Origin of the sequence: Neobacillus cucumis, from assembly GCF_016908975.1 — a bacterium.
Lineage (GTDB): Bacteria > Bacillota > Bacilli > Bacillales > Cytobacillaceae > Neobacillus > Neobacillus cucumis.
This window is the reverse complement of sequence record NZ_JAFBEX010000025.1, coordinates 1-57,671: the sequence shown is the minus strand read 5'-3', so window position 1 is coordinate 57,671 and position 57,671 is coordinate 1. Positions and strand designations below refer to the sequence as shown.

Here is a 57,671-nt window from a genome sequence, read left to right as displayed (position 1 = left end):
GAGAGTTTGTCGTTGGTGACGATCCACGGAAAATTAACTGGCGTCAGACAGCTAAGCTGCAGGAAGTAATGACGAACGAATATGAACCAGAGCATGGTAAATACATTACGATTTTAATTGATTGCGGAAGAATGATGGGAGCGGAATTAAAGAAGGGAAACCGGTTAGAAAAGTCGTTAGAAGCTGCCTTGACGGTTACCGCTGCAGCTTTAAAGAACGGAGATTATGTTTCGGTCCTTGCTTTCTCAAAAGAAATTCATGTCTTTGTTCCGCCTGCTAAAGGAATGACCCATCTACAGACGATTTTACAAGCCATCTATAATTTAAAGGTAGATGCTTCAGAATCCAATTACGGTGCTGTCTTACGCTATTTAGAAACGGTGCAAAAGAAACGAAGTCTATTGTTACTATTTAGTGATATCTCTACTTTTTTACATGAGGAAAGTGCTTTAGTCTATTTACAGCGGCTGCGAAAACGTCACTTGTTTTTGATGATTGGTGTGGAGGACCAAACACTGTTAAAAAGAGTTCAAGGAGCGCCTGACACTATGCAGCATGCGATGGTGAAAAGCATTGCCCAGCAGCAAATCCTATTTAAAAAAAGAGAAAAAAATAGATGGGAAAAACAAGGCCTCCAGATGATTGAGGCCCGCGAGGAAAAATTGGCAGTGACAGCCGTTTCCCATTATATTGAGATTATGAATCAAAGTCTTTTATAAGCATGGATTTGGCCCATTTCAACTTACCGATGATTACATATAGAATGAGCCCGGCAACGGTTAAGAGTGCGACGAAATATTTTGCTTCTAACGAAATTTTTGCAGGGGTGATAAAGCCTTCTATCATCCCTGCTATGACAAACAATGGAATCGTTCCAAGGAGTAGTTGAACGGATCGCTTGGCATGTAGCTTTAATTGATAGCCTCTCGTGTATTGCCCTGGAACAAAGAGCTTATAGCCCATTAATAGACCTGCTCCACCGGCAATAAATATGGCTGTCAGCTCAATCATTCCATGCGGTACAATATAAGCCCAAAAATCATACGATTTGCCGTGATGCCAAAAAAGGGCAGCAAGCGCGCCAATAATGATACCATTGTAGACCATTAAATAGACTGTCACCAGTCCAAAGGTAATTCCCCCGGCGAAGGCAAAGATTGCTACTTTAATATTGTTGGTCATAATTTCTGCTGACATGAGAGAAGAATCAAGGGCGTTTGTTCCTTTTCCTAATTTGTCAGGGTCAACCCCTTGGGAAATTTCAGCAGGGAGGATGGAATAAATATGGAGAGGGTCATTCATTACCGAAAGAAAGCTGCCAACCGCGCCAATTAAAAATAAGATAAAGGCTGCTGTGACAAATTTCCATTGCTCTAGCAATAGGCCAATAAACTTTGTGCTGAAGAAGTACTGAATCTGTTTAAAACTCGACACCTGATTTTTATACAAAAGATTATGGGCTTTTGATACAAGACCGTTTAAGTAAATCGTTATTTCCTCATTAGGAAAATAAGTTTGGCTATAGGAAAGATTTTGGGCAGTTTTTTGATATAATCGATGAAACTGTGTGATGGTATCACCGGTATAATGCCTTTTTTGCTTACTTAATAGGGTTACAAATTGTTCTAGTTGTTTCCACTCTTCACGGTGCATTTTTACAAATTGCTTAATATTCATTTTGACACCTTCTTTCACCGGAGCTTTGTAAATTATTATACGTTTCTCCTTATTATAGAAAAATAGTAGGAAAATAGAAAGATTCAACAAGATTTAAGGGGGAAATTTAATGACGCAAGATCAGATAGATATCAAAACACCTGAATATGTAGCCATCCAGTTTCGAATGGCCGGATTAGGAAGCAGAGCGGCTGCGTATATGATTGATCGTGTCCTGCTATTACTCGTCAATATTATCATCATAGTAGTTCTTTTTTTCGTATATGATGGGATGGATTCGCTGCCGTTTTTTCTAAGGGATAGTTCCGTTCCAATCGCAATTGCTGTCATTGGCTTGTTTATCATCAATTGGGGCTATTTCTTCTTCTTTGAGTTTTTCTCAGGCGGTAAAACCCTTGGGAAAAGAATGGTAGGCATTCGAGTAATTCAAGACAACGGGCATAGCATTACATTGCTTTCAAGTTTTATCCGAAATCTCGTTCGTATGATTGATTCACTGCCAACTGCCTATTTTCTCGGTATTATTTTGATCTTTTTCCATCCTAAACATAAACGGCTCGGTGATCTAGTGGCCGGGACCATTGTGGTTCATGAGCGAAAGGCGAAAAAGAAAAATAAACCTTCACACATTGAAAAAGAAATCAATTTGCGGGGGCTAAACAAAAATGATCTTCATTTGGATGAATGGACAGTAGGTTCGTTTAAGGAAAAGGATTGGAAGCTTGTCAGTACATATGCGAACCGTTTTTTACAAATTCCACAAGAGGATAGAAATGAATTGACCAAACAAATTGCAGACCTCCTTCTGCCAAAGTTAGGATTTGAAGTGATTGGAAAAAGTGAAATAGAATTAGAAAATATCCTTCTTGGTCTTTATTTCATCCTTAAGGATGAATGGGAATTTGAACTTTAACATAAATCCTCAGCACATTTGTAAATGGTCGAATGTGGAATGACCTTTGGAACCGCCTAAATACAGAAAAGGCCTTGATTCACTTGAGTCCAGGCCTTTTCTTCTTACTTCATAAACATCTAAATTTTTTCCAACCCATTCTTTACATTTGGATAGCGGAACGGTATATCAAACTTGGTCGTTTGTTTAAGGACGCTTTTTTGATGGGAGAACGTATCAAAATTACCCTTCCCATGATAGGCTCCAATCCCGCTGGTACCGACCCCGCCAAACGGGAGGTATGGAGAAACAAAGTGATAAACAGTATCGTTCACACAGCCGCCCCCGAAGGAGACTTTAGTTAAAACATCTTCTTGAATGTGATTGTTTTCTGTGAAAATATAAAGAGCAAGCGGTTTCGGGTGACGATGGATTCCCTCGATTACTTCTGTTAAGTTGTCATATTCGAGCACTGGCAGGATTGGTCCAAAGATTTCATCCTGCATTATGGAATCCTCCCAGGTAATATCGGTTAATACGGTTGGCTCAATCGTTAAGCGTTCCTTATCCGTTTTCCCTCCCATCAAAACTTTCCCATCATCTAAAAAAGAAGATAAGCGATTAAAATGCCTTTCGCTTACAATCCGAGTAAAGTCAGGATTCTTTAAAGGCTCCTGCCCGTATAGTTCAGAAGTTGTTTCCTTGAATTGCTGAAGGAACTCCTGCTTAATTCTTTTATGAACATACAAATAATCCGGGGCAATACAGGTTTGTCCAGCATTGGTAAACTTTCCCCAGGCGGTTCGCTTAGCAGCCAGCTTTAGATTAGCATCCTCGTGAACAATACAAGGACTTTTTCCACCAAGCTCTAAGGTCACCGGTGTTAAATGTTTCGCCGCAGCTTCCATAATGATTTTTCCAACAGGGACACTTCCGGTAAAAAAGATATAATCAAGCGGTTCATTCAGTAAGGCCTGACTCGTTTCAACGCCTCCTTGCACAACCGCAATATACTCTCCAGGAAAAATTTCTCGGATAAGTGTCTGTAATATTGCAGATGTTTTTGGGGTTAATTCAGACGGTTTAATAATGGCGGTATTTCCGGCGGCAATCGCACCGATTAACGGAGCAACCGCTAATTGAAATGGATAGTTCCAAGGTGCAATGATTAACGTGACCCCATATGGTTCAGGATAAATATAACTATTCGAACCAATATGGGTAACCGGTGTTTTAACCTTTTTGGGCGCAGCCTATGAACGTAAATGTTTAATTGTAAACCGAAGTTCTTCCAATATAAACCCAATTTCTGAGGTGTAGGCATCAAATTCAGATTTATTTAGGTCGGTTCTCAAGGCTTCCATTAGTGTTTTTTCATTATTTTTAATCGCATTTCGTAATTTCTGGAGTGCTTCGAGACGGAATGCAATATTTTTTGTTTTTTCTGTTTTGAAAAAGGATTTTTGCTTGGTAATAAGAGAACTGTATGTCTCCATTTTGTAGCCACCTTATAAATTTTTATTCTTTAATTAGCTGGTATAGTTGGTATAAATCATCTTTAAAGAAAATTCGTGGTACAGGATCGAGAGGATTCGCTTCTTCATGTGCCCGCTCAACCATAAGTAGTATATCACTCTCAATTATTGCGTTCACTTTTTGGGATGCTCATACTTTCATTCAAAGGCTTGATTGCCTAACGAATGTGTTTGCCTTTTGTTCTTTTGCTCCTGCAGGATTGCGATTCCGACTATTTCTATAATTTAAATTCCGAAAATATGACAGCGTTTAGGAAAAAAAGAATCGTGAAGATTATTCTGCTATTTTATTTTGAATGATTATAAAGGGGAGGATTAAAAAAAGCCTAGAATCCTAGGCTTAAATTAGTATGGGAACTGTGAGGAATAGTTATTAAATTGCTGATAGGCCTGATCAATTTTCTGTTGTTCCTCAGCTTCAAGCTTGTACCAGCCATGCTGGAACATTAAATTATAAAGCTCCCGAGCGGTTTGGTGTGTTTCATTTAAGATTTGCAGCATTTCTTGATGCAACTGTTCATGGCTGGCTTCGCGAACCGCAATGTTTAAGCTGTCAGTTAAGTATTTACAGGTACTAAGTGCATCGTTGATATAATCACGATCATTCATTTCCGGACTTTTTACTTTTGGCAATTCACCTGTTTGGGGATTGGCAATTTGCATTTTGTTTTGGTTTTGTTGTGATTGTTGTTGGTTTTGCATCTTATAACCTCCAATTTTTCTATATTGTTTACTGTAGTTGTGTGTTAGGTAAGCTTGCTAAAGCTGCATCATTGTCAACTTGAAGATGTGTAAGGATTCTTTGGAAATGATTTTGGTGCATTTGCCCGGCTCTTTCGAGTGCATCCTTAAATTGTGGGTTTTGCACTTGCTGTGCCATCGAATGGAATTTTTTAAAGGTCAGCAGCTCCCATGACATGGCATCTTTTAAATACATTACATCCTTTGTAGTAATCGCACGAGGTGGATTAGGAATAGGTGGTTGATTCATCATTTGCATAGTAAAACTCCTTTTCAGTTTGTTATTTACAAATTTAGAATTTACAATAGGCAGGCATTTTATGAAAAATACGGATATCAAATTAGTAAGAGCATATGATTCCTTTCAAGGCATAAACATAATGGGAGTAGGAACATACTTTCCTTTTTAGTACATTATTTCTTTGTGTATTCTTTATTCGAGTTAATATTTGTTCCTCCTGTCATTTTATTGGAAAGGCTCATCTGTTTCTTAAGGTGCATACCATATCGGCAGGTGGTGAGGATATGTATAATGAAACTGAAAATCTGTTAAATGAAAACCAATATGAAATACCTGATTTTTATGACTTAAGGCAAAACCTAGGTCCATTGAGTAGCGCAGAAACGAGTCAAACAGCTATGCATCTGGCAGGATTTCAAGCTGGGTTCCAGGCGGGATTCCAATCAGGGTTTCAAGCAGGATTTCAAGCAGGAACTCCACATTTGGAACAAACACCGGAAGCACAAACCGTTACACAAATTGGAACGCAAGCTGAAGCACAGACAGGGACACAAGCAGGTCAACAAACAGAACGAATGTTCTTTGGTCCTCACGCTGGTCATCAATTTGGTCCAAGGGACTTAGAATAATAAGGATATTGAGTAGCCTCTAGTTTATTATTTAGATTTAATAACATGAAAATATTGACTTGAAGAAATATTTTGAATAAACTATTGATAAATTAAAAGCAATGAAGAGAAAAAGTAAAATGTTACTGTTTTTCACCAGAGAGCTTCGGTAGCTGAAAAGAAGCAAAAACATGCATTTGAACAATGGTCTCTGAGCTGCGTACTGAACGTACTTTGGTATTAGTAGGATACGACGAGATTTGGCACTCGTTATCAATGTCACAGTATAAGAGTAGCAACTGTTTACTCCGTACTTGCTGAGGCAAATGGTGTGAGCCATTTGTGAAATAAGGTGGTATCACGTGGTCATTCAAACCTCGTCCTTAACTATTGCAGTTAAGGCGAGGTTTTTTTGTTTTTTAATAAATGATAATTGGAGGTTTTATCTATGAGTATTTTTATTGGAGGAGCTTGGGCCTATGCAAACGGCTCATTACATTTAGGTCATATTTCTAGTTTATTACCTGGGGATATTCTTGCGAGATATTACCGTTTAAAAGGAGAAAAAGTTTTGTATCTATCGGGAAGTGATTGTAATGGTACGCCGATTACCGTTAGAGCAAAACAAGAAGGAGTTTCTCCAAGTGTGATTGCTGATCGTTACCACCAAGAATTCGAAGATTGTTTTTCAAGATTAGGATTCTCATACGATACCTATACTAGAACGGATACAGAACATCATCATAAAATCGTCCAAGAGATCTTTTTAGAGTTACTTGAAAAAGGACTTATATACAAAAAAGAAATCGAACAGACTTATTGTGAACATTGTCAGCAGTTTTTGCCGGACCGTTATGTTGAAGGTATTTGTCCGGTTTGTAAGGAACCTTCTCGTGGAGACCAATGTGATCATTGTTCTACTCTACTAGAACCGCTTGAATTACTTGAAAGAAAATGTAAAATTTGCGGAAATGAACCAACTACTCGATTCACAGAGCATTTTTACCTTTCTTTAAGCTCCTTCCAGACTGTTTTGGAAAACTATACTCAGGAAGCAGAAGACAAGCACCTTTGGAGGGAAAATGCGATCTCTCTTACGAAACGATATTTAAAGGAAGGATTGCAAGATAGAGCTGTTTCAAGAGATTTGCCAATTGGGGTAAGTGTTCCAGTTGCTGGATATGAAGATAAGAAAATCTATGTGTGGATAGAGGCGGTCTCAGGATACTACACAGCAAGTAAATTGTGGGCAAAAGAAACAAACCATGATGATTCAGCTTTTTGGAATGCTTCTGCTCAATCTTATTATGTTCATGGAAAAGATAATATCCCATTCCATTCGATTATTTGGGCTGGAATTCTGGCTGGACTTGGTAAAGAACCATTACCAACGCATATCGTTTCAAACGAGTATTTAACCTTGGAAAAGAAAAAACTATCAACTAGCAAAAATTGGGCTGTTTGGGTTCCAGCTATTTTAGAAAAGTACGAACCAGACTCGATCAGATATTTCTTAACCATCAATGCACCAGAAAACCGTGATGCTGATTTTTCTTGGAAAGAATTCATTTACAGCCATAATAGTGAATTATTAGGGGCCTATGGAAACTTCGTCAATCGGACATTAAAATTTATTGAAAAGTCATTTGAAGGTCTTATCCCTGATAAGGACATAAATTCAAATATCAAGGATAAAGTGAACCTCTTATACATTGAAGTAGGTCATTGCATTGAAACAGCTTCCTTTAAACAAGGACTGGAAAAAGTATTTGAGCTTGTTAGATTCTCGAATAAGTATTTTGATGAACAACAACCTTGGAAACAAATAAAGGATGATACGGAGTCTTGCAAACAAACTCTGGCAGATTGCGTGTATCTTGTTGCAAACTTAGCTCATATCCTAACTCCGTTCCTTCCTTTTTCAAGCGAAAAAGTTAAGAGTTTGATAAGCACAACAGAAACCGAATGGAGAGCATTCTTAGTTGAACCTCAAAGATTGTCTCATGTAGAACCGTTGTTTAAACGAATTGATCCGGTAAGGATTGAAGAGGAACTCGAAGGGCTAAATAATCAATTGGTGAAATAGGAGTTATTGAATTTCATATTAATAAGCAAACTACCAAAAAAGAGCTGGATATTCTAGCTCTTTTAAATTTGATGTTAACGTTAATAAATATTTAGAGTATAGAGGGAATTTTATGTGTAATGTAGAAGTCATACCTTACAATTTTCATTTTAAATAAATGATTGAGGATGAGCGATTTGAACAAAGTGTACAATGAAGAATTTGAATTAGAAACAAACCTGTCCAGAGCGATTAAAGAAAACGAATTTAAGCTGCATTATCAACCAAAGTTGGATTTACATACGGGTAAACTTTCAGGGGTAGAGGCGTTAATCCGTTGGCAACACCCCGAGAAAGGGATGATCTTTCCATTGGAATTCATTCCGACAGCTGAAAAAACAGGCAGGATCATCGAAATAGGAGACTGGGTTTTACATACCGCTTGCTTACAAAATAAAAAGTGGCAAGATGAGGGGCTCCCTTCTTGGATTATGGCCGTTAATCTATCCGCACAACAATTATACCAACCCAATATAGTTGAAAAGATCCAAAATGTTTTGGATGCCACTGGACTTCCTCCCGAATATCTCGAACTTGAGATTACAGAAAGTATGATGGTAGATGTTCAAAAAGTTCTTCCTATCATAAAGGATTTGAAGCGAATTGGTGTCAGAATCAGCTTGGACGATTTTGGAACAGGGTATAGCTCTCTCTATTATTTGAAAGAATTTCCGATTGATGTTGTAAAGATTGATAAAAGTTTTGTTCGTAATTGTACCTTGTATACGAAAGATTCCACGATCATCAAAGCCATTATTGCTATGGCTCACGAGTTGGGTATGGGTGTCATTGCAGAAGGGGTCGAAACAAAGGAACAATTAATCTTTCTACAACAGCAGCATTGTGATAGGGGTCAAGGTTATTTGTTTAGCGAACCACTATCTGCAAAGAAATTGGTCAAGGTATATAGGTCTGTTGAACAAAAAATCCATAGAGATGGAAAACCAGAAAAAATGGCCACGATGCAACTTGCCATTAACAAGGATGGAGGAACTTTACTCGTAAAAGCCTATATGAATTTAGATAAGGTGCAAAATATCGTGAAGAATCTTTTGGATAAAGACACTCTATCGATTTACGGAAATCGAATCTATGGTCTTAGAGGAACAGCTTTTATCGAAATACATAAAAGAGGCCGTTGTCTGATGGTTCATTCTTCAGAAAAGGGGATTGTTTCCTATTTGCACAAAAAATTAACCGATTCTTTTGAAAATGTAGAGCAAAGCTCCATAGAAGATATTATTAAAATTGAATAAAAGGAAAATGATTTAATCAGTGGTTTATTAAGAATTTTATCATAAAAGAAGCAGGACTTTTTTAGTAATGGGTTCCCTTCAGGGGGAGTTATACCCAAATAAAAAAAGAATCGTAGTCCATTTTGCTTAATCGGAATGGACTATAATCATTGATTTAAAGCCGTTTTAAGGTTTTTTAGTGAAAGATCGCGTTAGTTTCAGTCTTAGAAAGATTAGGTACAATGATTTATTCTCTTGCTGATTGAGGTGCGATTTTATTGTCTAAACCTACTGTTAAAAATTGTGCTATTTTTCAGTTTAAGTTTCTGTTATTATTCATAGTTGATGATCCTGTAGGTATGAGAATTCATAGGCGGAGAATTTCCGGCTAATGTATAAAGACGAAGGTTAAGAAGCAGGTATAAGCGGAGAATTTCCGTTTAACTGCTCTAAATAAGAGCAAATCCTAAGATTTGGATAATATAAACGGAAAAACTTCCTTTATTTTTAAGAAAATAGGAGTATTTCGCAATTTAAGCGGAATTTTTCCGTTTATTTTTCATACAGTGCAATCTACATTCAGTTATAATATCCTTGTAAAGATTGTATGGAAAGAGCATTCAAATGAATTTTATAGTGGATTTAGTAACCTAAATAGATGCGAAATACTGTGTTTTTTTCACAAAACTCCCCATCAAGAGAACCCGTTACTTTTTTAGTTTAGGGCTCTGTAATTTATAAATGTTATATTAGGACTTTAAATCAATCGCCAAACAAACAAATAATAAAGACCAAATACAAGAAAAATAAGTATTAAAGAAACGGATAGGAAAACAACCATTAATTTTGAAAATCTAAATGTCTGATGATTAATTTCGTTACCTTTTTTAAAATACGAAATAGTTGTAATGATTAACGCAATAATTCCAACGACAATAGAAGCTAAACCAATCACTTTGGCTAAGATATCTGCCATATTTATTTTGATTTTAGTAGTTGAAAAATGCAGATTAGTGATTAAGAAACCTACTCCCATTATGGTAATACTTGTTCTAATCCATGCAAGATAGGTTCTTTCATTTGCCAAATGCTGCTGAATATATTTTGAATCAATAGTTTGCTGCTGTATATTTTCTGAATTGATAGATTTTTTGCTAGCTTCATTCATATACCTTATACCTCAGTATTTATATATCGTTCTTTTGAAAATCCTTTCATTCTGCGAACGGTAATTAACAATACACTGGTTAGAATAATTGCAATGGAAATCACCTGTGCCATTCTTAAATGGCTTGTTAACATTAAACTGTCAGTTCTCATTCCCTCAATAAAGAACCTGCCAATTGAATACCAGATAAGATAAGTTAAAAACATCTCGCCACGGCGAAGATTAACTTTTCTTAATGAAATTAGTAGAAAAACTCCAACAAAACTCCATATTGATTCATATAAAAATGTCGGATGATAATATACCCCATTTATATACATTTGGTTAATAATAAATGGTGGGAGATGCAGTTGTTCGAGAAAAGCTCTTGAGACAGGACCTCCATGAGCTTCCTGATTCATGAAATTCCCCCATCTACCTATTGCCTGACCAAGTAATATGCTTGGAGCTGTTATATCAGCAAGCTTCCAAAAGGATATTTTTCTTTTATAAGTAAAAATTATAGCCGTTACAATAGCCCCAATTAAGCCACCATGAATAGCTATACCCCCATGCCAAATTGCGGGGATTTCAGAGATATGATTTTTATAATACCCCCATTCAAATAATACATAATATATTCTCGCAGAAATAATGGCAATTGGTAATGCAAACATGACTAAATCCACGAGGTGGTCTGGCGATAAACCTCTTTTTTTACATTCTATTGTAGCTATAAACAATCCTAATAATGCACCGAAACCAATGATTATTCCGTACCAATGTACGTCTATCGGTCCTAAGTGAAAAGCAATGGGATTTAAAGGTCTAATATTAGTTTGCACAATAAAAAAATCCTCCTTAAATTTTTTAAAACTTCAGGTCAATCTTTATTATAACATCCTTAAACATCTATAAAAGAATTTAAAGAAAAGTTAATATTTCTATACAAAAATGTGATAGAAGTTTTTAGAATGGATTATCGAGGTAGAAATGATACTAAATTTATGAAAAATCTATGAGCAAAAATTAGTCTTTTGAATGGTGAAAAGATGGAGTTTTTTTCAAGGCATACTTTTGAAATCTTGACCATTGACATTATACCTAATGGGGTATATTATGGAACTTGTCAATGACAGTGTTTCCCTGAATAAGGATTATTTTTGCAATTTATTTATCATTAAAAGAAAATTTATCGAAATAGAACTAATTTTTTAAAGGAGGTAAAACATGGATTATAATGATCAAATGAAAAACAGAGTAAAACGCATTGAAGGACAGTTACGAGGAATTTTAAAAATGATGGAAGAAGATAAGGACTGCAAAGAAGTTATCACCCAGTTATCTGCAACTAGGAGTGCAATTGATCGCACTATAGGGGTGATTGTTAGTTCGAATTTAGTGGAGTGTGTTCAGAAAGCGAGTGAGCCTGGGGAAAAGAGCATGGAAGAATTAGTACAAGAAGCTGTTAATTTGCTCGTAAAAAGTCGATAAAAAAGGGTTGACACCCTCTTTTATTTTTACTAACATTAATACCCGTAGGGGTAATGGTATTATAAAATAGGAGGAATGAAACAATGAATATTACAAAAGTAGTTGATGCTAAAGGTTTAGCTTGCCCAATGCCAATTGTTAAAACAAAGAGGGCGATGAATGAACTTGAATCTGGTCAAGTTTTAGAAATCCATACAACGGATAAAGGTGCTAAAAACGACCTTACTGCTTGGGCAAAATCAGGGGGGCATGAACTTTTGAAACATGAAGAAGAAAATAATGTTTTAAAGTTTTGGATTAAAAAAGGATAATTTTTTTTATCAAATAAATACCCATACGGGTATATGTTTATAATAATACTTCTAGGAGGTCACAACATGACAGAAAAGAAAAAGACTACAATTGTTCTCTTTAGTGGAGATTATGATAAAGCAATGGCAGCCTATATCATTGCAAATGGTGCAGCTGCTTATGATCATGAAGTAACGATTTTTCATACGTTTTGGGGATTGAATGCCTTACGTAAAGATGAAAACATTCCGGTGAAAAAAGGATTCATGGAAAAAATGTTTGGCAAGATGATGCCTAGAGGCGCGGATAAAATGGGACTTTCCAAAATGAACTTTGGCGGATTCGGTCCGAAAATGATTAAAGATATTATGAAAAAGCATAACGCGATGTCTTTACCACAATTGATCGAAATGGCTCAAGAGCAGGATGTAAAACTTGTAGCATGTACCATGACAATGGATTTGTTAGGTCTTAAAGAGAAAGAGCTATTAGAATCAATCGAATATGCTGGAGTTGCTGCATATTTAGCAGATGCAGAAGAAGGTAATGTGAATTTGTTTATATAATGGAGGTCTTTACAATGAAACAAATGACAGCAAAAGAGGTTGAAAAATTATTAAACGTAGGAAAGTTGGAAAGGTAAAGTTGAATAAATTTTTTTAACGGAGATAATACCCTTATAGGTATATTGACAGGAGGTCTACCATGAATAACTTAACAGCAAATATGAGTTTAGATGCAAAAGGATTAGCATGTCCGATGCCTATTGTAAAAACAAAAAAGGCAATGAATAACCTAAAGGCAGGTCAAGTATTAGAAATCGAAGCGACAGATAAAGGATCCAAAGCGGACATGAAAGCATGGGCTGAAAGTTCAGGACATCAATATTTGGGGACAATCGAAGAAGGCGAAGTGTTAAAGCATTATCTTCGCAAATCCTCTAATGATGAATCCAATGAAAAAAAGCACCCGAAAGTTATCAATAATGAAGAATTAGAGAATAAGCTTGAAGCAAATGATAATATCGTCGTGATTGATGTAAGAGAAGCGGCAGAATTTGCTTTTAATCATATTCCAAACGCGATTTCTATTCCATTAGGTGAATTGGAAGAGAGAATAAATGAATTAAACAAACAAGATGAAATTTATGTAGTTTGCCGCACAGGCAACCGAAGCGATCTTGCAGCACAAAAATTAACGGCAAAGGGATTTACGAATGTTATCAATGTTGTATCCGGTATGAGTCAATGGACTTGGAAAACATCAGGAATCAGTAAATAAAATCTAGATCACCTATTTTTAGATGAATATATTTTTTTAAATAAAATAATACCTTAGGGGGTAAATGAAAGATGACTGTAAATGTAATGACTTCAAATGAGGTTACGAAGAAGGTTTTTGATAAAGAAGAGTTATTTATTCTTGATGTACGTAATGAAACTGATTTTAAGGATTGGAAAATGGAAGGTGAAAACTTTGAGTATTTAAATATTCCTTATTTCGAATTGTTAGATGGTGTAGAAGAAATCATAAATAAAATTCCTACTAATAAAGACATAGTAGTGGTTTGTGCAAAAGAAGGCTCATCGGTAATGGTAGCAGAAATGCTTTCGGATGCAGGGTTAAACGTGTCATACCTTAAAGGAGGTATGAAAGCATGGAGTGAACATTTAGAACCGGTTAAAGTGGGTGACCTAAAGGATGGTGGCGAAATTTATCAGTTTGTTCGAATTGGTAAAGGCTGTTTATCCTACATGGTGGTGTCAAACGGTGAAGCAGCACTGATTGATGCAACACGTATGACGGATATCTATCTTGATTTTGCTGAAAGTATCGGTGTCAAAATTACTCATGTATTTGATACACACCTTCATGCTGATCATGTTTCTGGCGGGCGTACAATTGCTGAGAAAACTGGAGCAACCTACTGGCTTCCACCAAAGGATGCAACAGAAGTAACCTTTGTTTATCAACCATTAGACGACGGTAATGACGTAACCATCGGCAATACAATTATAAATATTCATGCTTTCTATTCTCCTGGTCACACGCTCGGATCCACATCGTTTGTAGTGGATGAAAAGTTCCTGCTTTCAGGTGATATCCTATTCATTGATTCAATCGGAAGACCGGACCTTGCAGGTATGGCGGAAGACTGGGTTGGAGATTTAAGAGAAACTCTTTATAAACGATACAAAGAATTGTCAGAAGAGCTTATGGTTCTTCCAGCACACTTTATGATTATTGATGAATTAAATGAAGATGGAAGTGTGGCAGAAAAATTAGGGACACTTTTTGCGAAAAATCATGGTCTAAATATTAAAGACGAAAATGAATTCAGAAAAATGCTAACGGAAAACTTGCCACCTCAGCCAAATGCTTATCAAGAGATTCGTCAAACCAATATGGGAAAAATTAACCCAGACATTGATCAACAACGAGAGATGGAGATTGGACCAAATCGTTGTGCGGTACGATAAAGGGATTGAAAATATCGGGAATCAATAAGGTTCCCTTTTTAAAAGGAGGATATCATGGATATCAGCTTAATGATTACGATCTTCCTAATGGGGTTTGTTGGCTCTTTTATTTCTGGAATGTTAGGGATAGGTGGAGCTATCATCAACTATCCGATGTTGTTGTATATTCCAGTCATGCTTAGTGTGGGTCATTTTACAGCACATGAAGTTACTGGTATTACAGCTATCCAAGTGTTTTTTGCAACAATTGGTGGTGTTTTGGCTTACCGGAAAGGTGGTTATTTAAATAAAACACTCATTGCATTCATGGGTATAAGTATTTTAATTGGAAGTTTTATTGGGGGGGTTGGATCCACTCACATGCCAGAAAGTGGAATTAACATTGTATATGGTATCTTAGCGTTGATAGCTGTTATCATGATGTTTGTACCTAAGAGAGGAATTGATCATATTCCGTTGGAACAAATCAAGTTTAATAAATGGCTTGCAGCACTACTATCTTTTATCGTGGGGATTGGGGCAGGTATTGTAGGGGCCGGAGGAGCATTTCTGTTAGTGCCGATTATGCTGGTTGTGTTAAAGATTCCTACTAGGATGACGATTGCCTCTTCTTTAGCCATTACCCTTATTTCATCGATTGGCGCTGTTTCCGGAAAAATAGCAACAGGACAAGTACCAATTTTACCTTCAATTATCATGGTTGTGGCTAGTTTAATGGCTTCACCCATAGGAGCAACAGCAGGGAAGAGGGTTAACACTAATGTGTTACAAGTCATTATGGGGATCTTAATTTTGGTTACTGCAGTGAAGACATGGATAGGAATATTATAAACTTAGGGCATTATTTATAGAGATTTTATAATTTAAAAAGCAATTTCTAAGAAGTACTTTGTTACTTAGAAATTGCTTTTTTCGTTTTTTAATCATTCCTTCCAAATAAGCGAATCTTTTTCAATGTTATCGAAAGAGTATTCAAAAACTTCCATAAAGTCATCACCATATATACTACGAACAATGGCTGACATTTCAATAAATTCAGGGAATTTTCCGTATAATTCGTGTAATGGTAATGCTCCTTTAAATACGGAATTTTGTAACGGCTCATAATTTTTGAAAATGGTTAAAAGCAATTCTTCCCCTTTTTTCGTTAATTGAATATATGTGTTTCTCATATCATTTTCTTTTTTAGAGAATTGCAAGTATCCTTGGTTTTCCAACTTTTTTGAGAAATTAAAAGCTGTTGATACGTGCATGACTCCAAGTTTGGCAATTTCTGAAATGGGAGCGTCTTTTAAATAATAGGTAATCCATAAAATATGGTGTTCATTAATGTTAAGGTCATATGGCTTTATCCATTGCTGCCAATCCTTTTCAATTACTTTCCAGAGCGCTTTACTTAATTGCATCATTCTTTGAGTAAAAAATAGTGATTCCATAATTGTATAATCATTAATCGACCTACTCATATTTCCACCTACTTTTCTGGAGTTATTTTAATTTATTATGGCAGTAAAATGAATATTAATAAAGTTGTAAATATTTCAAATTTTATTATTATTCTATTCATAAAAAGGGAGATCCTCCAAAAAAATAGCTTCCTCCTACTCTTTTTACTTAATTATGATCAATGTATTTGCAAGAAAGAGTGTTAAATCATGTATGAAAATGAGTAGTCCGTGGGAATATTTTCATATGTAACTAAAGAGGGGGAGTCTAGGATTTTAAACAATGAACAATTAAGAGAAAGGGCTTATGCATTTGCCTTAACTCAAGAATTAACTTCAACCAACAGGTTTCCTACAAGAAAATGGGCTGCTTTTCGATCGGATTTAGCAAGTCTCCATGAATTCGCTAAAGACTTAAGAAATACCAAAGTTGAATGTAAGCAACCAGCTGAAGATTGGCTTCTAGATCACATCAACTTTATTGAAATACAAGCACAAGTTGTTTTTAAGGAGCTGCCTCGTGCAACTCTTAAAATATTACCTAAATTGCAGTCCACTGGAATACCAAGAATTTATGCCCTATGCAATGATTATCTCGAACACGTGGATGGTCGTTACGATTTGCACTCATTCGAGAGTTACCTCATGTCTTTTCAGGAAGTTTCTGTTCTGAAGGATATAGAATGCTGGACATTGCCAAGTGCCATGCGTGTCATTATTATTAGACGGTTATCCGAGGTGATGCGGGAAGTACGAAAAAGACACGATGCATGTCACTCAATTCTGTCCTTAATAGAGCAAATAGGCTCCAGAAATATGTCAGATACGAAAATACGTTCTTTATTAGAGCAGGAAACACGCAATGAACCATTAAATCCAATCAAAATTGTCCATTTCGTCCAACATTTGAGTGAAAGAGAGCCAAATATACGGATCGTTCACGATTGGCTTTCAGCTCATGTAGAAAATAGTGAATTTAGCCTTGAGCAGATGGTTTCATATGAGCATCAGCTTCAGGCAGAGTTACAGGTGACTTGTGGGAATTTAGTGCAAAGTTTGCACATTTTGGAGCGCTTGCCATGGCGGTTGACATTTTCAAGAGTTTCTTATCTTGAACAAGCTCTTCTCTCTGATTCGAAAAATGACTATAAACGTCTCGATATAGAAAGCCGTGACTTACTTCGTGGACGTATAGTCAAAATTGCCAATCAACTGAACGTACCGGAAACCCTGGTTGCCGAGACTTCCGTACGACTGGCAGCGTCTTGTCATGAAAACCCGGAACAAACCATGAATAATCCTCGTGGTGCATGCCTTGCTTATTATCTATTTGATCCAAAAGGAATTACCTTCATGCGCAAAGAGCTCTGCAAAGTGGCTCGTCCAAGAGTTTTACCTCAACTTGCCATTCAGAGGCAGCCTTCCATTGCGTATTTTCTAAGCTCAATCTTATTGTTTGCAGGATTGATGCTGCTCACCGGAATATGTGTAGCAAATGGTATGGCAGTTCGGCCTTTATCCTGGTTGGCGATTATTATCGCCTTAATGCTGCCAGTCAGTGATTGGGTAATTGAGATTATCCATGCCGTTATTGGTAAATGCTGCCGACCTACTCCACTTCTGAGATATGACTTTTCGGAACACCTGCCCGATGATGCGGTCACAATGGTGGTTATGCCTGTTATCTGGTCAAGTCTGGAAGAAGTGGATGATGTGGTAAACCAACTATTGATTCATTACCTGGCAAATCGGCAACAGAACATACATTTTGCCATATTAGCCGACTTTTATGATGCAGCTACCGAAACGATGCCAGATGACGAGAAGATAATCGCTTATGCTGGGGAACGAATTAATGAGTTACGAAAAAAATACGGGTCTGAGAAATTTTTTCTATTCCACAGATCTCGTATTTATAATTCGGTTGATCAAAATTATATGGGCTGGGAGCGCAAGCGCGGGAAACTTGTTGAATTCGTTGAGCTTCTTGCAGGAAGTGACCAAACTAGCTACACCACTTGCCTGGGACAAACAGAAATATTGAAAAAAATCCGATATATTTTTACTACTGATTCTGATACACAACTCCCGATTGGTGTAGTGAGCCGCTTAGCGGGTTCCATTCATTTTCCCTTCAATCGGCCAAGGCTTAATGATGAGGGAACTCGTGTTATTGAAGGTTTTGGTTTGCTGCAGCCTCGTATAGGTGTAAGTTATGAATCAACCCAAAATTCAAGATTCGCCTCATTATGGGCTGGGGAACCAGGAATTGATCCATATGCTTTTGCTGTTTCAAATGTTTATCAAGATTTATTTGGTCACGCGATTTTTGTTGGTAAGGGCATTTTTGACGTTGAAGCATTTCGGAAAACATTGGTAAACCGAATTCCAGAAAATTCTGTGCTGAGTCACGATTTACTTGAAGGTGGATTTTTACGCACTGGTTTAACCTCTGACATAGAAGTGGTCGAGTCATATCCAGGCATTTATTACGCTTACGAGCGACGTGCTCATCGATGGATTCGCGGGGACTGGCAGCTAATTAAATGGTTGGGTCTCAGATGCAATGATCAACAAGGTGAAAGCAGAGTTGCTTTGTGCAGTCTAACCCGTTGGCAAATTGTTGATAATTTGCGCCGGAGTCTACGTGCACCTGTCTTCTTAATTATTGCAATACTTGGGTTATTCGCTTTGCCAGGCAGGAGCTGGATTTGGGAAACAATCATAGGGTTAACAGTTTTTCTTCCATTTCTTAGTTCTCTCATTTCAGCAATGTTAGGAAGAAGACTAAACCGAACTCTTTGCATTAGCTTTCTCCAGTGCACTATGCAGTTAATTACCCTGCCATTTACAACAGTACTTTCTTTTGATGCTATTTTACGTACACTTTACCGCATGTTCGTCAGTCGTCGCAATTTACTTGAGTGGATCCCTTCTTCGCAGACAGATCGTGAAGACACTAGGAGACGAGTTTTCCTGTTTGAGCCTGCAGGATACATGGTTATTTTCATATTTGCTTTAATTGCTTGGTTTTCTGGTGGCCTGTTTGAGCGGATATTTGGCACTGCTGCTCTTATTTTTTGGCTTCTAGCTCGCCCTGTCATTACGCAATTAAATCAACCGCCAAAAGCAGAAAGCCGAACATGGATAAATAATGCACATTCTGAACTAAATGAATTAGCTTTTCAAATCTGGTCATTTTATGAAAAATATGTCACGGAGGAAGAGTCTTGGCTGCCGCCTGATAACGTGCAGTACCATCCAAAAGAAATCATTGCCCATAGAACGTCACCTACCAATATTGGCTTATATTTAGCATGTGTGGTTGCTGCCCGTGATTTGGAATTCATCGATACGCCTACCATGTTAAACCGCATCGAATCTTCGCTGAAAACGATTATTCGGCTGGAAAAATGGAATGGGCATTTATTGAATTGGTATGATACCTGTTCAGCTTCGTCGCTGCTCCCTAAATACGTTTCAACAGTTGATTCTGGCAACTTTGTAGGGTATTTAATGGTCGTAGAACAAAGTTTACTTGAGTGGAGCCTACGGGAAATTGATTTTCAAACACGCATAAAGGACATCATCAGTGAAATAGACCAGCTTATTCAACAAACTAATTTCAAAGCACTCTTTAATTCAGATGAACGATTATTCTCTCTCGGATACCATATTGATACCAACCAAAAAGATACGATTCTTTATGATTTATTGGCATCTGAAGCGAGACAAGCAAGCTTTGTAGCCATAGCTTTGGGACAAATACCAGCTTCACATTGGTTTTCACTAGGACGGACGATGACTATTTCCGGGCAGCACAAAACATTGTTATCTTGGTCAGGAACCATGTTTGAGTATTTGATGCCAAGTCTGATTATGCGTTCATACCGCAATACTATATGGGATTCCACTTATCGAGGAGTTGTTCACGCACAGCAAACGTATGCTGATCAATATCAACTGCCCTTTGGAATTTCAGAGAGCGGCTATTATGCTTTCGACTATCAGCTGAATTATCAATACCGCGCTTTTGGTGTCCCTAGACTTGGACTTGATCGTGGTCTAGAACAAAATTTGGTCCTTGCACCATATGCTACGATTATGGCTCTTCCTTATGCGGGTGAAGCTGGTCTTGCAGCATTACGTAAATTTGAAGATTATCGTGCCAAAAGTGAGTTCGGGTATTATGAAGCAGTTGATTTTACTGCCCAAAGACTTTTAAATGGAGACCGATTTCAGGTCGTGCAAAGCTACATGGCTCACCATCAAGGTATGAGTATGCTAACTCTAACCAATTTATTATCGGATGATATTATGATAAGACGTTTCCATTCCGATGCCCGCGTACGCACCTGCAATCTGCTTTTACAGGAGCGCTTACCTGAAAAGGCTGCCCTTATTGAAGAGCCTTTAGGTCTAAATGCAAAGTTCACTTCTTTTGATGAACACTTTGATAATATGGAACGGTCGTTTACAAAACCAACTTTGGTTCCCGAAATAAACGTCTTATCAAACAGCCGAATGACAACTATAAACACAAACAATGGAACAGGGATGATTACATGGAATGGGCTTTCGATTTCAAGATGGCGTGAAGATCCCATTGCAGATACTTCTGGTATGATGATTTACGTTCACGAAATTCCTTCTGAAAAGACATGGAGTATAACTTGTTTCCCTTGTAATAAAATTCAGGATCCAAGTTCCGTATTTCGTCTTGACAAAACTACATATGAGGGTACCTATTGTGATATTTCATCAAAGCTTGAAATAACCATTCCTCCTGATATTGACGCCGAGGTACGACGTCTCCAACTTGTCAATAATAGTACCGAAGAAAAGATACTGGAAGTGACCACGTTTTTAGAATTAGCGCTGGCCAGTCCTCTTGCATTTAGTGCGCATCCGGCATTTAACAAGTTATTTATCGATACAAGCCACGATGCACAAGCACAATGTCTATTGGCAAAGAGACGTACCCGAGAAGATGAAGAGCAAGAGACATGGGCTGTTCATACAGTCTATACTGATGACCCTAATGCTCATGATTACGAATTCGAGACGGATCGTGCTAAGTTTATTGGACGTGGATATTCACTCAAGGAACCATATGCAATATCCTCACGACTTCGTGAACTTGTCGGCTCTGTTGTGGATCCAGCGTTTATCATGAGACGACGCATTCATTTGGCACCACGGCAATCAGCTTCTATCTACATTGTGACAGGTGTGGCCAATAGCCGCGAGAAGGCATTGGATATTGTTCAACAGTTGCGTGAGCCGAATCAGGTAGATCGTACCTTCCATTTAGCTTTAGTACGTTCGCAAATTGATCTTCGGCACCTGCACCTAACACCGAAGCAAGCTTCGGCTGCTCATCGGTTGGCGGGTCGTCTTCTATATACACCGTCCCTCACTCCGATGCGAAGTGAAGCGATTAAACAGAATAGTTTAGGTCAGTCTGCCTTATGGTCGCATGGGATAAGCGGCGACGTGCCCATTGCTATGGTTTCTATCAAGCATTCAGCCGATTTGCCTTTCGTTAGTTTGTTAGCACAACAACACCAGTACTTGTGTCAGCTAGGATTAGAAATTGACTTGGTGGTGCTTGATGAAACCGTTGGTGGCTATCAGGATCAACTCATGAATCGTTTAAGAGATCAACTGGCAGGCCGTGGATTGGGCCAATTAAGACGAATTATTGGTTTAAAGGCTTCACAACTGGACGAGAAAATAGTAACTCTCCTGAAATCTGTAGCACGTGTCTGGCTGCGAGCAGGAGGTCCAAGTTTGAGTGCACAACTAAGCGTGTATGAAAATCCAATAATTTCAGTACAGCAGCAACTTGTTGTAGAACGAAAATGGGATAGGCTGGAACAACCATCCTCTCTTTCTCCTATAGGTGAATTTTTCAATGGTTGGGGAGGTTTCATCGAGGGTGGTAGTGCCTACCAAATGTATGTTCAGAAAAGTTCATATCTGCCCAGACCTTGGAGTAATATACTTGCAAACCCTCGATTTGGTTGTTTAATCACAGATTTCGGTACAGGTTATAGTTGGTGGAACAATTCTCGAGAGTGTAAACTCACACCTTGGACGAATGACCCCGTATTAGATGAACCTGGAGAGTGCCTATATTTGCAGGATCTCGATTCGAAGCGAGTCTGGTCAGCTACCCCAAAACCAGCAGGAGACGAGCTAACTTACAAAGTAACTCATGGCAAGGGATTTAGCCGGTTTGAACAAATGGATGGAGATGTAGTCCACAAGATGGACACGATTGTTCCTTTGAACGATACGCTAAAACTTATCAAGCTAAACCTTAGTAATAGAAGTAATACTCAAAAGCGCATTTCCATTTCCTATTACGCAGAATGGGTTATTGGAGTTATACGTGAAGCCCAGGCCCCTTACATTGTTACGGAATGGGACGAAGATCATAAAGCACTACTTGCGCGTAATGCGTATCAAGAAACATTTCGTAATGCAGTCAGTTTTATGCATATATCCGTTCCCAATTCGTCCAAGAAGGCAGACAATTTGTATTCTTGGACGGGGGATCGCGAAGAATTTATCGGACGTAGCGGCACATATGAGTTCCCTAGTGCTTTTTTAGGAAAGGGGTTATCTAAACGGACAGGGGCTTTCTCAAATTCATGCGGGGTGCTTCAAGCAGTGGTTGAAATACCACCAGATGAGGAAATAACGGTACTGATTTTGTTTGGCTGTGAATCCTCAAAGGACAAGGTATCCTCGCTTATTAAACAATATGGTCGACCATCTGCTTTCGAGGACACGCTTTCAGAAGTTACTCATTACTGGCAGAAGATTCTTGGACAAGTACAGATTAAAACACCCGATCGGGCGATGGACATCATGATGAACGGCTGGCTATTATATCAAACACTTGCCTGCCGATTATGGGCAAGGACCGCATTTTATCAGGCGGGAGGTGCATTTGGGTTCCGTGATCAGCTTCAGGACTCGCTAGCGCTTTTACATGCTGATCCTGAGATTACGAGAAAGCAAATCCTCATTAATGCTGCCCACCAATACCAAGAAGGAGATGTTCAACACTGGTGGCACCAAGAAACCGATAAAGGAATTCGTACGAAATTTTCAGATGATCTACTCTGGTTACCTTATGCTGTATCCCGTTATTTAGAACAAACAGGTGATTACGGCATTCTAAAAGAGATTGTCCCCTACTTGCGGAGCGAGGTTCTTAAAGAGGAGGAACTAGAACGTTATGAAGATACAGTAGTGTCTGAAGAGAAAGGTTCACTGTTAGATCATTGCCTTCGGGCCATTCACCATGCTTTAAAATTTGGTGAACACGGATGCCCGCTCATGGGTATTGGGGACTGGAATGATGGCATGAGTCGTATCGGAGCAAAGGGTCGTGGTGAGAGCATCTGGCTTGGTTGGTTCCTTATCGATATTCTTAACAGATTTTCAAGACTTGACGACGGTATCCTTCCTGATGATAAGGTTGTATATTTTAACAATACTGCCAAACAATTGGAGGAAAACCTTAACCAGCATGCATGGGATGGCAGCTGGTTCCGCCGTGCATATACGGATGCCGGAACATGGATTGGATCAAATAACAACACGGAATGTAAAATAGACGCCATTGCTCAGTCGTGGTCTGTCATCTCGCAGGGAACCTCAATCGACCGTCAGACTCAGGCCATGACTTCGTTTGACCGAGAACTTGTCGATCGTGATTTAAATCTGGCTCGTTTGTTAACCAAACCGTTCGATAAAACAAAACCGAGCCCCGGATACATTCAAGGCTATCCACCTGGAATTCGTGAAAATGGTGGACAATATACACACGGTGTCATATGGGGAATTGTCGCCTGGTCAATGTTAAATCGTCGCGACAAAGCCTTTGAACTATTTTCGATACTCAATCCAATCAACCACACGCTCAACACTCGTGATGTGCTAACATATGAAAATGAACCATATGCGATGTCAGCTGATGTATATACAGCACACCCACATCAAGGCAGAGGCGGCTGGTCATGGTACACAGGGGCGTCTAGTTGGATGTACCAAGCAGGATTAGAATATATATTAGGGGTCAAGCTTCAAGGTGATCAACTATATATTAAACCTTGTGTACCGACAGATTGGGAATCATTCAGTATCGACTATCTATTTGGAAAAACCACGTATTCACTTGTCATTCACTGTAACCACGATTCTGATACTCCAGTAAAATGGATAGTGAACGATAAGGATGCCAGTGATCAACCGTACCTAAAACTTTTAGATGACGGTCAAGTGCATCATGTAAAAGTTTATCTTGCATTACAGCCTTTAAGTACCATAAGTTAAACGATAGGTATAGTAGAGTAGAAAGCAGGAATTAGATTTGCCTTCTTGTCTCCTTGGTTTCAGGGTGTTCCACCCTAGTAAGCCAGACAGGAGGGCATAGAGCTTAAAAAAAGCAGTCCTAAATTACACAAAATTTAGGACTGCCTTTTTTTATTGAATTTTGATTTATAAAATATTTGTTTAGTTATTCATACGAAATTCTTCGATTTTCTGAAGAAACATTTTTATTGCTTTGGAATCATCAGAGTTTTTACTTTGAACATACGAAAAAGGTCTTGTGATTTTTTTGTTTTTTAAAGTGAGATCACGTATCTCATTTGTCTCAATTTCTCTATCAACTGCCCATCGGGATAACAATGCAATTCCTAGCCCTGCTTTGACAGCTTCTTTTACCCCTTGATTACTGCTAAAAACAAAGGAGCGTTTAATGATTAAGCCCAATTCTGAAATAAATTTATCCATATAGGTCCGTGTTCCAGAACCCATTTCTCTAGTAATCCAGATTTGATTCTGCAGCATGTCCTTTTCAATCAGCTTCATTTGAGATAATGGATGGTTTGAAGGTACAACCACACTCATTTCATCTTCCATAAAAGGCTCTATATGAATATCGTGAACATTTGTCTCACCCTCGATTAATCCAATATCAAGTTGATTTGTTCTAACTCCTTCTATAACTTCTTCAGTGTTAGAGATAATGATCTGAACATCTACTAGAGGAAATTGACCTGCGTATTCAGCTAATACTTTAGGAAGGATGTATTCACCAATGGTAAAGCTTGCTCCTACTCTTAATTTTCCTGATACAACATGAAACAAATCATTAATTTCATGTTTTGCTTCTTCAAAGTGTAATAGTATCTGTTTAGCATGCTTATATAGTATTTCCCCAGCTTCCGTAATTTGTACCTGTTTAGGCGAACGATGAATGAGCTTGGTCCCCAGTTCATTTTCTAAATTTCGTATATGTAAGCTTACATTGGGTTGAGATATATGTAAAAGTTCTGCTGCACGAGTAAAGTTTTTTTGTTCAATAACTGTTACGAAAACCTTCATTGTATCTACAATCACTGATTTGATTTCCTCCAATCATTTCAAACTTAGTTAACATCATCTTATCATAAGTTTTTATAATGATTAAGATAGTTAATATATATTTAACTTATTGTTAAGTCTGACGTAAAGTTGATTTATAAAAACATCTCGTATAAGAGAATAGATTGGAGTGATAAAATTGGAAAAAACACTCGTAAAAGAAAATCCAAATATGCGATTTTTTATTCTAGGCATAGTTCTGACACTTTTCATTGCTATCCTAGCCAAATATTTAGGACAATTTCCATTTTTAAATAATATGGGTCAACTAGTTATTGCTATATTGCTTGGTATTGGATGGAGGGCTCTATTGGGTGTGCCTGAAAATTTAATCGCTGGAACAAATTTTTCAAGTAAGAAACTCCTTCGTATAGGGATTATTCTACTAGGTATGAGGCTGAATTTAGTTGATATACTCCATGCAGGACCAAAAGTATTTTCCATTGCAGTGATTAATATTGTCTTCACTTTATTCGTGGTTTACGGGTTATCTCGATTGTTTAAAGTGGAAAAAAGACTGGGAATATTAACAGCATGCGGCACTGCCATTTGTGGTGCAGCAGCTGTAGTTGCAATTGCCCCACAAATTAAAGCGAATGATGATGAAACAGCCATCGGAGCAGCAACTGTAGCTATTTTGGGCACGATTTTTACATTAGTATATACCATGCTCTATCCTATATTAGGATTATCTACACATGGATATGGAATCTTTTCAGGTGCTACCTTACATGAGATTGCACACGTAATCGCAGCAGCTGCTCCTGGTGGGAAAGATGCTGTTGACATAGCAGTGATTGTAAAATTAACAAGAGTTGCATTGCTGGTACCAGTTGCTATTATGATTGGATTTTGGACAAATCGAGGTAATCGTTCTCAAAGCGGAAAACAGAATAAAATATGGAAATCTATTCCTATCCCATGGTTTATTTTTGGTTTCTTGGTAATGAGTGCCATCCATTCATTGGAGATATTATCAACAACATTCACAAATAACCTTGTTCTTATCGCCTATTTGTTAATAGCTATGGCTATGGCAGGACTAGGACTTAATGTAGATGTCGAGACATTTAGAAGGCTTGGACTCAAATCATTGGGAGCAGGTTTAATAGGTTCAATATTGTTATCTATTTTAGGATACCTTTTAGTTTATGCCTTTCATTTAGCTTAGAAAATGGATAGTTTGAAACCATCGTCTTTGAAACATGAACTGGCTGAAACGAAGGAAGGACCAATTACTCAAGACCGACAGAAATCGGTCTTGAGTTTGTTTTTAGCTTCAGATCTATCAGCATTTGTTACGGGCAATGTATTAATGTTGATGGCGGACTTGTAATGAAATGATGTATTTAAAGTAAACCAGCTTTTGTTGAAGAATATTTTAGAAGTTCGTTCCAAATGGAAATCGGCTTTTTTTTGTACTGGACCCCAAAAGTTAGAGCTGAATTTTGACTGACTTTTTGGGGTGCAATTTTCTCTAATATTTTGTTTATGGCAATAAAAAGATACTTTTGAAACCCGCTCTAAGTAGATTTTTTACATAATCAATTTGTTAAAAGTAAATATTATATCTGTTCTAAATCAAAAAGGAGGTAGATAAAATGGACGCACAACGAGCACAGGAAATTTCACGTTCACAAGTCATGGCTAATGTAACTTGTAACGGAAGACAGGTCTATATTGAACATGTGGATCAACAAAATAGCACCGCCACGATTCATCCGCTCGACGAACCAAATAATAAACAAAATGTCGATGTTTCAATTCTAATTGAACAATAAGCGCTCATAGAAGAATTACATCAATAAGGACAACGATGCTGGTTGTCCTTATCCCACTTGATTATATAGGCAACTTAATGCTATGTATCCCGGTCATTTCAACCGTGGGAATTTGCTAACGTCCCAATGAATTATCTTATCCAAATATATATTTTTTATCCTACTTGTATCAAAAATTGGAATATAGGGATGCTACATAACGAGGGAACCGTAGATCCATTCTTTTGGTGACACTATAAACTTGGAGTGTTAGAAAATGAACAGTGCATGGCGCCGAATAATAAAAAAGAGAAGAAAAAAAGAACTAACACTGCAGTATGAGGAAACAGAACTAACAGTAAATAAACAAGAACTGAGTCCAGATCTAAAGGAAAATTTAAAAACGATTATAGAGGTTCTAGGTAACAGTAGTGATTTAATGATTCGTGAATTTAAAATAGGAAATCCCCCCATGACAAAAGCTGCCCTACTTGCTATAAATGGCTTATCGGATACAGAGAGCATCGGCAGTTTTATTATAGAAAGGCTAATGAGTGACGGTTACCATACGGAAAACGGTAGTCTTAAGCAGCCACGTGAATTATTTACATATATTAAAGAAAATATTTTAACGATTATGGGTGTAAAGGATGTCACCGATTGGAACACGCTAGTCCATAACCTTTTATCCGGGCAATCTATTCTTCTAATTGAAGGTTTAGTTCAAGCAATTGCCTGCAGTGTGCAAGGCGGAGAATTAAGAACCATTTCAGAACCTACGATAGAACCATCTGTTCGGGGGCCTAAAGAGAGCTTTGTTGAGGCTCTTGTGACCAATACTGCATTGGTTCGCCACCGGATTAAAAGCCCTAATCTACGGGTTGAAACCATACAACTAGGGGAAATTACACGAACAGATGTTTCCATTATATATGTAAAAGGGATTGTGAATGACAAACTTCTTACAGAAGTAAAAGAACGGTTAGGTAAAATAAAAGTGGATGAAATTACTGGTTCCAATACCATCGAAGAGTGGATTAGCGATGACATATGGACACCTTGGCCGACTATATTTATAACAGAGCGTCCGGATGTGGTAACCGGAAATTTATTGGAGGGACGTATTGCTATTTTTGTGGACGGGACACCGATTCCTTTAATTTTACCAGCGACATGGATTCAATTTTTTCAAACAGCCGAAGATTATTATACCAATTGGCATATGACCAGTTTCTTGAGACTTCTAAGAGTTGGTGGATTCTTGATCACCCTTTTGGGCCCGTCCCTTTTTATTGCGTTTCTTTCGTATCATCCAGAATTGATTCCAACGCCTTTATTAGTTAGTCTGTCCGCACAACGGCATGGAATCCCGTTTCCGGTATTTATAGAGGCCCTATTGATGGAATTTACATTTGAAGTGTTACGAGAAGCCGGAGTTCGGATGCCGCGTCCTATTGGACAGGCTGTTTCAATTGTTGGCGCACTTGTATTGGGTCAAGCAGCTGTTGAGGCAGGAATTGTTTCAAGTGCAATGGTGATTGTGGTGGCAGGGACGGCAATCGCCAGTTTTACTATGCCCCATGTTCAGATGACGGATACGACACGTTTACTTCGATTTATTATGATGATGCTGGCAGCTTCTTTCGGGCTGTATGGGATTGGTCTTGGAGTCATTGTGTTAGTTGCACACACTTGCAGCATTCGCTCGTTTGGTATTCCCTATTTGGCTCCTTTTGCTCCCCTTATGTTTGCTGATTGGAAAGATACCATCATTCGTTTCCCAAAACCGTTTTTGTCAAAACGACCTCGATTGTTGAACCAAACGAAGATAATACGAACAGGTACTACTCAGAATCTGGGCCCTTCACAGAAGAAAGGACAAATTAAGGAAAACGAATCGAAGAGGGATTCTAATGAAACATAAACGATTCATTATTTTTTTTATGATTGTATCTACCGTATTCCTGTCAGGATGTTGGGATCGGCAAGAATTACAAGATCTTGACATTGTAAGTGCTATTGGCATTGATAAAGGCGGCAATACTTCGGAAAACAGATATCTTGTTACAGTACAAGTTATTAATGAAGGACAAATAGCTACTGCGGGAGGCCAAGGAGTGAAATCAATGTCGGCGCCTGTTACGACCTATTCGGCTGTAGGAAGCACCGTTGAAGAGGCAATTCGAAAAGTTATGCCAAAGTCACCCCAGGAACTTTTTTTCCCTCATGTCCAATTAATGGTGATAGGTGAGGAGCTAGCACGAAAAAAAGGGATTCATGATTTGTTTGACTTTATTGAACGTGACTCACAATTTCGAACATTGTTTCCGATTCTAGTCGTCAGAGATAATACAGCAAAGACTCTTCTCCAAATCACGACCCCTTTAGAGGACGTTCCTTCTGCCAAAATTGTAGGGGGCTTGGAGTCTACCACAAAAATCCGGGGAGAGTATGCAAGTACCCGTGCCGATCAAGTCATTCAACAATTAGAACGAGGAGAAACGGCAAATTTAACAGGGGTTCAGATTACCGGAGACCCAGAAAAAGGAAACAAGATGACAAACATTCAAGAAATATCTCCAAAGACAGTGATCGAGATAAGAGGACTTGCTATTTTTAAAAAGGGGAAACTCAAAAAATGGTTGGATGAAGATACTGCCCGAGGTGCTATATGGATTAATAATGAATTAAAAAAAACCGTTATAGACCTTAATTGTGAGAAGGTAAAAAAAGGGATTGCAGCGGAAGTTATGCGCGCAAAAACAAAAATTAAAGCAGAAATAAAAAACCAAAAACCTGTTATTCAGATCACAGTTAAATCAGAAGGCCATCTCTCAGAAGTGCATTGTCCAATCGATCTCAGTAAACATACATCCATTGAAAAACTTGAAAACCAGATGGAGAAGGAAATAAAAGAGGAAGTGATGATGGCCGTAAAAGAGGCCAAAAAACAAAAAACCGATATTTTTCGTTTTAGTGAATATATCAACCGTGAAAACCCTAAATTGTGGAAGGAAATCAAGAAAAAATGGAATGATGAAATCTTTCCCGAGACAAAAATCAACGTAAACGTAAAAGCGTTTATTCGACGGTCAGGTTTGCGAACAAAATCATATATAAAATAATGAAAAAATTCGGGCATAACATGGAACGAAGGGAGGTTTTCTAAAAAGATGGAGAAAGCCAAAATTAGCGCCATTCAACTATTTGTCATGATGTTTATGTTCGAACTTGGAAGTGCACTGGTCGTAAGTTATGGAATAACTGCCCATAAAGACGCCTGGCTAGCGATTCTTTTAGGGATGAGTGGTGGAGTTGTCTTATTTTTAATTTACTACACTTTATTTCGTCAATATCCGAACCTACCGTTGACCGGATATGCCAGGAAAATATTTGGTAAATATGTTGGGTGGATAATTGGTCTATTATATGTCGTATTCCTTTTGTACGATGCTGCCCGAGATTTGCGTGATTTTGGGGAATTGCTGCTTTCATCGACATTAACAGAAACCCCGTTATTGGCGATCAACATCTTGTTGGTTCTTGCCATTTGTTATGTACTGTATTTAGGGATTGAAGTATTAGCAAGGACTGCAGAAGTGTTTTTTGTCATTCTGCTCTTTATAGGCTTCACAGGAAATATGTTTGTCTTTTTTTCAGGCAATATTGATTTTAAAAATTTGCAGCCGTTTCTTGAAAATGGATGGAAGCCAATCTTAACGACAGCATTTCCGTTACTTACTTTTTTTCCTTTTGGAGAAATGATTGCCTTCACTATGTTGCTTCCTTATTTAAATCGGCATGAGTCAGCGAAAAAAGTTGGGCTATTTGCTGTCATTTCAAGCGGTCTTAGTTTAGCTTATAACACAAGTTTAAATATCGCCGTTCTTAGTGTCGGAGTAGTGGAGAGATCGACGTTTCCTTTGTTATCAACCATCGGAAAGGTCAATCTTATGGAGTTTTTACAACGACTCGATGCTCTTGTTGTCTTTACTCTTCTAATCCTTATGTTTTTCAAGATCGCCATTCTTTTTTATGGTGCAGTAATCGGAATAGTCGATTTATGCAATTTAAAGAACCATCAACAAATTGTTTTACCAGCAGGAATTATTCTCATCTTTTTATCTATGGCGATTGCTTCAAATTTTGCGGAACATATTGAAGAAGGGCAGAAAACGGCTCAATATTTCTTTTTCCCGCCTATTATGGTGATCATACCGTTTTTAATGTTGCTTGTTTCCATGATTCGTAGTCGTAATGGTTTAAAACATAAAGCTAACTAGAACCCTTTTGTTTACTGTATTTTTTGCTACTCACGACATGTCCAAATTTAATAGATTTTTTACACCATAACCTACTCCCCCCATTTTTAAAAGGAGTAAAAATAGGTAAGCAAAGTAGGAAGATGACTAGATTTAAGATACAAGTGTTTATCCATCGAATAGGAAAAAAGGAAAAAGATAATTTTAAAAAAACAATAAAACCCATGCCAAAAAAGGCGCCTGGCCAGCCATTCTTTTAGGAATGGGCGGGGCAATGCCCATATTTTTCATTTATTACTTTCGTCAATATCCAAATCTACCACTTACCGGATATGCCAGAAAAATATTTGGTAAATACCTGGGATGGGTTATTGGATTGTTATACATCCTATTCTTTATATATATTGCTGCCCGAAATCTACGTGAGTTCGGTGAATTGCTCTTTCATCGACTATGCGAGAAACATCGTTATTGGGAATCAAGATCTTAATGGTACTTGCTATTTGTTATGTCCTTATCTAGGAATTGAAGTCGTAGGGGGAACAGCAGAAATAATGATTGTCATATTACTCTTTTTTTGGAGTAGTAGGAAATTTTTTGATCTTTGTTTCAGGTAATGTCGAGTTTAATAATTTACTGCCATTTCTGGAAATTAGATGGAAACCAATCATAACAACATCCTTTCCACATAATCGTTTTCCCTTTTGTAGAAATGCTTGTTTTTACGATGCTGCTTCCTTACTTAAATTGACCTGAATCAGTGAAAAAAGTGTGGCTATCTGCCTTGATTTCAAGCGGCCTGGCCTTAAGTTGGACCGTTAGTTTAGATATCCGTTCTTGGTATCGAAGAAGTGGAGAGATCGACGTTTCCTTTGTTATCAACCATCGGGAAGGTTAATTATGGAGTTTTTACAACGACTTGATGCTATTGTTGTTTTTACTTTTCTTATTACGATGTTTTTTAAAACATCCATCTATTTTTATTGTTCCTTTAATCGGTATAGTCGATTTGTTCAAGTTAAAAAACCATCAACAAATTGTTTTACCAATTGGGTTATTAATATTTTTTTTATCAATGGTGATGGCTTCCAATTTTTCAGAACAAACGGAAGAAGGTATCATCCCTCATGAAATTGCTATCGCTCTCCATATCATTATTCCCTTGATAATGCTTCTGATTCGCAACCGTTTTAAGGAGAAAGCTAACTAGAACCCTTTTGTTTGTAATTTTTTATAATTATCATGATTTGCTGGCCAATTGTAATAAATAAAAGAAACGCAATCATTACATATTCTCCAGGTTCTATTACCCAAAAAGGGTTGATTAAATGCAATAATGCGTGAGAGAGCTTAAATCCTAAAAGAATGTCCATTAATGAAATGAGTAAAACGGATAATAAAAGAATGAATACAAAAACTCCGAATACTTTCATGGCTTTTCTCCCTTTTTGTCAGGATGTAAAGATAGTATTTGTTACAAGAGATTATTTTAAAAAATTTTGTATGAAGAATTATGGAGTTTCGTTTCTGTTGTATTAGTTTCATTAGAAAATAAAAATAAAAGTCCAATATTTCAGGAATATAGAAATATGCATTATTTATCCGAGAATAATTTCTCTCAAGAGGACGTTTGTGAGGTATTTAATCATCTTACTATGCGATGTGGTTATTAATGGACAAAAATATATTATACATTTTTTCTGGGTATGATGATTCTGCAATGATTGAAGGCTGAACATCTTTTGTGGTTTAATCAGCTAAAGGGCGCGATTGTTGGATAAAGGTTTTTCAAATAAAAAGGAGAAAACATAATATTGCTAGAGAATTTTATTAAAGAAGCAAGGGAAAATAAAAACCTTAAAAGCTCCAAATCCTTTTTTGTTATAGATATTACCGGATTTCTTATTTTTATAAATCCCTCTTGTACAAGCCTGACGGGATATACGGCAGAGGAAGCCAAATCTATAAGTTTCCTTAAATTAGTTTCATTTAATGACATAGAAATAATATATAATCATTATCTAAAAATAGTTGAAGGTAACAATCAAAGTTTTGACTGTGAAATATTAAATAAAAATGGGAAACTCGTAAATATATAAAGAATTTCTAATTTTTATTAATGGTGAATATGTAGGTGTTTATGGAATTCAAACAATCTATCGAGCTTATAGTATAGGACATAACTTTGCTGTTTTAACAAAAGGTTACTACATATTAAATTTATCTCTTGGATCGGTAAAAAACTATATTTCTAATATTTATTCCAAATTAGATGTAAAAATCCTCTCTTCTGCCATTATGTAAGCAATCGAAGAACGGATTATTAAGGCAAAATAGTGAGTAAAAAAGGAGAAAAAATACCAACGATACGGGATTATGATCAAAAATATGGCATAATGGCGACAATCCAGCTGTTTTATAAGTATCACTATAAACAGATAAAGAGAAAAATTTTTTCCGATTCAAGGGTTTATTAGCGTTCCAGAGAGGATTCGAATCCCTTTTCTAGTTACACTTATTCTTTTGAAGTAAAATCAATATCTTTAATCCTTAGATTTGATAACTCATTTACCCGAATTCCAGTTCCTAAAAAAGAGAAATGATACTAATATTTCGCTCTCTATCTCGTTTAAAATACTTAAGTTGAGAAGGGGAAAGGGAGCTCTCATATTCACTTTTAATATAATCCAAAAATTCTAAATCCTTATCTCCAATAAAGATCTTATCTGTTAATTGTTTAGCACCTTCATTAAAAATCTGTTTTACTTTGGTTACTTCAATTTTTTGCATAATATTTTTATGAAAATAGGGTTCATTGTTTGCTACTTCATTTTCTATTGTTAGGTATTTAAACAAAGAGCGTAGGGAGGATTTATGCCTGTTTACTGTCTTAGCATCAATTTGTTTCGTTTCATCATCAGTTTGTGAAACTTTATATTATTGTCTCGAAAAAAACTTAAGTGCGTAAAGCTGAATAAAAAGAACAAACTAAAGCAGAATCATTATAATTGCTGAAATCCTTGGTTTTCCAACTTTTTTGAGAAATTAAAGGCTGTTGAAAAGTGCATGACTCCAAGTTTGGCAATTTCTGAAATGGGAGCGTCTCTTGGAATAAAAATAGTAATATTTTCAGTCTGAATGGAGAAAATACATTAGTCAATGATTTTAACCGAAAAGGGAGGAAGAAAAAATGACAACCGTACAAGATATAATGTCCAAAGATGTAAAGGTATGTACACTGCACGAGCCAGTAACAGCCGCAGCAAAAATTATGCGTGATATTAATTGTGGTTCCGTACCGGTTTGTGAGGATAAAAAAGTGGTGGGAATGATTACTGACCGTGATATTGTCCTTAACTGTGTTGCAGATGAAAAAAACTGTAGCTCAATCCATTGCCATGAGATTATGACATCAGAAGTAATTACCTGTTCTCCGGAAACAGATGCCCATGAATGTGCTCGTATGATGTCCGAGAATCAAATCCGCCGTATCCCTGTGGTTCAAAATGGAGAATTGGTTGGAATGTGTGCTATTGGTGACCTGGCAACCGTTGACATTCATATTAATGAAGCAGGGGATGCGTTAAGTCATATTTCTCAATCACTTCAATAGATAATTTTCAAAATTATTTAAAAGGAATAAACCTATGGAATGGTTTATTCCTTTTTCAACATTGGAGCGCATAGATATTGTTTAAAAAGTTACTGGCGGGAGGGATAAATATGGATAATACGCAAGCTGTGACGAAAAAAGAACAGGAAGACATCAAAAAATTCAGTGAAGTCAATGAATTCAACCATGAAAACAACCCTGTTGCCAAAGCACAAAAACAAATGTCATCACAAGAGACAACTGGAGTATTAGATCAAGAATAAAAGATCTTATCTTTAAAATAATATAAATGCCGACTCAAGAAAACGGATTTATTTTGTAGGCTAATGTGGTGATCGACATTCCACACATGTGGAGTGCTGTTCTCTGCTTGTAAAAATAGATAAATAAAAGGATGGCAAAAATGAGTAAAGAGTCTTTTCTTCTAGGGAGGCTCTTTTTATTATTCTTGTGTGTAACAGTATTGCGGTAGGCTGAAAAAGGTTCTTCTCATTTTTTAAACGAGAATTTTGTTTAGATATTTTCAATAAATCGGTTTTAACAGCGATGAATTTTTTATGAAATTGGATATATAGAAATGGAATGTATACACTATATTTTATGTGAAAAATATTTTACCAAGTAAAAGTTGTACATAGCAGGTCTACTTAATCATAGAATACAAGTTCTTTAAGAAGGGATGTTGTTATGAAAAAGCCTGGGTATCCTGGTCCGCAAGGTTTATATCACCCTGAATATGAACATGAAGCTTGTGGAATTGGAATGGTCGCTAATATTAATGGAAAAAAGTCACACGACATTGTGGATTATGCTATCACGATTTTATGTAATTTAGAACACAGGGGTGGACAATCCGCAGACACGAGTACCGGGGATGGAGCAGGGATTCTGACTCAAATTCCTCATTCTTTTTTTGAGAAACAATGTGATAAAGAAAATATTGAACTCCCTGAAGAGGGTAAATACGGGATTGGTATGATCTTTTTACCACAGGATCCAGAAGTTAGAAAAAAAACCCAAAAACAAATTGAAAACGTTATTAAAGAGGAAGAGCAAGTCTTTCTAGGTTGGAGGACTGTTCCGGTTAATGATTCTTTTGTTGGTGACATGGCCAAAAAATCAAAACCGTTTATCCGTCAAATGTTTATTGCTTCTTCTCTTAATCCACATGATCAAAATGATTTCGAAAGAAAATTATATGTGATCCGTAAACGGTTAGAAAAAGAAGTATGCCCTTCAGATAAGGAACATCAAGAAGGGATGTATGTTTGCAGTTTATCCTCAAGAACCATTGTCTATAAAGGCATGTTAATTCCTGAACAGCTGGATTCCTTTTATGTTGACTTAAATCATCGTGATTTTAAGTCTGCACTGGCCCTTGTTCATTCGCGATTTAGTACAAACACATTTCCTAGCTGGGAAAGAGCTCATCCAAACCGATTTACCATCCATAATGGAGAATTTAATACGATAAAAGGAAATGTCAAATGGATGCAGGCTAGAGAGGCTCTTTGTGAATCTGAGTTATTTCGAGACAAAGATTATCAAAAGTTATTTCCGGTCATCGATACGGAGGGCAGTGATTCTTCCATGTTTGATAATTGTTTTGAATTTCTGCATCTTTCAGGACGTTCACTTGCGCATACAGCGATGATGATGATTCCCGAGCCATGGGTATATGATGAAACAATGGATGAGGCCAAGAAGGCATTCTATCAATTTCATAGCTGTTTAATGGAGCCATGGGATGGTCCTGCTGCTGTTGTATTTACGAATGGAAAACAAATCGGGGCATGTCTTGATCGGAATGGGCTCCGTCCTGCCCGTTATTATGTAACAAAAGACGGTATGATAGTTTTGGGTTCTGAGGTAGGCGCATTGGATATTTTTGTTGAGGATATTGAATATAAAGGCAGACTTCTCCCAGGGAAAATGCTCCTTGTTGATTTGGAAAAGGGCAAAATTATTCCGGATGAAGATATTAAAAGGCAAATCGCCTCAGAGAATCGGTATAAAGATTGGTTAGTAGAACATTTAGTTGATATTGATGATCTGCCTGAAACGCACAGTCATCAACAAGTTATTCATACAGATGAACGACTCAAACAGCAACTTGCATTTGGGTATACAAACGAAGACCTCAATAAAATTTTGAAGCCGATGGTTACAGATAAGCATGATCCCATTGGATCGATGGGGTATGATTCTCCCCTTGCTGTTTTATCAAATAGACCACAGTTGCTCTATAACTATTTCAAACAGCTTTTTGCCCAGGTAACCAATCCGCCGATTGATGCCATTCGGGAGAAGATTATTACTTCGGTTATAACAACAATTGGACCACAGAAAAACATAATTAAACCTGAGCCTGAAAGTTGTCAACAAATTCAGCTTCAGACACCGATTTTGACGAATCGGCAGTTAGAAAAAATTCATTATTCCAGCTTTAAAACAGAAACTCTATCCATTCTGTTTCCTGTTGAAGCCAATCCACCTGATTTTAATAAAATTTTAGATAGCTTATTTTTGAAAGCCGACACTGCCATTAACAATGGTATTTCTTTACTAGTTTTATCTGATCGCGGAGTCGATGCCGAGTATGCCGCGTTGCCAGCTCTGCTCGCAGTCTCGGGATTGCATCATCATCTCATTCGAAAAGGAACACGATCAAAGGTAAGCATCATTGTTGAATCGGCAGAACCAAGAGAGGTCCATCATTTCAGTGCATTACTTGGTTTCGGGGCAGAAGCTATCAATCCTTATTTGGCCTTTGAGTCTCTAAGGGGCTTGATTGAAATCGGTGATATACGCGAAACAGAAGTTGATAAGGCTATTAACACATACATTTTGACAGCAACCGATGGAATCGTTAAGGTATTATCGAAAATGGGGATATCAACCATTCAAAGTTATATTGGGGCACAAATATTTGAGGCAATCGGGATTGATCAAGGCGTGATCGAGAAATATTTTACTGGGACAGCTTCACGAATTGAAGGTATTGGGTTGGGTATCATTGCCGAAGAAGTGATGATGAGGCATAAACGAGCATTTGCACAGGCAAGAGGTGGAGAGAGGACATTGGATTCAGGTGATGATTTTCAGTGGCGCCATGACGGAGAGGATCATCAATACAACCCGCGGACCATTCATCTTTTACAGCAAGCTTGCCGAACGAATAATTATAAACTTTTTAAAGAGTATTCAGCATTATTGACGGATCCTAGCGACAATCTTCAATCCATTCGCGGCTTGTTATCGTTCAAAAAACGAGAATCGATACCAATTGACGAAGTGGAATCTATTGAAGAAATTTGTAAGAGGTTTAAGACGGGAGCGATGTCATACGGTTCCATTAGTCGTGAAGCTCACGAATCACTTGCCATTGCCATGAACAAAATTGGTGCAAAAAGCAACTCTGGAGAAGGTGGAGAGGACCCTGACAGATTTACACCTGATCCAAATGGACAATCAAGGCGCAGTGCGATTAAACAAGTTGCTTCTGGCCGATTCGGAGTATCTAGTTATTATCTTGTAAATGCGGATGAAATCCAGATTAAGGTTGCCCAAGGTGCCAAGCCGGGAGAAGGGGGACATCTTCCCGGAAAAAAAGTATATCCATGGATTGCCGAGGTAAGGGGCTCAACACCTGGCGTAGGATTGATTTCACCGCCTCCACACCATGATATTTATTCCATTGAAGACTTGGCCGAATTAATTCATAACTTAAAAAATGCCAATCCATCCGCCAGAATTAGTGTCAAGCTTGTATCGGAGGCCGGTGTCGGAACCATTGCAGCAGGTGTTGCCAAAGGAAGAGCCGATGTGGTTCTGATTAGTGGATATGACGGCGGAACGGGGGCTGCGCCAAGAACAAGCTTAAAGCATGCAGGATTGCCGTGGGAACTAGGCTTAGCCGAAACACATCAAACATTGCTGTTAAATCGTCTTCGTGATCGAATCGTCGTGGAAACGGATGGGAAATTGATGACGGGCCGGGATGTTGTCATTGCTGCCTTACTTGGGGCAGAGGAATATGGATTTTCAACGGCACCGTTAGTTGTATTAGGTTGTATCATCATGCGGGTATGCCACCTCGATACTTGTCCAGTAGGCGTTGCCACACAAAACCCCGAGTTACGGAAAAAATTTACGGGGGAACCGAAGCATGTAGTCAACTTTATGAGGTTCATCGCCATGGAAGTAAGAGAGTTTATGGCCGAACTCGGATTCCGCACTGTCAATGAAATGATTGGAAGGACCGATGTTTTAGAGACACATCAAGCCATTGACCATTGGAAAGCAAAAGGAGTAAATCTTTCTGCTCTTCTCTATCAGCCTGAAGTTCCGAAAAATACCAGCCGTTATGCCACGGTTGAACAGGTTCATGGACTTGATAAAACAATGGATAAACAAGAGTTAATCCCTTTATGTAAAGAAGCGCTCGAAAACCAGGAACCTATTAAGGCGACTTTGTCGATACGGAACATTAACCGAGTCGCTGGGACCATGTTAGGGAGTGAAATAACAAAACGATATGGTGCCAAGGGGCTGCCTGAGGATACGATTCATCTAACTTTTACAGGCTCTGCCGGACAAAGCTTTGCTGCCTTTATTCCACCCGGATTAACGATGAGACTAGTAGGAGATGCCAATGATTTTATCGGTAAAGGGTTATCAGGGGGGAAAATTATTGTTCGCCCTTCTCGGAGGGCTACCTTTACCTGGGAAAATAATATCATTATCGGAAACGTTGCCTTTTACGGAGCAACGGCAGGAGAAGCTTATATCAGCGGAATTGCCGGAGAGCGCTTTTGTGTGAGGAATAGCGGAGCAAATGTGGTCGTAGAAGGTATGGGTGACCACGGTTGTGAATACATGACAGGTGGAACAGTGATTGTACTGGGGGAAACAGGGAAAAACTTCGCAGCCGGTATGTCAGGTGGGGTTGCGTATGTCTTGGATATGACAAACGATTTTCGAGTCAAATGTAATCAGGCTCAAGTTTATCTCGATCCCATCCAAGATGAGTCGGAACTCCAACTTGTCCACCAAATGATTGAAAAGCATGTTCAATATACGCATAGTCCCCTTGGGGAGAGTGTGTTAACTAGCTGGGCAGACATGAGCAAGAAATTCGTCCGTGTTATTCCGAAAGACTATTTGGAGATGCAAGAGCGAATTAAAGGCCTGCAAGCAGCTGGGTTGAGTGAAAATCAAGCAGCACTTCGGGCATTTGAAGAAAGTCAAAAAGCAGTGGAAGCAATAAAAGAGGGAGGGTGAACGATGGGAAAACCAACTGGTTTTATGGACTATGAACGACAATCAAGGCCGGAACGTGACCCTAAAAGACGCACGGCTGATTGGGACGTTTATACGTCACCTCTTGAAGAACATGAATTAAAAGAACAAGGTGCTCGTTGTATGGATTGCGGGATTCCAACTTGTCATACTGGAATCATGATAAACGGGATGACATCAGGTTGTCCCGTCCATCACCTCATACCGGAGTGGAATGATTTAGTTTACCAAGGCCAATGGGAGGAAGCCCTGAAGAGAGAACATAAAATGAATAACTTCCCTGAATTTACTGGACTTGCTTGTCCGGCTCCATGTGAAGGAGCATGTGTACTTGGGATTAATGAGCCGGCGGTTGCAATCCGGACAATCGAGTTAGAAATCATTAATCGAGGCTTTAAGGAAGGGTGGGTGAATCCGGAGCCTCCAGAGACTCGAACGGATAAAAAGGTGGCAGTTGTTGGTTCAGGTCCGGCTGGGTTGGCATGCGCTGCCCAACTCAATAAAGCAGGACACTATGTCACAGTTTTCGAACGTCATGATCGTGTTGGGGGGCTGTTAACGTATGGGATTCCTGAAATGAAGCTTCCTTACTCTGTTGTCGAGAGAAGAGTCAATCTTCTTAAGGCAGAGGGGATTACGTTTGTGACAAATACAGACGTTGGAAAAGATTATCCAATTTCAGAATTACAATCAGGATTTGATGCGATTGTTCTATGTGGCGGTGCAACAAAACCTCGTGACGTAAAAGTAGAAGGAAGAGAGCTGAAAGGGATCCATTTTGCCATGGATTTTCTCCATGCCAATACCAAAAGTTTATTAGATTCAAACCTTGATAACGGTGATTTTATTTCAGCTAAAGATAAAGATGTGGTTGTCATTGGCGGCGGGGATACAGGTGTAGATTGTTTGGCTACTTCTGTTCGTCATAAATGTAAAAGCTTAACACAGTTTGATATTTATGAGAAAAAAGGTGAAGATCGGGTAGATGACAATCCATGGCCACAATGGCCCGTTATCCATCGAGTGGAGTATGGCCAAAAAGAAGCCGCAGCCACATTTGGTGAAGATCCTCGAGCCTATGCCGTGATGACGAAAAAGTTTGTAGGGGATGAGTTTGGGAATGTCAAAGAAATTCATACTATTAACGTTGAAACGACAACCGATGAAAATGGGCAGCGAATTCGAAAAGAAATTCCTGGTACAGAAAAAATCTGGCCAGCTCAGTTAGTATTACTCGCGATTGGATTTAGTGGTCCAGAGCAGGATTTACTTCAAAAAATGAACGTCGAGACTGATAATCGGTCAAATGTAAAAGCGGAGTATGGAAAATATAAAACAAATATCGAAGGGGTTTTTGCTGCCGGTGATATTCGTCGTGGTCAAAGTCTTATCGTCTGGGCTATTAATGAAGGAAGAGGTGCTGCTAGGGAGTGTGATCGTTATTTAATGGATGTAACAAATTTACCAGAATAATACATGTAATTTATAATATTTAAAAAGCACCCTTTCCTTCAAACTTTTGAAGGAAAGGGTGCTTTTTTTTATTAAATTTCACCTTTCGTGCAGGAATTCCGACAATAATATAGAATCTTTTTAATTATTGTTACGAATGTAATAAAAATGTGACAAAAAGTTAGTGGGGAAAGAACACAGAATTTGTGTCCATTCTTAATTGTATTAGTTAGTAGTTTAATAGAATAACACAAGAACACCTTTAAAATACTAATACAAAAAAGAAGTCAAGAATGTTTGACATAAAAACTACATAATGTAGTGTAAATTTACTATTTCATCTTCAACAAAACATTAAAGGAAATATAAATTAACGAAAATAGAAGATGCAACATTCTAAGTCTAATGTTCGAAGATGGCTGCGTTCACAGGAAAGTGGAGGGAAGGGTAATGGAAAACGTATCACAGGCAATTGTCCCACAGGAAGAGTCAAGAGAATCAAAAAACGTATCTAAGAAATCATCGAAAAAATGGATCTATGCACTAGGTGGTATCGTTGTTGCAGGAGGACTTGCATTAGGGGGATTATCCTATTACCAAAATAATCATTTTAATTCCCATATCAACATTAACGGAACAAATGTTGGCGGCCTGACCGCAGAACAGGCATTGCAGAAATTAAAGATTTCTGTTTCAAAAAATCAGGTCTATATTGGCAAAGCACTCGTTTTGGATGAGGGCCAAACAAAAGCAGGATTTGCAGAGCAAGACCTATCCAATGTCCATAAAGTATTATCCACTCAAAGGACATTCCTTCCTAATTCCAAGACTCAGAATTATACGTTGTTGCCAACAGAGGTCAATCAAAATCAGAGCCAAACGATGAAAAGTCATTTAGAACAAAAACTGACTGCTCTGAACAAACGTTTAAAAGCCCCACAAGATGCCCAAGTTAAATTGCAACAGGGGAAAGTGGTGGTGACAGAAAGCGTCCCTGGACAACAGTATGATGTACCTACCATGTTGCAGCAATTTCAGAAGCAACAATATAACAGCGTCATCGTATTGAATCCTGTCTATCGTCAGCCAGTTAAAGTAAATGACCCGATTATTCAGAAAGAAAAGGCGGCCTTGCAAGCTGTCCTCGCACGAACAGTCAATTACACCGTACAAGACAAAGTTTACGCCTTGAAGGGAAGCGACCTGATTAAAAACGTAGGTTTGGCGAAGAATTTGCAGATTACGGTCGATACGGACGGCATCATCAACGAATTGAATAAAATCAACGCCAGCCAATCCACTTTAGGCAAAAATTTTCAGTTCAAAACGACTACAGGCGGCGTAATTTCAGTACAAGGCCAATCATATGGCTGGGCACTCAATGTGCATAAAGAGGCAAAAGCCATTCAACAAGCTTTTGAAACAGGGCAAACTTCCGTTGTAGCTTCTAGCGTTTATGGAAAGGGATGGAACACTGGCGGAATTGGTTTTAAAAACACAACCAATTACGGAATCGGAGATACCTATGCTGAGGTATCTATCGCCCAACAGCGAATTTGGCTGTATAAAAACGGGAAGATGGTGCTCACCACTCATGTAGTAACAGGAAGAAAGGATGTTGGTGAAGATACCCATCCAGGTGTATGGTATATTGAGTACAAAAAGTCCCCAGCCGTCCTTGTCGGAAGCGAAGTGGGAATGTCAAATTACCACGTACCTGTCAATTATTGGGCACCTTTTACCTTGGATGGAGAAGGATTCCACGATGCCAGCTGGCGGAGCAATTGGACTAGCACAGCGTACCTACATTCAGGTTCAGGCGGCTGTGTTAACACTCCACCAGGCGTAATGCCTTCTGTTTATAACAATCTTAGTGTGAACGAACCAGTTGTTGTGTATTAAACTTATAAGGTATAACGGCTTGGAGGAAACTCCAGGCTATTAATCTTGTTTTATTTGAAATGTTATAGAATTTAAAAGAGCATAAATGAATAAAGGAAAGGATGTATAAAGATGTTAAAAAAGTTAAGGTGGTTTCTATACTTCGTTGTAGCTGTTCTCGTTGTTTTTAATGTATGGTATTACTTCCATAACAAGTCCACAGAAGCTTTTGATCCCAACCTTAAGAAATTTGAAAAAGACCTTGGCATTTCTGAAGTTTCGCCTAAAAATCCGCCCAAATTTACTCTTACTGATCAAAACGGGAAAGTTGTTTCTTTAACTGATTTTAAAAATAAAAAAATGGTTATCCAACCAATCGACCCTAGGTGTACCGATGTTTGTCCGATTATTTCTCAAGAGTTAATCAATGCGAACCAACAATTAGGAACGAGTGCTAAAAATGTAGTTTACATCGGTTTGAATGTAAACCAATACTATAATAAAGTAAGTGATGTAAAAGCTTTCTCAGACCAGGAAGGACTATCCCACCTCAAAAACTGGTATTTTCTAACTGGTTCCGTTGATACTCTTAAAAAAATTTGGAAAGATTATGGGCTAATAGTGGAACAACCAAGTAAAACACAAGATGTCATACATACATCCGAAATGCTTTTTGTGAACAGCAATGGGAAAGAAATGTATGATGGGAACCCTCAAGATGATGGGGCCACTATCAAAGAATGGTCAAATGCGATTAGTTATATAATAAGTAAAATGCCATGAAACACTGTAGAACTACATACCACCTATTAGAAAACCAAGACTCGCTCTGTTGTCCATTAGAGCGAGTCTTTTTATTAAAGCAATAAATATAAGTTCATTTTCTGACAATTTAGCTACTGATTACAAAGGTACGTTTATTGGTGGTTTTATCCGATACTAACCTAAGCATAAAATCAGCTACATCAGCACGAGAGATTTTCGGAAATGCACCAACACTAATGATTTCTCCACTTTTATAAACTCCAGACTTGGGTCCATTGGTTAGGATTACTGGGTGCACCAATGTCCAATCTAGGTTACTTTGATTTAAATATTTTTCCCCAATTTCTTTATCAGCGAAAGTACTCTTCAGAAGTGTTTTATAGAACACTTTTGGTAACACGGGTACCCGATTCAAACTGTTACCAACACCAAATGCCGACATTACGATAATCCTTCTGATATGGCACTGCTTCATTGCATCAACGATATTTTTAATTCCTACTGAAAAAACATTACCTGTGAGCGATTTTCCATTTCCTAATGCACTTATAATTAAGTCGAATCCTCGTACTGCATTTAAAACAGAGTTGGAATTTTGTACGTCACCTGTTATCACAGATAAATGTTGATGTTTTAAATTCAATCTACTTGGGTCTCGAACAAATGCAGTGATTTCATATCCTAATTCTAGACCCTGACGAACAATATGCTGGCCAGTAGGTCCTGTTGCTCCGAAAACCAATATTTTCATGTCCACCACTCCTAAAATACTTTTAAAACATAAATGAATTTAGAATTCGAATCATCCTAAAAATATTATAAATATGTCATGATTTTTTTGATCATTTTAATGATTATGGTTTAACATTAGATGAAGCTGAATAAAGAAAACGCGGGAAGTCCAATAAAGGACAACCCCCTAAGTTTTTTATGAGCTCTTCTATTTAATAAATGGCTAATAATCAAATCAATTAATAAAATTATCATACCATAATGAATGAAATAATCTGCGAAGTTTAGGATACCATGGTTTGAATGAAATGATATAAAATCCGTAACCTGACTATATAAAATACGATCTATCGCATTTCCTATTCCTCCTCCAATTATGAGGCCAGTGCCTAAATCAACTAAAAACCTCCTATTATTAACATCGTTACGATATTTAATCAGTATAATAGCCATTAAAAAAGCAATAGGCACAAAGTATCGTCCATACCCTTGAAAAGAACTAAATGCGGCTCCACTATTTTCAATGTGGCTAAGATTCAAAACACCTTTCCAGACTTCAATAGAATTACCTACTTTTATATGAGTCCGAATCCAATATTTTGATAATTGATCGATCAAAATAACAAAAGTAATAAAAAAATAGTACAAAATCAGGCCTTCCTTCCTAAAAATCGGTATTATACTTGACGAAAAAAATCTAATCACTACAATTTGTAGTGCGGTTGATTAATTAGTACAATCAAAAACTATTTGGTTTTAAATATGTTCAATTTAATAATAAATTTCTAGAGATTCCATGTCTAGATTTTTTATATATTTTTACACTAAATAATGTAGTGTAGTGGTTTTGAAAGGAGAATAAAAATGAGAAACAGTCAAGAAATTAGTTCATTACTATTAAGGGTTGTATTAGGTATTACCTTCTTTGCACATGGATTTATCAAAATTCAAAGGAGGTAAGACATAAGCAAAGTGGTTAGCCAAACAGATAGTGAGAAAGTGGCCAAAGTATTCAAAACAAAAAAATATTAAAGTGCTTTAGATAAGGACACTTCTTATGTTAATCAATTAGGAATTTCAGGGACACCGACATTCTTTGTAAATGGAAAACAATTTAACGGTAATTCTTATCAGGAACTTATTGATATGGTAAATGAGGCCTCTACTAAGAATTAGTTTTTCTATAAAACTACATAAAATTAAACCTTCAACCCTTAATGCCTAAAACGTTAAGGTTTTTTTATTTGTTTTAATACCTAATAGATCAATTCCCGTCCAAAACATATTCAGATTATTCGATAAATATGCTTTAATAAAGTCGTAAAAAAGGAGGGGAATACATTCAACCTCAACTGCTTGGACATGTAACTATGGACCAGCTTAATTAAATGTTAGTTTAATTTTCCCTATAAACAGACAATGGTTTAAGGGAAGCTGATCATTTCTTTTTATGATTCATATGTTGGAAGAAAGATTAAAAACCAAAACAAAAAATGGACTGCTTTTAAAGAACAATTAGTTTTTCAACTAAAATGTATTTGGCACCGAAAACCTGAAAGTTGCCGATCTTTCTATCGCTCCTATTTTTTTGACGGTAACACGGCGTTAGCTGCGCAAATGATTGGTTTGAATACTGTAAAATTTATTCGGAATCAAAAATGAGTTTGTAATTCCGTCTCAAATTCCTCCAATTCTGCCTTTTTTAGTAAATAATTATTCAAAAAATACAGGAACACTTATATCCAAATTATTAATTATTTTACAATATGGGAAGGCGATATTTCCAATTTTTGTATAAAAATTCAGTTGTATTGCATAAACTAATATCCGAGCAAGGCAATAATTCACAGCTAAGAAATACCACCTTTTACAAAATGCCTTGCTCCAATATTTTTCATCCCTCTCGAATTACTAACATTATCTAGCTCAATTCCTTCAACTATCTGGCTTTCGGGCCCGTAACCTAACAGTCTATGCTTAAAGACTAAAGTTACCTTTAGCGCTCCAAGACTCGATACGAGAGAATGGTTAGTTCTTACTTGACAGGAATCCCACCCGTTATATGATACCACCTAGGCTCGGCCTTACATACACTGATGAATTTAAAAGAATCTTTATTACTGAAAGCGAGAATGGAGAATTACCCCGGCTGATTTTTAAGGAGAACGATTTTGATGTTTCTATTGCACGCTGAAAATGAATTGCTAAAAAAGTTAGACATGATATATAGTATCAGCAACAAAACAGTGATATGTTGGCCCTATATCACTGTTTAAAAGTAGCCGTAGTTCATTAACTTTTAGATGAAAAAATCTTAAAAAAGAGAGCCCGTAGGCTCTTTGGAAACACGTTTAAATCATTTGCTTCAAACAATCCGCGTCTTCTTTTCTCTATCTCGATTTCGATTTTGATAGGGAGAAACCCTCATCTACTCTCGTCAAACAACTAAAAGCTCGAAATATACACTATGCAAATTAGCCATCAAAAAAGGTCCGATAAGGGACCTTTTCCTGCTCCATCCATCTTATTATTAGTAGAACACAAATGATGTACCAATGAAATGAAAAATGTAATTAGAGATTTGGCTTAATTTATAGCCCCGACTAAAAACCAGTCTAGATAAGGACTGCATAAATTCCAAAATGTGGGCTTTATTGTCAAATTCCTTTTACCATCAATCAAAGAGTAATTCCTAAACTTTCATGAATGTTCACATAAATGTAACTAATTACTACAAATCTTTAATTGACAATCATTATCAGTTAAAATAAAATTATTTATAGATGATATTGAAAATTGTTATCAACTATAAATTAACAAGGAGGATCCGATGGGCAAAAATCTATTACTAAAATTATCTATCCTTCTATTAATATTAGGATTTGGATTACATAATCCAGTATATGCGGCTACAAGTCCTGGTGAGGATTTAAAGAAAGCTGATGTTTCAATTGATCAAGCAATTGATTTTGCTTCCAAAGGAGACCTTTCGAATGCACAAAAGGCTTATGATCAATTTAACAAAACCTGGATACAAATAGAAGATGGTATAAAAGGTGATTCAGCTACTGCATATCGAGAAATTGAATCGAATATGGGACAGGTGGTTTATGCCTTTACCCTTAAAAAACAAGATCAAGTTTTACTGGCTTTACAAGATTTAAAAGCTGTAAATGAAAAGTTTGTAAATGGTGGGTATCCAAAAGAAGCAGGTTTTAAGAAAGAAGATATTTCTTTAGATGATTTTATCTTGATTCTTCAACAAACAAAGAAAGAAGTTAAAGAACAAAATCAAGCTCAGGCCCTGGAAGGAATTAAAAAGGCAAGTAGTAGTTGGTTAAGTGTTGAAGGAGTAGTGGTAGCTCAATCGGCATCAGTTTATAGTGATTCAGAAAGAGACTTGGTTTCTATTCAAGCTATGCTTGCAGCAAATCCTCCCAATTATAGACTAGCTAATAAAACAATTGATAGCATGATAAATTATCTAACTCCATTGGCTGAAAAATCCAGTTACACTTATTGGGATGCAGCAATGATTCTTATTCGTGAAGGCTTAGAAGCATTACTGGTAGTCATTGCTCTTATGTCTTTTGTGAAAAAGTCAGGAGAAGGAAAGGGAAGAGGCTGGATTTGGACTGGAGTTTTATCAGGTCTAGGCGTTAGTGTGATTTTAGCTGTCATTGTAAAATTTGTGATCTCATCTGGAGCTTTTGGCAACAATAATGCCCTAATCGCTGGATGGACGGGTGTTTTTGCGGCAGCTATGTTAATGTATATGAGCTATTGGCTTCATAGCCAATCAAATATCGCCGATTGGAATCGATATATTCGTGAAAAAAGCCAAACAGCATTATCAACAGGTAAACTTATCTCGTTAGGCATTCTAGCTTTTCTTGCAGTGTTTCGTGAAGGAACAGAAACAGTATTGTTTTATATCGGAATGGCAAGCCAAATAAAACTTCAATCACTTTTAATCGGTTTTCTTATTGGGGCGGCAATCCTTGGAATTTTGGCTTATCTAATGGTGTTTGTAGGATTGAAATTGTCTCTTCGCCCATTCTTTATGGTATCAAGTTTAATCGTATTTTATCTTTGCGTTAAGTTTGCGGGAATGGGAATACACAGTCTGCAATTATCTGGGTTAATCCAAACAACGAATTCTGAAAGCATCCCAAGTATAGAGTTTTTTGCACTATACCCATCATGGGAAAGCACGATTCCACAAATAATTCTTGTTCTTGTAGCAGTAATTATAGTTTTATCAAAAAGGCTAAAAAACAAAAAAACTGTTGTGGAAAACAATACTAACACTGAAAGTAGGAAATTATCATGAAAAAAATAACATCTATGATTTTAACAATCGGTCTTGGAAGTGCATTATTATTAGCAGGCTGTAGTTCTGGAAATAGTAAAGTTTCAGATGGTGTCAATAAAATGTTGGATACAACAGAACAGTTATCAAACGCCATCGATAGTGGTGACCAATCAAAGGTAAAAGAAGTTGGCCCAAAATTAGAAGATCAATGGTCTTCATTTGAAGATGATGTGAAAAAAGACAATAAAGACTTATATGAGAAAGTTGAAAAATATCTTGATCCAACAATTGCTGGTTCAGAAGCAGCTACTCTTGATAAAGAAGCATTAGGTAATCTAAACGATAAATTAACTGATGCCTTGAAAGAACTTCAGAAAGAAACAAAATAATATCAATACAAATAAATTTGCTGTAAATGCATCTGAAATTTGTGACAAATGATTCTCCGCAAGCTTGGCAAAAGATTGGAATGGAAGAATCGGTCTAATTGACGAAGGAATCACACATATAATCCTAATAGCAGGTACTATCTCTGCGGGAGTTGTAAAGCAGTTTCAGGAAAAATTTAATAAATAGATTTTAAAAAATCTCCAGCATTCAGTTGGAGATTTTTTCATTATGGAAAGCACCTGCATATTTTTTTACAAAAATAGTGCTGATGATTAACATGTAGTTTGTTTTACGGTTGTTGTATGTGAAGGATGTAAATGTGTTTATTTGCTTTAAGGCATATTAGATTGATTAAGTAAATATGAATAGAGCAAAAGGAGTATTAAGGGAGGTTATAGAATGAACGGGGATCATACACCTTTGCATGCTGATACAGGTGTTACATCTGGATTGTTTGTTGAGCGTTCTTTAAATGAAATTCGTTTTTGGGCTAGGATCATGAAAGAACATTCTTTATTTCTTCGATTGGGTTTTAGAGCAGATGACACTCAACTAATTCAAGAGGCAAATCAATTTTATCGCTTATTTGAATACATCGAACAAACTGCCCATTCCTTTAATAATCAAACAGACCCGGAACAAATAAGAAGATTTAACTCAGAGGTACAACAAGCTGCAACTAATATTTTCGTATTTAAAAGGAAAGTATTAGAACTCATTCTCACATGCAAATTGCCAGGGGCCAATAATTTCCCATTATTAGTTGACCATACAAGTAGGGAAGCAAATTATTTTAGAAAACGATTAGTTGAATTAAATGAAGGAAAATTACAATCGCTTCCAGATGCCATTATTAAAGAAAATGTCTTCTTCTTAAGGATTATGGCAGACCATGCCAAATTTATTGGTCATCTCCTTGATCCGTCGGAAAGGAAACTAGTTGATTTAGCGCGGAATTTCAGCAATGATTTTGATCAATTGCTGTATCAGGCAAGAGACTTAGAATCTATGAAGCCTCAATCTCAAACAGTTCCTATGTTAGATCAATTCCTTGATCAAAATCGGGTGTCGGTCGTATCTCTTAGGGACTTCAAGAAAACAGCCCGTGATTTAATTGAGCAATGTAAAATAAAGAGCATTATTCATCCTCTACTAGCAGACCATGTTTTTCGGGAAGCTGATAGGTTCCTAGAAATTATTGATATGTTTGACGCACATCTTACTGGTGGTACCAGATAACCTAGATAACGGCAAAAGCAAATAAAAAGCCTATTTTTAGCCGAAATTAGGCTTTTTTTCTTCAACCGACCGCCACGTTAGCATAATTAAAATGAAGCCGCCATATTGACAACTATAACTTCAACTGATGCACCCAGTTTCTTTAAGTGTAAAACTTCACTAACTATTTCATTGAATTAACATTATGTTGCATCGCCTCAACGCCAGCATACGTCGTTCAGCGCTTTCGAGATACAATGAGGGAATGTCGGCATGTCTGCGGAAGAGTTTGCTAGAAATAGTATTGCTGCCGCAAGGGAAGCAGGTCTATTCTAAAGAGAATGCCATTTGTGATAATTTTTAAAATAATCACAAATGGCTTCTTTTTCCCTTTTATCCAAAATGTAAAAAAGAAACCGAATGAATGTCATTCGGTTTCTTAATCATCTATTAATAGAACACAAAAGCTGTTCCAACAATGATGAGAAGAATAAATAATACTACGATTAAAGCAAATGAATTTCCATATCCGCCATCGCTCATTTAAAACACCTCCACTTACTTTTAAGCAGAATTAATAGACGAAAGCAGTGCCTACAATGATAAGAAGGATGAACAATACTACGATTAAAACAAAAGTACTGCCGCCGTAAAATCCCCCATAACCGAAGCCGCCATAGCCACATCCGTAACCGAAGCCCATATTTTTCACCACCTATAGGATTGCTAGAAAGTTTTATCTATATATATATATTTATTAAGACAAGAATCGATTGGACAAATATCTTCAATATATAAAATTGGATTATTCGCCTAAATGAAAAGACAAATAATTGGCTGATTATAAAACAAATAAAGGCCACTTAACAGGTTTTCAAAAAATGGTGAGACAAGCGCTGTAGAATAAGTAGTAATAAAGTAAATCACAATTCAATAATATTTATTGGGAGGTGGTTAATTTGACCGATTATCAAGGACTTAAGGAAATCATTAGAAAAGCAGATGAAATTTCAAAACAAGCAAATGACAAAGACTATGATAATGACACTTATAGGTTAAAAAGGGCTTTAGATTTAACCGCCAGAGCTTTATCAATGTTTGCCAAAATGGAACAAGAAAGACTTGATGGTGAAATTGTCATTCACAATCCTTTGGAATATGTCGAAGCAAGATTGTGTACAGCGTTATATTATGTAATGAATCCAACAAAAGATGGTAAGAGGATTGACTCACCAAAACCCTAAAAGACGTTTGAATAGCGTCCTTCAGGGTTCTTTTTATTAATAAAAGGTTTTGATATATTATCGAGATTTAAAAAAACTCATGCTTTATAGTATGTATAATTGATTATTTAGAATATAGTCTTGAATTATCTAATGAGGATTCCGTGCGGTGACCTAAAAATAGTAGCATTAATATTTCGGATCTTTTTGCAGTTCAGAAATGTCTCTCTTGTTAGCCGAAAAGGTAGCAGAATTTAAAGTGTGATTAGTTAAAAATTCTCCTACATTCGGATTATCAATAATAACTGGAATACCAACATTTATAAGGTCATTTGCAGGTCCAATTCCAGACAACATTAAAAGCTGTGCGCTGTTTATCCCTGCTGAGATAATTACTTTTTTACGGACGAATGCTCTTATTTTTTTCCCTTCCACTAGAATTTTCATACCAATTGCAGTTCTACCATCAAATAAAATACGAAGTGCAGTTGTCTTATATAAAACTTGTAATTTACGCCCATTCACACCAAATCCTTCAGGAGTCATAATGTCTGATGACAAAATGCAGTCGATGAGCTCTCACGTTGTCCATTGTTTTTTTGAAATAGTTGCCATCTAGTAAAAGGACCAATAGGGGACCGAGGGTCATTATAATCAAGTATCTTCACTGCACTTGCTGGAACAGTTCCAACAACTATATAATCAAAAGTATTTGATGAACTATTTTACATTTCGAAAACCCATTTTTAACCTTCAGCTCGTTTTTAAAAGTATTAAAAAAGATAAAGTTCCTATTTCTTTTTAGTAGTTTATTCTCAGAATGTGTTATGGAATGAACACGACTTAGAGTGAGCCCTTTTTTATTTAATAAATTAGATTCTTAGTGAGATATAAAATCTTTATAAACAAATTTCCCAAGAGTTGTACTTGTGAATGAAACATAATTCAAAAATGGAACAAATATCATGGTAAAGAGGGAAAGTGAGGAGGGGATAAGTAAGCAACAACAGACTAATCTTCCTGGTCATGTTGGCATGGTTCAGTTTAACTAGATGTAAATCATTTGCTGCAAATGGACAATTGTTCATTGAACGATCTTGAAGACAGGTTTAATAAAATGAAAATATGCAAACAACTTTAGTGGGGAGAGTGTGCAAATGGCGAAGGTAGGGAAAGATGATTTTGTAAACGGTTTTGTACCACATCATACTCATGGATCAGTGGATTATACTTCGGTAGCGGATGGTCATGTTCATCAATGTTTAGATGTCACTTCTCCTCCAATCCAAATCCAGGATGGAAACCATATTCATTATACAGAAGGTTATGTAATGTTTGAAGACGGTCATACCCATCATTATAAGGCGTATTCGGGACCAGCTATACCAGTTGGAAATGGTATGCATGTACATTATTATGATTTTTATACCACTGAAAATGATCACCATCGGCATCACGTAAAAGGAGTTGACCAACCTGCTCCAGGTAATAAATAAAAATTCTTAAACGAAACCAACCTAGAATAGTAGGTTGGTTTTTAATTTTTTCCTAAATGCAAATTTGTTAGTTCTCTATTAAACTGTTTTATAAACGATAAACTGATAGTTCATTCCAATATTTTTTCTCTAGACTCACACAATCCTCCTTTGATAAGATACAAAAGTGTTTTTTTTAGGAGGGAAAAAATGGGTACTAGGGAATCAATAGCAAAAAAAGTTGCTTGGATAAGCGTAATAAGTAATATACTTCTAACTTTTGGGAAATTAATTGTCGGCTATCACGGGAAAAGTGATGCAGTATTTGCTGATGGAATTCATTCAGCCGCAGATGTATTTGCCTCAGTAATAGTACTCTTAGTCATAAAAATAGCAAATAAACCTGCAGATAAGGAGCATCCTTATGGCCATGGAAAAGCGGAAATCATTGTTTCTGGAATGGTTGGGATTGTATTACTTATCGTATCTTTTTACGTGGTCTTCGAGGGAATTGTGGGATTCTTTCATCCAATATCTACACCAAATATACTGGCGATGTGGGTAGCGATTGTTTCTTATGGATTGAAAGAATTTTTATATAGGTACTCATTAAGGGTTGCCAAGGTGCATAGTAGTAAAGCGATTGAGGCTATTGCATACGACCATAAAGCAGATATTGTGGCGTCGATAGCAGCCGCAGGAGGGGTAATCTTATCCATTATTGGGGATAAACTTAATATTCATGTTCTTCTTTATGGAGATAAAATTGCCAGTATTGTAGTTGCCATATTAATTTTTAAAATCGCAATAGAAATGCTTAAAGAATCTTTTGATATTTTACTTGAAAGGAATATCGATTCTGAAAAAATGATGGACTACAGTTCGATTATTTCATCATTTCCAGATGTTAAACGAATTGATAAGATTAGAGCAAGGGAGCATGGCCACTATGTCTTAGTGGACCTTCGAATTTCAATCGATCACGAGAAAACGATTAAAGAGGGACATGATCTTACCAGAGAAATCAAACATGAACTAATGAAAAAGTATGATAATATTGAAGAGGTTCTCATTCACTTAAATCCATATTATCAATATTAGTTTTCAAATCTCTTTTAGTCTTTATACAATCATTAGATGTTTATAGGAGGTAGAAAAAATGAATTGGTCTAACCCTTTATTTATAAACTCCAATTGGACTTCAGAAATATCCAATAGGGAGCAAAAAGAGGTAGCAGCAGAACAAGTAGCAAAAGAAATAAAAAATGGAGATGTTATCGGAGTGGGTTCAGGCTCTACTTCTTTTTTGGCTATTCACGCTATTGCAAATAGAATAGAAGCAGAAGGTCTTTCGATTCTGGCTATTCCGACTTCACACGAAGTTGCCATGGCTTGTGCGAGATTAAACATTCCAACTACATCCCTTATGGCTCATAAGCCAAATTGGGCATTTGATGGAGCAGACGAAATTGATGCCAACCGCCGTATGATCAAGGGCAGAGGCGGTGCTTTATTTGCTGAAAAAATCGTGATGGCTAGCGCAAATAAAACATTCATTTTGGTTGACCCTTCTAAATTTGTGGACAGATTGGGCGAAAAGTTTCCTGTGCCAGTTGAGGTGGATCCACGGGCCATTCATTTAGTTGAAACATCATTAAAACGATTAGGCACTGAAGAAATTAAACTTCGAAATGCGATAGGTAAAGACGGTCCAATCATTACAGAAGCTGGTAACCTTATATTGGATGTTCGTTTTAATCAAATTTTTGATGACTTTGAACGAAAGATTAAATCCATACCAGGTGTAATTGAATCTGGTCTTTTCATTGGGTATAACGTCGAAGTTATTTCGGTTTAAATGAAGACATTTTTTAAAATGCATTTTATTGTTTTAATAAAAGCACATTCCTAAATTAAGGAATGTGCTTTTTAGTGTAAGGCTATGATAAAGATTTTTGTTGATTTTTTCTAGTTTCTAAGGAATTCAATTATCTAATCTTATTTACTGAGAATGATCAATTTTTTCTTTTTTTTGTTTGATTTTTATTATTTTTATTTTCTTCTTTTGAAGAATTTTCGTTGCTGTGGCTTTCTTCGTGTTTCACATTTTCTACAGTAATTGATTCGTAACTTTCATTTTCCTTAATAACAGGAGAATTAGTTAGCATGACGTTCGCTTCATCCTTATTAGTAGCAGATGATTCTGGTTTGTTTTTATCACCTTTAATAACTAGGGAGCCTGTGCGTTTTTCCTGGGTTTCTTCCTTTTTATCCTCTTTCATTATGCTTTCAATGTCGGGATTTCCTTCCACTATTAAAATATTTGGGCTTTCTTTTATAACTTCTTCTTGCCCCAAATGAGCCTTCATCACCGTAACTGCTTCCGTAACCGAGGGGACAGAACTTTCCACAATTCGAGCTTCTTCTTTTCTAATAATATCCTGCACTTGCTTTGTTTCTTGGATTTTTCGTTTGCCTACAATCACTTCTTCAACTACTACAGGTCTTTTCGTTACTTCTATTCGTTCTTCCGTAATGGGAATACGAATGATTTCATCCTCTGTAAATGCGCTGCCTTCATACTTTCCATCAGTGACCGGACGGCGCTCAATATATACTTCTTCTCGTAAAAGCGGTACATAAACAGTTCGCTGTTCTTCCACTACTTCTTTTTGGAGCTGTAATTCCCCGACTTGGACACGCTCTTTTATAATATCAAGCTGTTCTTCTCGAAGTTGGACAGATGTTGTTTTTTCGGTCTCATATTGTTCTTCATAAATTGGAGTGTCGTAAGTTTTATTCGTATCGACCAGCAGGATCACTTTTCCAGTATTTATTTCGTTTTCACACTGTTTTGCGATAAATTGTGGTATCCCTCTTTCAATAAGTCTCCTGGACAAGGCATTTGCCGGACTTCCGCCCATTCCTACCGTCATCAAGGAAAAAAAGCTTTCCATCATGACACCAGCTAAGTTACTCACCTGTGTATCCGCTTCTACCATGACGCCAGTTTGGGAAGTGATCAATGGAATGTCACTTCGATATTTAGCCACAACCATCATATCAGTTTCCCGATGTCCCTGACGTTTCAAATCTTCGATTGCATACAAGACTTCTTGCTCTGAATAGAATGTTCCAACGATTCTTTTTTCCATACTCATATTACCATGCCTCCTATAATGTACTAATGCAGTAAGAAAATTACATCGAGGTGCATAGAATATCTACCCGAGTACTGTTGATTTGAAACATTTGCAGAACATTTGATAAACATAAAAAACACGCAATCACCTGGGAATTGCCGTGTTTTCCTCTATTTCCTAGCAATCGAATTATTCGATAGTTAAATTCATCTCGTTGTGTAGTTAACTATAAAAAATGTGCTGATTAAGCCAATCCCTATAAGAAAAGAAATAAACGGCCAAGAACGGTCAAATGACTTTTTAAAAATAACGACCGCTAAAATAAACGAAAAAACGGTACCAATTAGTAAAATTCTATTCATCCACATAAGTAAAATACTATCTAACCACAGCAAAAAAATTTCTCCTTTTAATTTGATTTTGATAATCCAATAAAATTTGTGAAAAATAATGAAAAGAGAGTGATGATAAAGATGTGCCAGCGGATCTTTCTTCATTTAGAACTAGAATGGCTTAATAATTACATTATAAAAGCCATTGTTTAAGTTCTTATGAATTCTATGTCAACGTTTTTTAAAGATATTGATTAATCTCTCAAGCTTTTCACTATATTATATAATTAATAATCAGTTTCTTATGAGCCAATACAAAAGTAAAAGGACAGATGGATATTTAAGCCAGTCTGTCCTTTGTGCGCTTGGCAGCGCTTCGCTCTAAAGGGTGTAAGTCCCTAACATGCCGTTGTGGCGGAAATGTAAAGCTGACAGGTAGTGCGAGTGCCGT

At 37.1% G+C, this 57,671-nt stretch carries 52 protein-coding genes, 5 pseudogenes and 1 other annotated feature (1 of these 58 running past the window's edge); of the genes and pseudogenes, 38 read left to right on the top strand and 19 right to left on the bottom strand.

All coding sequences use genetic code 11. The features are described from left to right. A protein-coding gene (locus JOC76_RS24535; RefSeq protein ID WP_239557951.1) for a DUF58 domain-containing protein crosses the window boundary here: on the top strand, nt 1–719 show its 3' portion. Its footprint begins 640 nt before the window's first position; 719 of the gene's 1,359 nt are visible here — the last part of the coding sequence; the start codon falls outside the window, past its left edge; its stop codon occupies nt 717–719. On the opposite strand, the gene JOC76_RS24530 is transcribed toward JOC76_RS24535, so the two are convergent. Beyond that, nucleotides 697–1,677, bottom strand: coding sequence for a stage II sporulation protein M (locus JOC76_RS24530; RefSeq protein WP_205181402.1), 981 nt, complete (start codon nt 1,675–1,677; stop codon nt 697–699). The two genes, JOC76_RS24535 and JOC76_RS24530, sit on opposite strands and share 23 nt — an antisense overlap. 109 nt (nt 1,678–1,786) lie before the next feature. On the opposite strand from JOC76_RS24530, the gene JOC76_RS24525 reads away from it, so the two are divergent. Continuing rightward, nucleotides 1,787–2,590: an RDD family protein gene (locus JOC76_RS24525; protein ID WP_205181401.1), complete on the top strand. Its 804-nt coding sequence runs from the start codon at nt 1,787–1,789 to the stop codon at nt 2,588–2,590. 119 nt (nt 2,591–2,709) lie between these two features. Here JOC76_RS24525 and JOC76_RS24520 read toward each other — a convergent pair. The 4 genes and pseudogenes from JOC76_RS24520 to JOC76_RS24510 all read right to left on the bottom strand — a co-directional run bounded on the left by JOC76_RS24520 (nt 2,710) and on the right by JOC76_RS24510 (nt 5,098). Next, nucleotides 2,710–4,065, bottom strand: a pseudogene (locus JOC76_RS24520) (aldehyde dehydrogenase). A gap of 22 nt (nt 4,066–4,087) precedes the next feature. Beyond that, complete coding sequence (locus JOC76_RS30615) at nt 4,088–4,222, bottom strand: hypothetical protein (RefSeq protein WP_275591408.1); 135 nt, start codon at nt 4,220–4,222, stop codon at nt 4,088–4,090. Nucleotides 4,223–4,449: 227 nt separating this feature from the next. Further along, a complete protein-coding gene (locus tag JOC76_RS24515) occupies nt 4,450–4,806 on the bottom strand; it encodes a spore coat protein (RefSeq protein ID WP_205181400.1) in 357 nt (118 codons plus the stop codon). 28 nt (nt 4,807–4,834) lie between these two features. Continuing rightward, nucleotides 4,835–5,098: a ferritin-like domain-containing protein gene (locus tag JOC76_RS24510; RefSeq protein WP_205181399.1), complete on the bottom strand. Its 264-nt coding sequence runs from the start codon at nt 5,096–5,098 to the stop codon at nt 4,835–4,837. Between the two features lie 272 nt (nt 5,099–5,370). Between JOC76_RS24510 and JOC76_RS24505 the strand changes: the two genes are divergently transcribed. The 3 genes from JOC76_RS24505 (at nt 5,371) to JOC76_RS24495 (ending at nt 9,075) form a co-directional block, all read left to right on the top strand. Continuing rightward, nucleotides 5,371–5,715: a FliH/SctL family protein gene (locus tag JOC76_RS24505; RefSeq protein ID WP_205181398.1), complete on the top strand. Its 345-nt coding sequence runs from the start codon at nt 5,371–5,373 to the stop codon at nt 5,713–5,715. Between the two features lie 92 nt (nt 5,716–5,807). Further along, nucleotides 5,808–6,082, top strand: a binding site (T-box leader). Nucleotides 6,083–6,142: 60 nt separating this feature from the next. Continuing rightward, nucleotides 6,143–7,780 carry a methionine--tRNA ligase gene (gene metG / locus JOC76_RS24500; protein WP_205181397.1) on the top strand — a complete coding sequence of 546 codons (1,638 nt, stop codon included), beginning with the start codon at nt 6,143–6,145 and terminating at the stop codon, nt 7,778–7,780. Nucleotides 7,781–7,965: 185 nt separating this feature from the next. Beyond that, a complete protein-coding gene (locus JOC76_RS24495) occupies nt 7,966–9,075 on the top strand; it encodes a putative bifunctional diguanylate cyclase/phosphodiesterase (RefSeq protein ID WP_307784768.1) in 1,110 nt (369 codons plus the stop codon). A 736-nt stretch (nt 9,076–9,811) separates the two neighbouring features. Here the strand turns inward: JOC76_RS24495 and JOC76_RS24490 are convergent. Continuing rightward, nucleotides 9,812–10,222 (bottom strand): YidH family protein, encoded by a 411-nt coding sequence (locus JOC76_RS24490; RefSeq protein ID WP_205181395.1) that lies wholly within the window; start codon nt 10,220–10,222, stop codon nt 9,812–9,814. 5 nt (nt 10,223–10,227) lie between these two features. Continuing rightward, nucleotides 10,228–11,046: a prolipoprotein diacylglyceryl transferase gene (gene lgt, locus JOC76_RS24485; protein WP_307784767.1), complete on the bottom strand. Its 819-nt coding sequence runs from the start codon at nt 11,044–11,046 to the stop codon at nt 10,228–10,230. Between the two features lie 385 nt (nt 11,047–11,431). Between lgt and JOC76_RS24480 the strand changes: the two genes are divergently transcribed. From JOC76_RS24480 to JOC76_RS24455, 6 genes are all read left to right on the top strand, one after another. Next, on the top strand, nt 11,432–11,695 hold the full coding sequence (locus JOC76_RS24480; protein ID WP_205181394.1) for a metal-sensitive transcriptional regulator: 264 nt from the start codon (nt 11,432–11,434) through the stop codon (nt 11,693–11,695). 83 nt (nt 11,696–11,778) lie between these two features. Then, on the top strand, nt 11,779–12,006 hold the full coding sequence (locus tag JOC76_RS24475; protein WP_205181393.1) for a sulfurtransferase TusA family protein: 228 nt from the start codon (nt 11,779–11,781) through the stop codon (nt 12,004–12,006). A gap of 66 nt (nt 12,007–12,072) precedes the next feature. Then, the gene (locus JOC76_RS24470; protein WP_205181392.1) at nt 12,073–12,552 is read left to right on the top strand and encodes a DsrE/DsrF/DrsH-like family protein; all 480 of its coding nucleotides are present in this window, start codon (nt 12,073–12,075) and stop codon (nt 12,550–12,552) included. 139 nt (nt 12,553–12,691) lie between these two features. Beyond that, nucleotides 12,692–13,267, top strand: coding sequence for a sulfurtransferase TusA family protein (locus JOC76_RS24465; protein ID WP_205181391.1), 576 nt, complete (start codon nt 12,692–12,694; stop codon nt 13,265–13,267). Between the two features lie 71 nt (nt 13,268–13,338). After that, the gene (locus JOC76_RS24460) at nt 13,339–14,466 is read left to right on the top strand and encodes an MBL fold metallo-hydrolase (RefSeq protein WP_205181390.1); all 1,128 of its coding nucleotides are present in this window, start codon (nt 13,339–13,341) and stop codon (nt 14,464–14,466) included. Between the two features lie 54 nt (nt 14,467–14,520). After that, entirely contained in the window at nt 14,521–15,297 is a 777-nt protein-coding gene (locus JOC76_RS24455) for a sulfite exporter TauE/SafE family protein (RefSeq protein WP_205181389.1), read from the top strand. A gap of 92 nt (nt 15,298–15,389) precedes the next feature. On the opposite strand, the gene JOC76_RS24450 is transcribed toward JOC76_RS24455, so the two are convergent. Then, nucleotides 15,390–15,932 (bottom strand): HTH-type transcriptional regulator Hpr, encoded by a 543-nt coding sequence (locus tag JOC76_RS24450; RefSeq protein ID WP_205181388.1) that lies wholly within the window; start codon nt 15,930–15,932, stop codon nt 15,390–15,392. 210 nt (nt 15,933–16,142) lie between these two features. On the opposite strand from JOC76_RS24450, the gene JOC76_RS30775 reads away from it, so the two are divergent. Then, complete coding sequence (locus JOC76_RS30775) at nt 16,143–24,263, top strand: glycoside hydrolase family 94 protein (RefSeq protein WP_307784766.1); 8,121 nt, start codon at nt 16,143–16,145, stop codon at nt 24,261–24,263. Between the two features lie 180 nt (nt 24,264–24,443). Here JOC76_RS30775 and JOC76_RS24440 read toward each other — a convergent pair whose 3' ends face one another. Beyond that, entirely contained in the window at nt 24,444–25,334 is an 891-nt protein-coding gene (locus JOC76_RS24440) for a LysR family transcriptional regulator (RefSeq protein WP_205181387.1), read from the bottom strand. A 163-nt stretch (nt 25,335–25,497) separates the two neighbouring features. Here JOC76_RS24440 and JOC76_RS24435 point away from each other — a divergent pair, with 163 nt between their 5' ends. The 9 genes and pseudogenes from JOC76_RS24435 to JOC76_RS30230 all read left to right on the top strand — a co-directional run bounded on the left by JOC76_RS24435 (nt 25,498) and on the right by JOC76_RS30230 (nt 32,590). Further along, the gene (locus tag JOC76_RS24435) at nt 25,498–26,529 is read left to right on the top strand and encodes a YeiH family protein (protein WP_372442004.1); all 1,032 of its coding nucleotides are present in this window, start codon (nt 25,498–25,500) and stop codon (nt 26,527–26,529) included. Between the two features lie 27 nt (nt 26,530–26,556). Beyond that, the gene (locus JOC76_RS24430) at nt 26,557–26,694 is read left to right on the top strand and encodes a hypothetical protein (protein WP_205181386.1); all 138 of its coding nucleotides are present in this window, start codon (nt 26,557–26,559) and stop codon (nt 26,692–26,694) included. A 265-nt stretch (nt 26,695–26,959) separates the two neighbouring features. Continuing rightward, entirely contained in the window at nt 26,960–27,139 is a 180-nt protein-coding gene (locus JOC76_RS24425; protein ID WP_205181385.1) for a small acid-soluble spore protein H, read from the top strand. A gap of 256 nt (nt 27,140–27,395) precedes the next feature. After that, nucleotides 27,396–29,042 carry a spore germination protein gene (locus tag JOC76_RS24420; protein ID WP_205181384.1) on the top strand — a complete coding sequence of 549 codons (1,647 nt, stop codon included), beginning with the start codon at nt 27,396–27,398 and terminating at the stop codon, nt 29,040–29,042. Further along, a complete protein-coding gene (locus JOC76_RS24415; protein WP_205181383.1) occupies nt 29,032–30,243 on the top strand; it encodes a Ger(x)C family spore germination protein in 1,212 nt (403 codons plus the stop codon). Before JOC76_RS24420 ends, JOC76_RS24415 begins: the two co-directional genes overlap by 11 nt. 48 nt (nt 30,244–30,291) lie before the next feature. Next, a complete protein-coding gene (locus JOC76_RS24410) occupies nt 30,292–31,401 on the top strand; it encodes a GerAB/ArcD/ProY family transporter (RefSeq protein WP_205181382.1) in 1,110 nt (369 codons plus the stop codon). A 214-nt stretch (nt 31,402–31,615) separates the two neighbouring features. Continuing rightward, a pseudogene (locus JOC76_RS30950) lies at nt 31,616–31,870 on the top strand (GerAB/ArcD/ProY family transporter); the annotation flags it as partial. A 270-nt stretch (nt 31,871–32,140) separates the two neighbouring features. Next, on the top strand, nt 32,141–32,278 hold the full coding sequence (locus tag JOC76_RS30235) for a hypothetical protein (protein WP_239557948.1): 138 nt from the start codon (nt 32,141–32,143) through the stop codon (nt 32,276–32,278). Between the two features lie 30 nt (nt 32,279–32,308). Next, nucleotides 32,309–32,590, top strand: a complete 282-nt coding sequence (locus JOC76_RS30230) for a hypothetical protein (protein ID WP_239557947.1) — start codon at nt 32,309–32,311, stop codon at nt 32,588–32,590. Here the strand turns inward: JOC76_RS30230 and JOC76_RS24400 are convergent. Beyond that, nucleotides 32,583–32,813, bottom strand: coding sequence for a YczF family membrane protein (locus JOC76_RS24400; RefSeq protein WP_205181381.1), 231 nt, complete (start codon nt 32,811–32,813; stop codon nt 32,583–32,585). The genes JOC76_RS30230 and JOC76_RS24400 overlap by 8 nt on opposite strands. A 381-nt stretch (nt 32,814–33,194) precedes the next feature. Here JOC76_RS24400 and JOC76_RS24395 point away from each other — a divergent pair, with 381 nt between their 5' ends. Further along, complete coding sequence (locus tag JOC76_RS24395; RefSeq protein ID WP_205181380.1) at nt 33,195–33,479, top strand: PAS domain S-box protein; 285 nt, start codon at nt 33,195–33,197, stop codon at nt 33,477–33,479. 487 nt (nt 33,480–33,966) lie between these two features. Here the strand turns inward: JOC76_RS24395 and JOC76_RS24390 are convergent, their stop codons facing one another. Both JOC76_RS24390 and JOC76_RS24385 read right to left on the bottom strand, forming a co-directional pair. After that, the gene (locus tag JOC76_RS24390) at nt 33,967–34,170 is read right to left on the bottom strand and encodes a hypothetical protein (protein WP_205181379.1); all 204 of its coding nucleotides are present in this window, start codon (nt 34,168–34,170) and stop codon (nt 33,967–33,969) included. Between the two features lie 224 nt (nt 34,171–34,394). After that, nucleotides 34,395–34,487 (bottom strand): annotated as a pseudogene (locus tag JOC76_RS24385) (HTH-type transcriptional regulator Hpr); the annotation flags it as partial. A gap of 83 nt (nt 34,488–34,570) precedes the next feature. On the opposite strand from JOC76_RS24385, the gene JOC76_RS24380 reads away from it, so the two are divergent. From JOC76_RS24380 to JOC76_RS24355, 6 genes are all read left to right on the top strand, one after another. After that, nucleotides 34,571–34,993, top strand: coding sequence for a CBS domain-containing protein (locus JOC76_RS24380; RefSeq protein ID WP_205181378.1), 423 nt, complete (start codon nt 34,571–34,573; stop codon nt 34,991–34,993). A 110-nt stretch (nt 34,994–35,103) separates the two neighbouring features. Then, nucleotides 35,104–35,256 (top strand): hypothetical protein, encoded by a 153-nt coding sequence (locus tag JOC76_RS24375; RefSeq protein WP_205181377.1) that lies wholly within the window; start codon nt 35,104–35,106, stop codon nt 35,254–35,256. A 424-nt stretch (nt 35,257–35,680) separates the two neighbouring features. Next, nucleotides 35,681–40,276: a glutamate synthase large subunit gene (gene gltB, locus JOC76_RS24370; protein ID WP_205181376.1), complete on the top strand. Its 4,596-nt coding sequence runs from the start codon at nt 35,681–35,683 to the stop codon at nt 40,274–40,276. 3 nt (nt 40,277–40,279) lie between these two features. After that, entirely contained in the window at nt 40,280–41,767 is a 1,488-nt protein-coding gene (locus JOC76_RS24365; RefSeq protein WP_205181375.1) for a glutamate synthase subunit beta, read from the top strand. Nucleotides 41,768–42,196: 429 nt separating this feature from the next. After that, complete coding sequence (locus JOC76_RS24360; protein WP_205181374.1) at nt 42,197–43,648, top strand: L,D-transpeptidase family protein; 1,452 nt, start codon at nt 42,197–42,199, stop codon at nt 43,646–43,648. A gap of 111 nt (nt 43,649–43,759) precedes the next feature. Then, entirely contained in the window at nt 43,760–44,410 is a 651-nt protein-coding gene (locus tag JOC76_RS24355; protein ID WP_205181373.1) for an SCO family protein, read from the top strand. Nucleotides 44,411–44,519: 109 nt separating this feature from the next. Here JOC76_RS24355 and JOC76_RS24350 read toward each other — a convergent pair whose 3' ends face one another. Both JOC76_RS24350 and lspA read right to left on the bottom strand, forming a co-directional pair. After that, nucleotides 44,520–45,143: an NAD(P)-dependent oxidoreductase gene (locus tag JOC76_RS24350; protein WP_205181372.1), complete on the bottom strand. Its 624-nt coding sequence runs from the start codon at nt 45,141–45,143 to the stop codon at nt 44,520–44,522. Between the two features lie 116 nt (nt 45,144–45,259). Further along, on the bottom strand, nt 45,260–45,829 hold the full coding sequence (lspA, locus tag JOC76_RS24345; protein ID WP_307784765.1) for a signal peptidase II: 570 nt from the start codon (nt 45,827–45,829) through the stop codon (nt 45,260–45,262). 342 nt (nt 45,830–46,171) lie between these two features. On the opposite strand from lspA, the pseudogene JOC76_RS30945 reads away from it, so the two are divergent. The 6 genes and pseudogenes from JOC76_RS30945 to JOC76_RS24320 form a co-directional block, all read left to right on the top strand. Continuing rightward, nucleotides 46,172–46,300 (top strand): annotated as a pseudogene (locus tag JOC76_RS30945) (DsbA family protein); the annotation flags it as partial. Between the two features lie 355 nt (nt 46,301–46,655). After that, a pseudogene (locus tag JOC76_RS30770) lies at nt 46,656–46,786 on the top strand (GMC oxidoreductase); the annotation flags it as partial. Between the two features lie 1,168 nt (nt 46,787–47,954). After that, on the top strand, nt 47,955–49,457 hold the full coding sequence (locus tag JOC76_RS24335; protein WP_205181370.1) for an FTR1 family iron permease: 1,503 nt from the start codon (nt 47,955–47,957) through the stop codon (nt 49,455–49,457). Further along, entirely contained in the window at nt 49,454–49,828 is a 375-nt protein-coding gene (locus tag JOC76_RS24330) for a hypothetical protein (protein WP_205181369.1), read from the top strand. The genes JOC76_RS24335 and JOC76_RS24330 overlap by 4 nt, the downstream gene beginning before the upstream one ends. Before the next feature lie 64 nt (nt 49,829–49,892). Then, complete coding sequence (locus tag JOC76_RS30610) at nt 49,893–50,015, top strand: hypothetical protein (RefSeq protein ID WP_275591407.1); 123 nt, start codon at nt 49,893–49,895, stop codon at nt 50,013–50,015. A gap of 213 nt (nt 50,016–50,228) precedes the next feature. Then, the gene (locus JOC76_RS24320; RefSeq protein ID WP_205181368.1) at nt 50,229–51,068 is read left to right on the top strand and encodes a DUF2935 domain-containing protein; all 840 of its coding nucleotides are present in this window, start codon (nt 50,229–50,231) and stop codon (nt 51,066–51,068) included. A gap of 429 nt (nt 51,069–51,497) precedes the next feature. Here the strand turns inward: JOC76_RS24320 and JOC76_RS24315 are convergent, their stop codons facing one another. Continuing rightward, nucleotides 51,498–51,590 carry a YjcZ family sporulation protein gene (locus JOC76_RS24315; protein WP_205181367.1) on the bottom strand — a complete coding sequence of 31 codons (93 nt, stop codon included), beginning with the start codon at nt 51,588–51,590 and terminating at the stop codon, nt 51,498–51,500. A 31-nt stretch (nt 51,591–51,621) separates the two neighbouring features. Then, nucleotides 51,622–51,750, bottom strand: a complete 129-nt coding sequence (locus JOC76_RS24310; RefSeq protein WP_205181366.1) for a YjcZ family sporulation protein — start codon at nt 51,748–51,750, stop codon at nt 51,622–51,624. A 256-nt stretch (nt 51,751–52,006) separates the two neighbouring features. Between JOC76_RS24310 and JOC76_RS24305 the strand changes: the two genes are divergently transcribed. Continuing rightward, nucleotides 52,007–52,291 (top strand): hypothetical protein, encoded by a 285-nt coding sequence (locus tag JOC76_RS24305; RefSeq protein ID WP_205181365.1) that lies wholly within the window; start codon nt 52,007–52,009, stop codon nt 52,289–52,291. A gap of 168 nt (nt 52,292–52,459) precedes the next feature. Here the strand turns inward: JOC76_RS24305 and JOC76_RS24300 are convergent, their stop codons facing one another. After that, nucleotides 52,460–52,831, bottom strand: a complete 372-nt coding sequence (locus tag JOC76_RS24300) for a GMC family oxidoreductase N-terminal domain-containing protein (RefSeq protein WP_372442003.1) — start codon at nt 52,829–52,831, stop codon at nt 52,460–52,462. 596 nt (nt 52,832–53,427) lie between these two features. On the opposite strand from JOC76_RS24300, the gene JOC76_RS24295 reads away from it, so the two are divergent. The 3 genes from JOC76_RS24295 to rpiA all read left to right on the top strand — a co-directional run bounded on the left by JOC76_RS24295 (nt 53,428) and on the right by rpiA (nt 55,603). Continuing rightward, entirely contained in the window at nt 53,428–53,766 is a 339-nt protein-coding gene (locus tag JOC76_RS24295; RefSeq protein WP_205181364.1) for a YmaF family protein, read from the top strand. A 189-nt stretch (nt 53,767–53,955) separates the two neighbouring features. Further along, nucleotides 53,956–54,846: a cation diffusion facilitator family transporter gene (locus tag JOC76_RS24290; RefSeq protein WP_205181363.1), complete on the top strand. Its 891-nt coding sequence runs from the start codon at nt 53,956–53,958 to the stop codon at nt 54,844–54,846. Between the two features lie 58 nt (nt 54,847–54,904). Then, nucleotides 54,905–55,603 carry a ribose 5-phosphate isomerase A gene (gene rpiA, locus JOC76_RS24285; protein ID WP_205181362.1) on the top strand — a complete coding sequence of 233 codons (699 nt, stop codon included), beginning with the start codon at nt 54,905–54,907 and terminating at the stop codon, nt 55,601–55,603. Between the two features lie 157 nt (nt 55,604–55,760). Here rpiA and JOC76_RS24280 read toward each other — a convergent pair whose 3' ends face one another. Both JOC76_RS24280 and JOC76_RS24275 read right to left on the bottom strand, forming a co-directional pair. After that, a complete protein-coding gene (locus JOC76_RS24280) occupies nt 55,761–56,906 on the bottom strand; it encodes a YsnF/AvaK domain-containing protein (RefSeq protein ID WP_205181361.1) in 1,146 nt (381 codons plus the stop codon). Nucleotides 56,907–57,094: 188 nt separating this feature from the next. Then, nucleotides 57,095–57,283, bottom strand: a complete 189-nt coding sequence (locus JOC76_RS24275; RefSeq protein WP_205181360.1) for a hypothetical protein — start codon at nt 57,281–57,283, stop codon at nt 57,095–57,097. Between the last annotated feature and the right edge of the window lie 388 nt (nt 57,284–57,671).

Coding starts and splice junctions, on each gene's coding strand:
- JOC76_RS24530 (WP_205181402.1), bottom strand. CDS start 1,677: ATGAATATTAAGCAATTTGTAAAAATGCACCGTGAAGAGTGGAAACAA.
- JOC76_RS24525 (WP_205181401.1), top strand. CDS start 1,787: ATGACGCAAGATCAGATAGATATCAAAACACCTGAATATGTAGCCATC.
- JOC76_RS24515 (WP_205181400.1), bottom strand. CDS start 4,806: ATGCAAAACCAACAACAATCACAACAAAACCAAAACAAAATGCAAATT.
- JOC76_RS24510 (WP_205181399.1), bottom strand. CDS start 5,098: ATGATGAATCAACCACCTATTCCTAATCCACCTCGTGCGATTACTACA.
- JOC76_RS24505 (WP_205181398.1), top strand. CDS start 5,371: ATGTATAATGAAACTGAAAATCTGTTAAATGAAAACCAATATGAAATA.
- metG (WP_205181397.1), top strand. CDS start 6,143: ATGAGTATTTTTATTGGAGGAGCTTGGGCCTATGCAAACGGCTCATTA.
- JOC76_RS24490 (WP_205181395.1), bottom strand. CDS start 10,222: ATGAATGAAGCTAGCAAAAAATCTATCAATTCAGAAAATATACAGCAG.
- JOC76_RS24480 (WP_205181394.1), top strand. CDS start 11,432: ATGGATTATAATGATCAAATGAAAAACAGAGTAAAACGCATTGAAGGA.
- JOC76_RS24475 (WP_205181393.1), top strand. CDS start 11,779: ATGAATATTACAAAAGTAGTTGATGCTAAAGGTTTAGCTTGCCCAATG.
- JOC76_RS24470 (WP_205181392.1), top strand. CDS start 12,073: ATGACAGAAAAGAAAAAGACTACAATTGTTCTCTTTAGTGGAGATTAT.
- JOC76_RS24465 (WP_205181391.1), top strand. CDS start 12,692: ATGAATAACTTAACAGCAAATATGAGTTTAGATGCAAAAGGATTAGCA.
- JOC76_RS24460 (WP_205181390.1), top strand. CDS start 13,339: ATGACTGTAAATGTAATGACTTCAAATGAGGTTACGAAGAAGGTTTTT.
- JOC76_RS24455 (WP_205181389.1), top strand. CDS start 14,521: ATGGATATCAGCTTAATGATTACGATCTTCCTAATGGGGTTTGTTGGC.
- JOC76_RS24450 (WP_205181388.1), bottom strand. CDS start 15,932: ATGAGTAGGTCGATTAATGATTATACAATTATGGAATCACTATTTTTT.
- JOC76_RS24425 (WP_205181385.1), top strand. CDS start 26,960: ATGGACGCACAACGAGCACAGGAAATTTCACGTTCACAAGTCATGGCT.
- JOC76_RS24420 (WP_205181384.1), top strand. CDS start 27,396: ATGAACAGTGCATGGCGCCGAATAATAAAAAAGAGAAGAAAAAAAGAA.
- JOC76_RS24415 (WP_205181383.1), top strand. CDS start 29,032: ATGAAACATAAACGATTCATTATTTTTTTTATGATTGTATCTACCGTA.
- JOC76_RS24410 (WP_205181382.1), top strand. CDS start 30,292: ATGGAGAAAGCCAAAATTAGCGCCATTCAACTATTTGTCATGATGTTT.
- JOC76_RS24400 (WP_205181381.1), bottom strand. CDS start 32,813: ATGAAAGTATTCGGAGTTTTTGTATTCATTCTTTTATTATCCGTTTTA.
- JOC76_RS24390 (WP_205181379.1), bottom strand. CDS start 34,170: ATGCAAAAAATTGAAGTAACCAAAGTAAAACAGATTTTTAATGAAGGT.
- JOC76_RS24380 (WP_205181378.1), top strand. CDS start 34,571: ATGACAACCGTACAAGATATAATGTCCAAAGATGTAAAGGTATGTACA.
- JOC76_RS24375 (WP_205181377.1), top strand. CDS start 35,104: ATGGATAATACGCAAGCTGTGACGAAAAAAGAACAGGAAGACATCAAA.
- gltB (WP_205181376.1), top strand. CDS start 35,681: ATGAAAAAGCCTGGGTATCCTGGTCCGCAAGGTTTATATCACCCTGAA.
- JOC76_RS24365 (WP_205181375.1), top strand. CDS start 40,280: ATGGGAAAACCAACTGGTTTTATGGACTATGAACGACAATCAAGGCCG.
- JOC76_RS24360 (WP_205181374.1), top strand. CDS start 42,197: ATGGAAAACGTATCACAGGCAATTGTCCCACAGGAAGAGTCAAGAGAA.
- JOC76_RS24355 (WP_205181373.1), top strand. CDS start 43,760: ATGTTAAAAAAGTTAAGGTGGTTTCTATACTTCGTTGTAGCTGTTCTC.
- JOC76_RS24350 (WP_205181372.1), bottom strand. CDS start 45,143: ATGAAAATATTGGTTTTCGGAGCAACAGGACCTACTGGCCAGCATATT.
- JOC76_RS24335 (WP_205181370.1), top strand. CDS start 47,955: ATGGGCAAAAATCTATTACTAAAATTATCTATCCTTCTATTAATATTA.
- JOC76_RS24330 (WP_205181369.1), top strand. CDS start 49,454: ATGAAAAAAATAACATCTATGATTTTAACAATCGGTCTTGGAAGTGCA.
- JOC76_RS24320 (WP_205181368.1), top strand. CDS start 50,229: ATGAACGGGGATCATACACCTTTGCATGCTGATACAGGTGTTACATCT.
- JOC76_RS24315 (WP_205181367.1), bottom strand. CDS start 51,590: ATGAGCGATGGCGGATATGGAAATTCATTTGCTTTAATCGTAGTATTA.
- JOC76_RS24310 (WP_205181366.1), bottom strand. CDS start 51,750: ATGGGCTTCGGTTACGGATGTGGCTATGGCGGCTTCGGTTATGGGGGA.
- JOC76_RS24295 (WP_205181364.1), top strand. CDS start 53,428: ATGGCGAAGGTAGGGAAAGATGATTTTGTAAACGGTTTTGTACCACAT.
- JOC76_RS24290 (WP_205181363.1), top strand. CDS start 53,956: ATGGGTACTAGGGAATCAATAGCAAAAAAAGTTGCTTGGATAAGCGTA.
- rpiA (WP_205181362.1), top strand. CDS start 54,905: ATGAATTGGTCTAACCCTTTATTTATAAACTCCAATTGGACTTCAGAA.
- JOC76_RS24280 (WP_205181361.1), bottom strand. CDS start 56,906: ATGAGTATGGAAAAAAGAATCGTTGGAACATTCTATTCAGAGCAAGAA.